At 64.9% G+C, this 57,671-nt stretch carries 49 protein-coding genes (2 of these 49 cut by a window edge); 18 read left to right on the top strand and 31 right to left on the bottom strand.

Annotated features, from left to right (window positions below; translation table 11 throughout):
* Window positions 1-156, bottom strand: the 5' end (the start) of a protein-coding gene (locus tag I6L39_RS18590; RefSeq protein ID WP_216990470.1) for an FAD-binding and (Fe-S)-binding domain-containing protein. It extends 2,904 nt beyond the left edge of the window; the window shows 156 of its 3,060 coding nt (coding positions 1-156); it begins with the start codon at window positions 154-156; its stop codon lies beyond the left edge, outside the window.
* Window positions 157-325: 169 nt separating this feature from the next.
* On the opposite strand from I6L39_RS18590, the gene I6L39_RS18595 reads away from it, so the two are divergent.
* The 4 genes from I6L39_RS18595 (at window position 326) to I6L39_RS18610 (ending at window position 5,494) form a co-directional block, all read left to right on the top strand.
* Window positions 326-1,252 (top strand): cation diffusion facilitator family transporter, encoded by a 927-nt coding sequence (locus I6L39_RS18595; RefSeq protein WP_042078827.1) that lies wholly within the window; start codon window positions 326-328, stop codon window positions 1,250-1,252.
* 276 nt (window positions 1,253-1,528) lie between these two features.
* Window positions 1,529-3,070 carry a TerC family protein gene (locus I6L39_RS18600; protein WP_042078826.1) on the top strand — a complete coding sequence of 514 codons (1,542 nt, stop codon included), beginning with the start codon at window positions 1,529-1,531 and terminating at the stop codon, window positions 3,068-3,070.
* Window positions 3,071-3,243: 173 nt separating this feature from the next.
* Entirely contained in the window at window positions 3,244-4,353 is a 1,110-nt protein-coding gene (locus tag I6L39_RS18605; RefSeq protein WP_216990471.1) for an alkene reductase, read from the top strand.
* Between the two features lie 154 nt (window positions 4,354-4,507).
* Window positions 4,508-5,494, top strand: a complete 987-nt coding sequence (locus tag I6L39_RS18610; RefSeq protein ID WP_216990472.1) for a zinc-binding dehydrogenase — start codon at window positions 4,508-4,510, stop codon at window positions 5,492-5,494.
* Window positions 5,495-5,584: 90 nt separating this feature from the next.
* Here the strand turns inward: I6L39_RS18610 and I6L39_RS18615 are convergent, their stop codons facing one another.
* A complete protein-coding gene (locus I6L39_RS18615) occupies window positions 5,585-6,604 on the bottom strand; it encodes an adenosine deaminase (RefSeq protein WP_216990473.1) in 1,020 nt (339 codons plus the stop codon).
* Between the two features lie 207 nt (window positions 6,605-6,811).
* Here I6L39_RS18615 and I6L39_RS18620 point away from each other — a divergent pair, with 207 nt between their 5' ends.
* The 4 genes from I6L39_RS18620 to I6L39_RS18635 all read left to right on the top strand — a co-directional run bounded on the left by I6L39_RS18620 (window position 6,812) and on the right by I6L39_RS18635 (window position 10,952).
* Window positions 6,812-7,561: an HAD-IIA family hydrolase gene (locus tag I6L39_RS18620; RefSeq protein ID WP_052816355.1), complete on the top strand. Its 750-nt coding sequence runs from the start codon at window positions 6,812-6,814 to the stop codon at window positions 7,559-7,561.
* A 142-nt stretch (window positions 7,562-7,703) separates the two neighbouring features.
* Window positions 7,704-8,072, top strand: coding sequence for a cupin domain-containing protein (locus tag I6L39_RS18625; RefSeq protein WP_111911474.1), 369 nt, complete (start codon window positions 7,704-7,706; stop codon window positions 8,070-8,072).
* A 204-nt stretch (window positions 8,073-8,276) separates the two neighbouring features.
* Window positions 8,277-9,941 (top strand): asparagine synthase B, encoded by a 1,665-nt coding sequence (gene asnB, locus I6L39_RS18630; protein ID WP_216990474.1) that lies wholly within the window; start codon window positions 8,277-8,279, stop codon window positions 9,939-9,941.
* Window positions 9,942-10,142: 201 nt separating this feature from the next.
* On the top strand, window positions 10,143-10,952 hold the full coding sequence (locus tag I6L39_RS18635) for an NYN domain-containing protein (protein WP_216990475.1): 810 nt from the start codon (window positions 10,143-10,145) through the stop codon (window positions 10,950-10,952).
* Window positions 10,953-11,013: 61 nt separating this feature from the next.
* Here the strand turns inward: I6L39_RS18635 and I6L39_RS20360 are convergent, their stop codons facing one another.
* The 7 genes from I6L39_RS20360 to I6L39_RS18665 form a co-directional block, all read right to left on the bottom strand.
* On the bottom strand, window positions 11,014-11,142 hold the full coding sequence (locus I6L39_RS20360; RefSeq protein WP_302055601.1) for a hypothetical protein: 129 nt from the start codon (window positions 11,140-11,142) through the stop codon (window positions 11,014-11,016).
* Between the two features lie 41 nt (window positions 11,143-11,183).
* Complete coding sequence (gene maiA, locus I6L39_RS18640) at window positions 11,184-11,822, bottom strand: maleylacetoacetate isomerase (protein WP_216990476.1); 639 nt, start codon at window positions 11,820-11,822, stop codon at window positions 11,184-11,186.
* A 68-nt stretch (window positions 11,823-11,890) separates the two neighbouring features.
* Window positions 11,891-12,889, bottom strand: a complete 999-nt coding sequence (locus tag I6L39_RS18645; RefSeq protein ID WP_216990477.1) for a fumarylacetoacetate hydrolase family protein — start codon at window positions 12,887-12,889, stop codon at window positions 11,891-11,893.
* Window positions 12,890-12,899: 10 nt separating this feature from the next.
* A complete protein-coding gene (locus tag I6L39_RS18650) occupies window positions 12,900-14,048 on the bottom strand; it encodes a homogentisate 1,2-dioxygenase (protein ID WP_216990478.1) in 1,149 nt (382 codons plus the stop codon).
* Complete coding sequence (gene hppD / locus I6L39_RS18655; RefSeq protein ID WP_216990479.1) at window positions 14,041-15,171, bottom strand: 4-hydroxyphenylpyruvate dioxygenase; 1,131 nt, start codon at window positions 15,169-15,171, stop codon at window positions 14,041-14,043. The genes I6L39_RS18650 and hppD overlap by 8 nt, the downstream gene beginning before the upstream one ends.
* Window positions 15,172-15,407: 236 nt before the next feature.
* Window positions 15,408-16,061 (bottom strand): haloacid dehalogenase-like hydrolase, encoded by a 654-nt coding sequence (locus I6L39_RS18660; RefSeq protein WP_216990480.1) that lies wholly within the window; start codon window positions 16,059-16,061, stop codon window positions 15,408-15,410.
* A complete protein-coding gene (locus I6L39_RS18665) occupies window positions 16,058-16,702 on the bottom strand; it encodes a TIGR01621 family pseudouridine synthase (RefSeq protein ID WP_216990481.1) in 645 nt (214 codons plus the stop codon). The genes I6L39_RS18660 and I6L39_RS18665 overlap by 4 nt, the downstream gene beginning before the upstream one ends.
* 89 nt (window positions 16,703-16,791) lie before the next feature.
* On the opposite strand from I6L39_RS18665, the gene I6L39_RS18670 reads away from it, so the two are divergent.
* Window positions 16,792-18,384 (top strand): GGDEF domain-containing protein, encoded by a 1,593-nt coding sequence (locus tag I6L39_RS18670; RefSeq protein ID WP_042078509.1) that lies wholly within the window; start codon window positions 16,792-16,794, stop codon window positions 18,382-18,384.
* Between the two features lie 123 nt (window positions 18,385-18,507).
* On the opposite strand, the gene I6L39_RS18675 is transcribed toward I6L39_RS18670, so the two are convergent.
* From I6L39_RS18675 to I6L39_RS18685, 3 genes are all read right to left on the bottom strand, one after another.
* Window positions 18,508-20,061: a PAS domain-containing methyl-accepting chemotaxis protein gene (locus I6L39_RS18675; protein WP_216990482.1), complete on the bottom strand. Its 1,554-nt coding sequence runs from the start codon at window positions 20,059-20,061 to the stop codon at window positions 18,508-18,510.
* A gap of 119 nt (window positions 20,062-20,180) precedes the next feature.
* A complete protein-coding gene (locus I6L39_RS18680) occupies window positions 20,181-21,839 on the bottom strand; it encodes a fatty acid--CoA ligase (protein ID WP_216990483.1) in 1,659 nt (552 codons plus the stop codon).
* 71 nt (window positions 21,840-21,910) lie between these two features.
* Window positions 21,911-22,489 carry an alpha/beta hydrolase gene (locus tag I6L39_RS18685; protein WP_216990484.1) on the bottom strand — a complete coding sequence of 193 codons (579 nt, stop codon included), beginning with the start codon at window positions 22,487-22,489 and terminating at the stop codon, window positions 21,911-21,913.
* 298 nt (window positions 22,490-22,787) lie between these two features.
* Between I6L39_RS18685 and I6L39_RS18690 the strand changes: the two genes are divergently transcribed.
* Window positions 22,788-23,840 (top strand): AraC family transcriptional regulator, encoded by a 1,053-nt coding sequence (locus I6L39_RS18690; RefSeq protein WP_042078585.1) that lies wholly within the window; start codon window positions 22,788-22,790, stop codon window positions 23,838-23,840.
* Window positions 23,841-24,047: 207 nt separating this feature from the next.
* On the opposite strand, the gene I6L39_RS18695 is transcribed toward I6L39_RS18690, so the two are convergent.
* The 12 genes from I6L39_RS18695 to I6L39_RS18750 form a co-directional block, all read right to left on the bottom strand.
* A complete protein-coding gene (locus tag I6L39_RS18695; RefSeq protein WP_254203690.1) occupies window positions 24,048-26,582 on the bottom strand; it encodes an RND family transporter in 2,535 nt (844 codons plus the stop codon).
* A gap of 69 nt (window positions 26,583-26,651) precedes the next feature.
* Window positions 26,652-27,749, bottom strand: a complete 1,098-nt coding sequence (locus tag I6L39_RS18700; RefSeq protein WP_216990485.1) for a YCF48-related protein — start codon at window positions 27,747-27,749, stop codon at window positions 26,652-26,654.
* 87 nt (window positions 27,750-27,836) lie between these two features.
* A complete protein-coding gene (locus I6L39_RS18705; protein WP_254203691.1) occupies window positions 27,837-29,198 on the bottom strand; it encodes a DUF1329 domain-containing protein in 1,362 nt (453 codons plus the stop codon).
* A gap of 26 nt (window positions 29,199-29,224) precedes the next feature.
* A complete protein-coding gene (locus tag I6L39_RS18710) occupies window positions 29,225-31,138 on the bottom strand; it encodes a DUF1302 domain-containing protein (RefSeq protein ID WP_254203692.1) in 1,914 nt (637 codons plus the stop codon).
* A gap of 456 nt (window positions 31,139-31,594) precedes the next feature.
* The gene (locus I6L39_RS18715) at window positions 31,595-32,224 is read right to left on the bottom strand and encodes a CoA transferase subunit B (RefSeq protein ID WP_216990486.1); all 630 of its coding nucleotides are present in this window, start codon (window positions 32,222-32,224) and stop codon (window positions 31,595-31,597) included.
* Window positions 32,225-32,226: 2 nt separating this feature from the next.
* The gene (locus I6L39_RS18720) at window positions 32,227-32,922 is read right to left on the bottom strand and encodes a CoA transferase subunit A (protein ID WP_216990487.1); all 696 of its coding nucleotides are present in this window, start codon (window positions 32,920-32,922) and stop codon (window positions 32,227-32,229) included.
* Between the two features lie 209 nt (window positions 32,923-33,131).
* Window positions 33,132-34,157 (bottom strand): YeiH family protein, encoded by a 1,026-nt coding sequence (locus tag I6L39_RS18725; RefSeq protein WP_254203693.1) that lies wholly within the window; start codon window positions 34,155-34,157, stop codon window positions 33,132-33,134.
* Entirely contained in the window at window positions 34,145-35,143 is a 999-nt protein-coding gene (locus tag I6L39_RS18730; RefSeq protein WP_216990488.1) for a DsbA family protein, read from the bottom strand. The genes I6L39_RS18725 and I6L39_RS18730 overlap by 13 nt, the downstream gene beginning before the upstream one ends.
* Before the next feature lie 75 nt (window positions 35,144-35,218).
* On the bottom strand, window positions 35,219-36,553 hold the full coding sequence (locus I6L39_RS18735) for an MFS transporter (protein WP_216990489.1): 1,335 nt from the start codon (window positions 36,551-36,553) through the stop codon (window positions 35,219-35,221).
* A gap of 188 nt (window positions 36,554-36,741) precedes the next feature.
* Window positions 36,742-37,791 carry a 3-keto-5-aminohexanoate cleavage protein gene (locus tag I6L39_RS18740; protein WP_216990490.1) on the bottom strand — a complete coding sequence of 350 codons (1,050 nt, stop codon included), beginning with the start codon at window positions 37,789-37,791 and terminating at the stop codon, window positions 36,742-36,744.
* An 80-nt stretch (window positions 37,792-37,871) separates the two neighbouring features.
* Window positions 37,872-38,720 carry a TauD/TfdA family dioxygenase gene (locus tag I6L39_RS18745; protein WP_042078522.1) on the bottom strand — a complete coding sequence of 283 codons (849 nt, stop codon included), beginning with the start codon at window positions 38,718-38,720 and terminating at the stop codon, window positions 37,872-37,874.
* A 71-nt stretch (window positions 38,721-38,791) separates the two neighbouring features.
* Window positions 38,792-39,772, bottom strand: coding sequence for a quinone oxidoreductase (locus I6L39_RS18750; RefSeq protein WP_216990491.1), 981 nt, complete (start codon window positions 39,770-39,772; stop codon window positions 38,792-38,794).
* A 381-nt stretch (window positions 39,773-40,153) separates the two neighbouring features.
* On the opposite strand from I6L39_RS18750, the gene prpB reads away from it, so the two are divergent.
* The 4 genes from prpB (at window position 40,154) to prpF (ending at window position 46,137) form a co-directional block, all read left to right on the top strand.
* Window positions 40,154-41,038: a methylisocitrate lyase gene (prpB, locus tag I6L39_RS18755; protein ID WP_216990492.1), complete on the top strand. Its 885-nt coding sequence runs from the start codon at window positions 40,154-40,156 to the stop codon at window positions 41,036-41,038.
* 64 nt (window positions 41,039-41,102) lie between these two features.
* Complete coding sequence (prpC, locus tag I6L39_RS18760; protein WP_209792786.1) at window positions 41,103-42,260, top strand: 2-methylcitrate synthase; 1,158 nt, start codon at window positions 41,103-41,105, stop codon at window positions 42,258-42,260.
* Window positions 42,260-44,878, top strand: a complete 2,619-nt coding sequence (gene acnD, locus I6L39_RS18765; protein WP_216990493.1) for a Fe/S-dependent 2-methylisocitrate dehydratase AcnD — start codon at window positions 42,260-42,262, stop codon at window positions 44,876-44,878. Before prpC ends, acnD begins: the two co-directional genes overlap by 1 nt.
* 71 nt (window positions 44,879-44,949) lie before the next feature.
* Window positions 44,950-46,137, top strand: a complete 1,188-nt coding sequence (gene prpF / locus I6L39_RS18770) for a 2-methylaconitate cis-trans isomerase PrpF (protein ID WP_216990494.1) — start codon at window positions 44,950-44,952, stop codon at window positions 46,135-46,137.
* A gap of 90 nt (window positions 46,138-46,227) precedes the next feature.
* Here prpF and I6L39_RS18775 read toward each other — a convergent pair whose 3' ends face one another.
* Window positions 46,228-46,482: a DUF6719 family protein gene (locus I6L39_RS18775; RefSeq protein WP_216990495.1), complete on the bottom strand. Its 255-nt coding sequence runs from the start codon at window positions 46,480-46,482 to the stop codon at window positions 46,228-46,230.
* A 466-nt stretch (window positions 46,483-46,948) separates the two neighbouring features.
* Here I6L39_RS18775 and I6L39_RS18780 point away from each other — a divergent pair, with 466 nt between their 5' ends.
* From I6L39_RS18780 to I6L39_RS18795, 4 genes are all read left to right on the top strand, one after another.
* Window positions 46,949-47,605: a Bax inhibitor-1/YccA family protein gene (locus tag I6L39_RS18780; RefSeq protein ID WP_042078530.1), complete on the top strand. Its 657-nt coding sequence runs from the start codon at window positions 46,949-46,951 to the stop codon at window positions 47,603-47,605.
* 95 nt (window positions 47,606-47,700) lie between these two features.
* Window positions 47,701-47,868, top strand: a complete 168-nt coding sequence (locus I6L39_RS18785) for a hypothetical protein (protein WP_157005453.1) — start codon at window positions 47,701-47,703, stop codon at window positions 47,866-47,868.
* Between the two features lies 1 nt (window position 47,869).
* Window positions 47,870-50,011 (top strand): YccS family putative transporter, encoded by a 2,142-nt coding sequence (yccS, locus tag I6L39_RS18790; protein WP_216990496.1) that lies wholly within the window; start codon window positions 47,870-47,872, stop codon window positions 50,009-50,011.
* Window positions 50,012-50,118: 107 nt separating this feature from the next.
* Window positions 50,119-50,463, top strand: a complete 345-nt coding sequence (locus I6L39_RS18795) for a TusE/DsrC/DsvC family sulfur relay protein (protein ID WP_042078532.1) — start codon at window positions 50,119-50,121, stop codon at window positions 50,461-50,463.
* 105 nt (window positions 50,464-50,568) lie between these two features.
* On the opposite strand, the gene dedD is transcribed toward I6L39_RS18795, so the two are convergent.
* The 6 genes from dedD to I6L39_RS18825 all read right to left on the bottom strand — a co-directional run.
* Window positions 50,569-51,372, bottom strand: coding sequence for a cell division protein DedD (gene dedD, locus I6L39_RS18800; protein ID WP_216990497.1), 804 nt, complete (start codon window positions 51,370-51,372; stop codon window positions 50,569-50,571).
* A gap of 144 nt (window positions 51,373-51,516) precedes the next feature.
* Window positions 51,517-52,770 (bottom strand): bifunctional tetrahydrofolate synthase/dihydrofolate synthase, encoded by a 1,254-nt coding sequence (gene folC / locus I6L39_RS18805; RefSeq protein ID WP_216990498.1) that lies wholly within the window; start codon window positions 52,768-52,770, stop codon window positions 51,517-51,519.
* A 2-nt stretch (window positions 52,771-52,772) separates the two neighbouring features.
* On the bottom strand, window positions 52,773-53,636 hold the full coding sequence (gene accD, locus I6L39_RS18810) for an acetyl-CoA carboxylase, carboxyltransferase subunit beta (protein ID WP_209792798.1): 864 nt from the start codon (window positions 53,634-53,636) through the stop codon (window positions 52,773-52,775).
* Between the two features lie 119 nt (window positions 53,637-53,755).
* Window positions 53,756-54,565, bottom strand: a complete 810-nt coding sequence (gene truA, locus I6L39_RS18815; protein WP_042078536.1) for a tRNA pseudouridine(38-40) synthase TruA — start codon at window positions 54,563-54,565, stop codon at window positions 53,756-53,758.
* A 165-nt stretch (window positions 54,566-54,730) separates the two neighbouring features.
* Entirely contained in the window at window positions 54,731-56,836 is a 2,106-nt protein-coding gene (locus I6L39_RS18820; protein ID WP_216990499.1) for a FimV/HubP family polar landmark protein, read from the bottom strand.
* A gap of 286 nt (window positions 56,837-57,122) precedes the next feature.
* A protein-coding gene (locus tag I6L39_RS18825; RefSeq protein ID WP_216990500.1) for an aspartate-semialdehyde dehydrogenase crosses the window boundary here: on the bottom strand, window positions 57,123-57,671 show its 3' portion. It continues 468 nt past the right edge of the window; only the last 549 of its 1,017 coding nucleotides appear in the window; its start codon lies off the right edge, out of view; its stop codon occupies window positions 57,123-57,125.

Consider the following 57,671-nt stretch of genomic DNA (forward strand, 5'->3'; position numbering starts at 1 on the left):
AGGTACCACCTGATAGACGCTGTTATCCGTCGCCATCGCCAACCGGCTTGCATAAGACTTTTCGATATCACCACGAAATGCTGAGCGCGCCAGCAACTCAAGAAACTGCAGGGTTGTAGGTGACAAACTGTCCTGGTAATCGAGTCTCGGGATCATGAATCCTTGTTCCCTTCCTTTGCTTGATGCCGGAACTCCGGCGACAACGACCGTTCGGGCCAGCCTCTTCGCGGGCCCCCGAACCAGTCCGCTCACATGTGAGCGGGCAGTATATCAGCTAGAAAACCGCTTGCGCGCGCAATCTTCACCATTTGAAAGGAGGACTCTTATGGCTAATCACAGCCATGTTATCAGTACGCTGATCCGCACCGAAAAACAGGCGCTGACCCTGTCGCTGTTTGGTTGCATCACCTTTGCCATTTTCGGCATCGGCTATGGCCTCTTCGTCGGCTCCAACGCCATCATGCTCGACGGCATCTTCACCCTGTTCAGCATGGGCATGACGGGCCTCGGACTCATCACCGCCTACCTGGTCACCCGCCCCTCAGACGCCCGCTTCCAGTACGGCTACGCCCACTTCGAACCCATCGCCAACGTCATCAACGGCGCCATCATTCTGCTGCTCTGTCTGGCGGCACTCTACAACGGCCTCACCACCCTGCTGGCGGGCGGACGGGAAATCGATCTCGGCCACGCCCTCATCTATGCCGTCGTCTCCACCTTCTTCTGCGGCATTCTCTACCTCATCGAAGCCGACGTGGCCGAGCGGGTCGACTCCGAGCTGGTGCGGGTGGACTCCAAGGAGTGGCTGGTGGACACCCTGCTGAGCGCCACCCTGCTCATCGGCTTCCTGGTCGCCATCGGGCTCGATACCCTGGGTTACGGCCACTACAACCGCTTCATAGACCCGGTGCTGGTCTCGCTGCTGGCCCTGTGTGCCACCCTCATTCCCATCAAGGTGCTGGGCCGCAACCTGCGGGAAGTGCTGAAGATTGCCCCCAAGGGAGACGTCTCCCGGCTGGTGGCCAGCGAAGTCGAGGCCCTGCGCCTGCGCCATGGGATCGAGTGCTACAGCCACCTGGCGAAAAGCGGCCGCCGCTTCGATCTCGAACTCAACATCCTGGTGGCCCCCGGCCAGGAGTGGCCCGTCGAACGCCAGGACGCCCTGCGCCAGGAGCTCTGGTCCCGCCTCGGCGACACCCTGGGGGATGCCTGGCTGTCGGTCTGCTTCACCCGCGAGAAACGCTGGCTGTAACGCCCCTGAGGGGAGGCCATCCGCGCCTCCCCCTGTCATCACATCTTCCTGGGTTCCCTCTTGCCAAAACGGTGCCAACCGCTATCATCAGGGCTCACTTTTGACCCGAGGTTTTATTGCCCATCATGGACAATCCCCGAAGTAGCCCTTCGTCTTTTCCCATCAAAGCCTATCTGTACCTGCTCAACCAACGCCTCTGAAGCGAACGCCCCTGTCACCACGGCGCCCTTGCCGTGACCGCGATTCACTGCATCTGTCTTCATTGAGGTTTATGACATGGAATTTCTGCTTGACCCCTCTATCTGGGTCGGTCTGCTTACCCTGATCATCCTGGAAATCGTTCTCGGGATAGACAACCTGGTCTTCATCGCCATCCTGGTGAAAAAGCTGCCCCCCGCCCAGCGGGACAGGGCGCGCATCATCGGCCTGTCGCTGGCCCTGCTGATGCGCCTGGGGCTGCTTAGCGTGATGTCCTGGCTGGTCACTCTCACGACCCCCATTCTGCACGTCTGGGATCACCCCTTCTCGGGGCGGGATCTCATCCTGATGGGGGGCGGCCTCTTCCTGCTGTTCAAGGCGACGTCAGAGCTGCACGAGCGGCTCGAGGCCAGGCCGGAGGAGCAGGGCGCGACAGGCGTCTATGCCGGGTTCGGGGTGGTGATCGCCCAGATCCTGGTGCTGGACGCTGTCTTCTCCCTGGACTCCATCATCACCGCCGTCGGCATGGTGGATCACCTCGGCGTCATGATGGCGGCCGTGACCATCGCCATGGTGGTGATGGTGCTCGCCTCCAAGCCCCTGACCCGCTTCGTCAACGCCCACCCCACGGTGGTGGTGCTCTGCCTGAGCTTCCTGCTGATGATCGGCTTCAGCCTGGTGGCGGAAGGCTTCGGCTTCCACATTCCGAAGGGCTATCTCTACGCGGCCATCGGCTTCTCGGTGCTCATCGAGTTCTTCAACCAGCTGGCCCAGCGCAGCGCCCTGCGCCATGAGGCGCGCCAGCCCCTGCGCGAGCGCACCACGGCCGCCATCTTCAAGCTGATGGGGGGCAACAAGCGCTCGGCACACCCGCAGGAGGACGAGGAAGAGGAGCAGGATGCGCCCCTGCCCCCCGGCTTCGGTGAGGAGGAGCGCTACATGGTGAGCGGCGTGCTCTCCCTGGCCGAGCGCTCCATCCGTACCATCATGACCCCCCGCGCCGAGATGGAGTGGGTCGACGTGAACGACGGCGCCGAGGAGATCCGCGCCCTGCTGCAGCGGGCCCCTCACAGCCTGTTCCCGGTCTGCGACGGGGAGCTGGACGAGATCATCGGTGTGGTGAAGGCCCGGGATCTGCTGTTTGCCCTGAACGAGGGGCAATCCCTCGCCGAGCTGGCCAGGCAGAACGATCCCGTCATCGTGCCCCAGACCATCAACGTGATCCGGCTGCTGGCGGAGCTGCGTCAGGCCAGAGGCAGCCTCATCCTGGTGGCGGACGAGTTCGGCGTCATCCAGGGGCTGGTCACCACCCACGACCTGCTGGAGGCCATCGTGGGCGAGCTGCCGGACGAGGACGAGGCCCCGGACGTGGTCATCGACGGCGCCGGCTGGCTTATCAACGGCAGCACCAACATCCATCAGGTCGAGCAGGCCCTGAATTGCGACGGCCTGGTGAGCGAGAGCGACGAGTACGTGACCCTGGCGGGCATGCTGCTCTCCCATTTCGGCAGCCTGCCCGAGGTGGGCCAGCAGCTGCAGCTCGGCCGGTTCTGCTTCGAGGTCATGGGCGTGAGCGAGCGCCGCATCGAGCGGGTACGGGTCACGCCGCTCGCCCCCTGATCCCCGACGGCAATGACATGAAGAGAGGGCCGCCGGCCCTCTTTTTTATGGCGACACCCTGGGGAGTTCGACCCATTGCTGTGAAAACGGCAATTCTCTTCTGCAATACCCCCTCTTTTTCACAACGACCATCCCCTCTAGAGTCTCCTCCATTCCAAGATGAGGAGTTCACCATGAGCCACGACAACCTGTTCTGCCCCCTGCGCCTCGGCCAGCTGCACCTTGCCAACCGCATCGTCATGCCCCCCATGACCCGCTCCCGCGCCAGCCAGCCCGGCGACGTGGCGAACGCCATGATGGCCACCTATTACGCCCAGCGCGCCGGGGCCGGCCTCATCATCTCCGAGGGCACCCAGATCGATCCCATGGGCAAGGGCTATGCCTGGACCCCGGGGATCCACAGCGCCGAACAGATCGCGGGCTGGAAGGGGGTGACCGATGCCGTCCACGCCAAGGGGGGCACCATCTTCGCCCAGCTCTGGCACGTGGGCCGAGTCACCCATCCCGACAACATCGGCGGCGCTCAGCCCATCTCCGCCTCCGCCATCCAGGCGAAAGGGGTACGGGTGTTTGTCGACAACGGCAGCGATGCTCCGGGGTTTGTCGAGACGGTCACCCCGCGCGCCATGACCCAGGCCGATATCGACGCCGTGGTGGGCCAGTTCCGCCGGGCAGCCCGCAACGCCATGGAGGCCGGTTTCGACGGCATCGAGCTGCACGCCGCCAACGGCTACCTCATCAACCAGTTCCTCGACTCCGAGTCCAACGCCCGCACCGATGGCTACGGCGGCTCCCTGGAGAACCGGCTGCGCTTCCTGAAAGAGGTGACCGAGGCGGTCTGCCGCGAAATCGGGTCCGATCGGGTTGGCGTGCGCCTCGCGCCGCTCACCACCTTGAACGGCACCGTGGATGCGAACCCCCAGGAGACCTACCTGGCCGCCGCCCGCCTGCTGGGGGAGATGGACATCGTCTACCTGCACGTGGCCGAAGCGGACTGGGACGATGCGCCCCTGATGGCCGAGAGCTTCAAGCAGGGGCTGAGGGACGCCTTCCCCAACACCCTCATCTACGCGGGCAAGTACGACGGCGAGCGGGCTCGCGCCGCCCTCGCGGCGGGCTGGGCCGACATGATAGGCTTCGGTCGCCCCTTCGTGGCCAATCCGGATCTGCCGAACCGGCTGCGCCACGGCTACCCCCTCGCGCCCCACGATCCCGCCACCCTGTTTGGTGGCGGCGAGAAGGGGCTGACCGACTATCCCGCCTATGAGGCCGCGCAGGCCTGAGGCGGCCAGCTCGCAGAAATGACCAACAGACAGCCCGGGCGGGCCCCACCAGCGGGGGCCCGCCTCGTTGTCTTGTGACTGCAACCATGGAGAATGGTGTTGTCGCGCTACCTTATTCAATCAGGGGATCCCCCCCATCCAACAAGGAGTCACCATGAGCCATACCCAGGCCTGGTGCTGGCACGCCCCCGGCGAGCCGGGCCAGCTCACCCTCACCCGGCAAGCGCTCCCCGTCCCCGGGGCCAACGACGTCCTCATCGCCAATCGGGTCATCGCCCTCAACCCGGTGGACTGGAAACTCATCGAGCATGGCCACCCCCAGTGGCAGCCAGGCCATGTGCCAGGCGTCGACGGCATGGGCACCATAGTGGCGCTGGGCGCCAACGTCAGCCATCTGCGCCTCGGCGCCCGGGTCGCCTATCACACCGACTTGCGCCACGGCGGCAGCTTCGCCCACCACAGCTGCGTGCCGGCCCGCGCCCTGCTGCCGGTGCCCGATGCCCTGAGCGACGAGGCCGCCGCCGCACTGCCCTGCCCCGGCCTCACCGCCTGGCAGGCGCTGGCCAAGCTGCCGCGCCTGCACGGGGAGGCGCTGCTCATCACGGGGGCAGGCAGCAATGTGGGGCGTTTCGCGGTGCAGCTCGCGCTCAGGCAGGGGGCACGGGTCTTTGCCAGCGCCAGCCACCGTCACCATGGCTGGCTCATGCAGTTGGGGGTGCAAGGGGTCGCCGACTATCGCGAGCACGACTGGCTGGCCCAGCTGCAGGCCGCCAACGGGGGGGAACCGTTCGAGGGGATCATCGATCTGGTCTCCAGCCAGCAGGCCGAAACCTTGCTGACGGCCCTGGGCTACTACGGCCACATGGTGACTGTGCTCGGGCGCATCGCCAGCAACCCGCAGCCCCCCTTTAGCCATTGCCACTCATTGCACGAGATTGCGCTCGGGGCCCAGCACGCCTTCGGCACCGACCGGCAATGGAGCCGTCTGGTAGCGGCCGGGGTCGCCATGATGGCGCAGATGGCAAGCGGCGAGCTCGGTTTGCCGCCGCTGGTGATCGGCGACTTCGAGGCGCTGCCCGCCCTGCTCTACCGTCTCAAGCGCGAGGGGCAAGGGGAGAAGTTTCTGGTGCGGGTGGCCTGATACCCGCTCGGCCCGCCGCCGAGGCTGACAAGAGAGAGGCCCGCCAGTGATGGCGGGCCTCTTTGCCTCTCATCTTCATCGGCGCCTGGCTCAGTGCAGGCTCACCCCGTGCAACGCAGCATGCTGGCGAATGTCCCGGGTCAGGCGCACCTTGTCCGTCAGGCTCAGCCAGCTCGCCTCCACCGCATTGAGGCACAGGCGGCAGAGCTGCTCCCGGCTGGCGCCGAGCGCTTGCACCAGCGCCCGGAAGTTGGCCGTCAGGTAGCCGCCAAAATAGGCGGGATCGTCGGAGTTGATGGTGACGCAGAGCCCCTGCTCCAGCAGAGTCAGCACGTTGTGGTGCGCCATCTCGTCAAACACCTTGAGCCGCACGTTGGAGAGGGGGCAGACGGTGAGCGGCAGCCGGGTATCCGCCAGATAGCTCAGCAGCTCGGGATCCTCGCTGCAGCGCACCCCGTGATCGATGCGCTTCACCTCAAGCTCCCGTATGGTCTGCCAGATGTACGCCGCCGGCCCCTCCTCCCCGGCGTGGGCCACCACCGGCAGCCCCAGCTCCCGGCAGCGGGCAAAGACCCGGGCAAACTTGCCGGGCGGGTTGCCAAGCTCGCTCGAGTCGAGACCGAAGCCGTGGATGCGGGAGAGGAAGGGGCTTGCCTCTGCCAGCGTGGCGAAGGCCGCCTCCTCGCTCAGGTGGCGCAGGAAGCTCATGATAAGGCGCCAGCTGATACCGAACACCCGCTCCGCCTCCTGCAGCGCCCGCTCTATGCCCCCCAGCACCGTCTCGAACGCAATGCCGCGAGCGGTATGGGTCTGGGGATCGAAGAAGATCTCCACGTGCACCACCTTGTCGGCGGCGCAGCGCTCCAGATAGGCCCAGGTGAGGTCAAAAAAATCCTGCTCGGTGACGAGCACGCTGGCCCCCAGGTAGTAGAGATCGAGGAAGGATTGCAGACAGTCGAACTCATAGGCGGCCCTCAGGCTCGCCACGTCGGGCCAGGGCAGGGTCACGCCGTTGCGCTGGCCAAGGGCAAACATCAGCTCGGGCTCCAGGGTGCCCTCGATATGCAGGTGCAGTTCCAGCTTGGGCAAGCCGGCAATAAAGTGCTCCATGATGACGGCTCCATCGTCAGATCCTGTGCGGGCACCACCGGGGCGGCGCCCTCCCTTGTCTTCCATTGTGCACCCATCTGGCGCGCCGGGGGAGACTTGTCATCAAAGCGCCTTATAATGGCGTCACAAAAAACAACATAACTATTTGAAGATCTTGAGGGTTGGCGCAACGTTCCGCCGCCTCTTGCGCCTACACAAGGAGTCCCCATGAAAAAAAGCGTCATCTGCGACATCGACGGCGTCATCCTGCACAACAACGATCTGGTGCCCGGCGCCGATCGCTTCGTCCATCGCCTGCTGGAGCAGGGCAGCAAGCTGCTGTTTCTCACCAACTACCCGGCCCAGACCCAGAAAGATCTGCAAAACCGCTTCCGCTCCGCCGGCATCGAGGTGCCGGAGGAGTGCTTCTATACCTCCGCCATGGGCACCGCCGACTTCCTCAAGCGTCAGGACGGCAAGAAGGCCTATGTGATCGGCGAAGGGGCCCTGACCCACGAGCTCTACAAGGCGGGCTTCACCATCACCGACATCGACCCCGACTTCGTGGTGGTGGGGGAGACCCGCAACTACAACTGGTCCATGATGCAGCTGGGGGCCAAGTTCGTGGATCAGGGGGCCCGCTTCATCGCCACCAACCCGGACACCCACGGCCCATTGATGCACCCGGCCTGCGGCGCCCTGTGCGCCCCCATCGAGCGGATGACCGGCAAGAAGCCCTTCTACGTGGGCAAGCCGAGCGCCTGGATCATCCGCGCGGCACTGAACCGGATGGAGGCCCACTCCGACGACACCATCATCATCGGCGACAACCTGCGCACCGACATACTGGCGGGCTTCCAGGCCGGTCTCGAGACGGTGCTGGTGCTCTCCGGGGTGAGCAAGGTGGCGGACATCGACCGCATGCCGTTTCGGCCGAACCACATCTTCGACTCCGTGGTCGACATCGACATCGTCTGATCCCCTGCCCCGCCCCCGGGCGGCAAGCGCACAACACGGGCCCCCTTGGCAAAGGGGGCCCGTTTCGTTTAACGTAACCGCAACATTGTTAAACAAACTAAACGGGAGCAGGATGCTCCCCTCGCCACCCCAAGGACGCACCATGAAGAGCCTGAACGACTGGATCCTGCTGGACCAGCACCCCGTCTCCCCCACCCCGCTGATGCCCGCCCCCGAGCGGATCCGTGCCGGCAACCCGAGCCAGACCCTGTGGAATCACTACTCGGACCCGAGCCAGCAGTTTCACGTGGGCTTCTGGGCCTGCGAGCCGGGCCGCTGGGCCGTGCACTACACCGAGCACGAGTATTGCCAGTTGCTGGAGGGGGAGGCGCGGATCCACGACGGTCAGGGGGGCCAGCTGCACCTCAAGCCGGGCGATCAATTCGTCATCCCGGCGGGCTTCGTCGGCGAGTGGGAGACCCTGGTGGCCTGTCGCAAGCTCTATGTGATCTTCGAACCCGCCGCGACCTGACGCGCACGTCAACCTCGTTCCCTTTTCCGGGCGACCGGGCGGTGACCATCCCCTGGCACGGCTTGACGCTTACGGCATGATTTTCTGCGGTTTTCCCGCTTGCAAAAGGGTTTTCCGCTAGGCATTGTGATTGGCGAGGAATGTAAATGGAATTTCGAGCCCAAACGTGGGGGGCTCATATAAAAATCAAGAGGATTACCGCCAATGTGTTCTATTTTCGGCATTCTGGACATCAAGACCGACTCCGCCACTCTGCGCAAATCGGCCCTGGAGATGTCCAAGCGACTGCGTCACCGCGGGCCTGACTGGTCCGGCGTCTACAGCTCCGACAAGGCCATCCTGGTGCACGAGCGCCTGGCCATCGTCGATCCGGGCAATGGCGCCCAGCCGCTCTACAACCCCGAGCGCACCCACGTATTGGCCGTCAACGGCGAGATCTACAACCACAAGGAGCTGGAGAGAAACCTCAAGGTCGATTTCCAGTTCCAGACCCACTCCGACTGCGAGGTGCTGCTGGCCCTCTACAAAGAGAAGGGCCCCGCCTTCCTGGACGATCTCAACGGCATCTTCGCCTTCATCCTCTATGACGCCGAGCAGGATGCGTATCTTATCGGTCGCGACCACATGGGGATCATCCCCCTCTACACCGGCCGCGACGAGCACGGCAACTTCTACGTCGCCTCCGAGATGAAGGCCCTGGTGCCGGTGTGCAAGAGCGTCGAGACCTTCCCGCCGGGACACTACCTCTGGAGCAAGGATGGCGAACTTAAAACTTGGTACAAGCGCGACTGGATGGAGTACGCCGCAGTCGAGCACAACGTCAGCGACAAGGCCGAGCTGAAAGCCGCTCTGGAAGCGGCGGTCAAGCGCCAGCTGATGTGTGACGTCCCCTACGGCGTGCTGCTCTCCGGCGGGCTGGATTCGTCCGTCATCTCCGCCATCACCAAGCTCTATGCCGCTCGCCGAGTCGAGGATGACGACAAGAGCGAAGCCTGGTGGCCGCAGCTGCACTCCTTCGCCGTCGGCCTGGAAGGCTCGCCGGACTTGGCCGCCGCCCGCAAGGTGGCAGACCATCTGGGCACCATCCACCACCAGATCCACTTCACCGTGCAGGAGGGGCTGGATGCCCTGCGGGACGTCATCTATCACCTCGAGACCTATGACGTCACCACCATCCGCGCCTCCACGCCCATGTACCTGATGGCCCGCTACATCAAGGCGATGGGCATCAAGATGGTGCTCTCCGGCGAAGGCTCCGACGAGCTGTTTGGCGGCTACCTCTACTTCCACAAGGCGCCCAACGCCCGGGAGTTCCACGAGGAGACGGTGCGCAAGCTGTCCGCCCTGCACCTCTACGACTGCCTGCGGGCCAACAAGTCCATGGCCGCCTGGGGCGTGGAGGGCCGCGTGCCCTTCCTCGACAAGGAGTTCATGGACGTGGCGATGCGCCTCAACCCCGCCGACAAGATGTGCGGCAAGGGCAAGATCGAGAAGCACATCCTGCGGGAAGCCTTCGAGGATCTGCTGCCCCACGAGGTGGCGTGGCGCCAGAAGGAGCAGTTCTCCGACGGCGTGGGCTACTCCTGGATAGACAGCCTCAAGGCCATGGTCGAGCAGGAGGTGACGGATCAGATGTTCGAGGCGGCGGCGTTCCGCTTCCCCATCAACACCCCGCTCACCAAGGAGGCCTACTACTACCGCGCCATCTTCGACGAGCACTTCCCGCTGGAGTCCGCCGCCCGCACCGTGCCCTACGGCAAGTCCGTCGCCTGCTCCACCCCGACCGCCCTGGAGTGGGATGCCAAGTTCAAGGAGATGGCCGACCCGTCAGGCCGCGCCGTGATGGACGTCCACCAGCAGGGTTACTGATCTGCCGGCAGATTCCTTTGTTAAATACCAAGCCCCTCCTGCGAGGGGCTTTTGCTTTGGTAATAGCTCAACAAAAACAAACTATCTCTGATATTTTCCCTGTTTATGTGATGGATGATTTTACCTAGGCTAAGTAAGATGACTAGCGTGTTTATGACATCTAAATACATAGGCTGACATCATCAGATAATAGGAGCTACCTTGGTATCACCACGACTGGTTGCGAAAATTGAAGCTGAAGAACCTACCCTTCGTTTGGCTGTACTCATTGACGCAGACAATGCCCAAGCAGCAGTTATTGAGGGATTGTTGGCAGAAATTGCACGGTTTGGAGAGGCCACTGTGAAGCGTATATACGGTGACTTCACTGCTCCAACAAGTGCATCGTGGAAAAAGGTGCTTCAGCAATATGCCATTAAACCTATTCAACAATTTGCATATACCACAGGTAAAAATGCCACAGACAGCACTCTGATTATTGACGCAATGGATTTGCTCTATACACGAAAGTTCGATGGCTTTTGTCTGATTACAAGTGACTCCGATTTTACCGGCCTCGCAATGCGATTACGTGAAGAGGGGCTTACTGTCCTTGGCTTTGGTGAGCAAAAGACACCAGATGCTTTCCGCAATGCCTGTCATAAATTTATCTTTACCGAATTCCTTCGCCCGGGAGCCACAGCTGAGACAAACCCGCCGGATAAAAAGAATGAAAATGGGCAGAAGCAGCCTCACGCACCCGCCCCCTCTAGTACCACAGATTCTAAACAACCATTCCCTGCAAACTTCCTATTGGCCGCATTAGAGCAATCAAGTGATGATGCTGGGTGGGCACAATTAGGAACTTTTGGTAGCTACCTAACTAAACTACAGCCTGATTTTGACTCTAGGCTATATGGCTACAAGAAGCTATCAGATCTTGTAAAAGCAAAAACAGAACTCTTCTTGACTGAAGAAAGATTGGCCCCAGGTTCGACGTTAAAGGTTCTATATCTTCGTGCAAAACGGTGAAGCCTATTGGGATAATATGATTAGATGCAACAAAAAGCAGCTTATTAAAGCTGCTTTTTTGTCAATGACCTGGTTTGTGCTTGTGCGGTTTCAGCTCCGGATGTTCTTTTTGCTTTTCAGGCGTTACCCGTTGCCGCTTATCTGGCGTCCCATCTTCATTTTTTCTTTTTGGCCCAAGTTTAATTCCCATCATTCAATCCTTCTAAAGTTGATTTATCTGAAAGATAGTGCTTACCCTTGCGCATCCGGCTGATTGGCGGGGGCGGCCTTGATAAAGGCCTGCAGCTGCTCGCAGTTGGCGACGATACGGTTGATGGTGGGGTAGTCGTCCAGGGTCATGTTGAAGCGGCGGGCGTTGTAGACCTGGGGCACCAGCATGCAATCCGCCAGGGTCACCTCGTTGCCGACGCTGTAGACCCCGGCCGTGGTCATCAAGAGCTGCTCCAGCGCGGTGAAGGTCTCGTCGATCCAGTGGCGATACCAGCTGGCCTCCTGCTCCTTGCCCACCCTGAAGACCTCCTCCAGATAGTTGAGCACCCGCAGGTTGTTGAGGGGGTGGATGTCGCAGGCGATCATGTTGACTATCTGGCGCACCCGGGCCCGCTCCTCGGGGGCGGACGGCATCAGGGGGTGGGCGGGGTAGGTCTCGTCGAGGTACTCCATGATGGCCACCGACTGACCCACCTGCACCTCGCCGTCCACCAGAAACGGCACCAACCCCTGGGGGTTGATCCGGCGATAGGCCTTCTCCCGCTGCTCTCCCTGCCGCAGATTGATCGGATGCTGCTCATAATCGAGCCCCTTGAGCTGCATCACGATCCGCACCCGATAACTTGCCGATGACCGCCAATATCCAAACAACTGCAACATAGTCTGTCCCTGTGTTGGCAGGTGCAAGGACACCTGCCGCTCGCCAGCCCCTGTCCCCGCCGATCCTCTCACTGCGTCTGGCTGGCGTCCGCCGGCATGACCCGCTGCAAAATGGTGCCAAACAGATTCAGTCCATTGCGATCCTGCATCGCGATGGACACTGTATCACCAAAGCGCAGGAAGGGTGTAGTGGCTTGACCCGACTCGATAATTTCCAGCATCCGCAGCTCGGCAAGGCAGGAGGATCCAAGGCTTCTGTCGTAATTGGAGACGGTACCCGAGCCGATGATGCTGCCCGCTCCGAGGGGCCGGGTCTTGGTGGCGTGGGCGATGAGCTCATAGAAGTTGAAGGTCATGTCCACCCCGGCGTTGGGCTGCCCGAACAGGGCGCCGTTGAGGTGTGTCACCAGGGGCAGGTGCACCTTGCCATCGCGCCAGTCGCCGCCGAGCTCATCCGGTGTGATGGCCACCGGCGAGAAGCTGCTGGAGGGCTTGGACTGGAAGAAGCCGAACCCCTTGGCCAACTCCCCCGGGATGAGGTTGCGCAGGCTCACGTCGTTGACCAGCATCAAGAGCTTGATGTGGCCGGCCGCCTCTTGCGGGCTCGTCCCCATGGGCACGTCGTCCGTGATGACGGCCACTTCCGATTCGAAATCGATGCCCCACGCCTCGGAACCCATGACGATGGGACCGCGCGGAGCCAGGAATGTATCCGAGCCTCCCTGGTACATCAGGGGATCGTGCCAGAAGCTGTCCGGCATCTCGGCGCCGCGGGCCTTGCGCACCAGCTCCACGTGGTTGACGTAGGCGCTGCCATCCAGCCACTGGTAGGCGCGAGGCAGCGGGGAGAGGCAGGCTCCCTCATTGAAGGGGAAGGCATCCGGGCAGGTGCCGTCGTTGAGCTCCTGATAGACGCTTGCCAGTCGTGGCGCCACCTCGTCCCAGGCGTCCAGAGCCCCTTGCAGGGTGGGGGCGATGGCCGGCACGCGCACGGCGCGGGAAAGATCCCGGCTCACCACCATCAGGGCGCCGTCGCGGCTGCCGTTGTTCAGGGTTGCCAATTTCATGTGGAATTCCTTATTTGCCGCTGGTCTCTGGCCGCTGCCAGCTGGAGACATACTGGAGGTTCTCGACCTTCTCGCCGAGCTGGCCGACGGCCAGGGCGTCCCGGGTATCGAGCATCACCGCCACCTCGTCGGTGAAGGTCTTGGCATGGGCCAGCCCTGCCGCAAACGCCTTGGGATGGGGGCCGTGGGTGAAGCCGGCGGGATGGAAGGTGACCATGCCCCGCTCGATGTTGTCCCGGCTGAAGAAGTCCCCGGCGTGGTAGAAGAGCACCTCGTCGAAATCGTCGTTGCTGTGATAGAAGGGCACCCGCAAGGCGCCGGGATCGCTCTCTATGGGGCGCGGCACGAAGGTGCAGATGACAAAGCGGCTCGTCACGAAGGTGGAGTGGGCCGAGGGGGGCAGATGGTAGCGGTGGCTCATCAGGGGACGGATGTCCCGCCAGTTGAGGCGCACCACGCACAAGTCCCCGTGCCAGCCCTGGGCATCCAGGGGGTTGAAGGGCCAGGTGACGACCGAGACCTGGTTGTGGCGCTTGATCTGCAGCGACCAGGGGTTCTCGTCCTGCTGGGCCAGAAAACGCTCGTTGATGGCGGGCACGTCCAGTGCCGCCGGATCGAAGATGGCGTGGTTGCCCACCAGCCCCTTGTCCGGCAGCTGGTAGCTGTCGTCCGTCGCCTCGATCATCAGGATGAACAGGGGCGCCGTCGGCTCGATGCGCCACATGGTGCCACGGGGGATCACCACATAGTCCCCATCTTTCAACGTGAGATGGCCGTAGTCGCAGTAGAACTCGCCGCCCCCCTCGTGGATGAACAGCAGCTCATCCCCGTCGGCGTTGCGCACCAGGAACGGCATGGGCTCATGCAGGCGCCAGATCCGGTAGCGGCAGTGGGGATTGCTGAGGATGTCCGGCATCACCCAGGGAGAGAGGGAACTCACCTCCTCCTGCAACTCGTTGAGATCGAAGGCCCGCGGCCGCAGCGGCCCCTCCCAGTTGCTCCAGTCGGTGGGGGCGTGCTTGTGGTGCATGTGGGTGGCGGGGCCGAAGAAGCCGGAACGCCCCAGCTCGCGCTCGTAGATGGCCTGCTCCGGCAGATCGGCATGGGCCTGGCGGGAATGGGTCCCCTCCCGGTGGGGGAAGCTTATCCAGTTACGCATCGTTAGGTTCTCCCTTTCTCTGACCCTGCTCGGCACCATCCAGCACGCCACGGCGGATCTGGTCCAGCTCGATGGATTCGAACAATGCCTGGAAGTTGCCCTCGCCAAAGCCTTCGTTGCCCTTGCGCTGGATGATCTCGAAGAAGACGGGGCCGATCACGGTGTCGGTGAAGATCTGCAGCAGGATGCCGTCCTTCGTCGGCGAGCCGTCGATGAGGATGCGCAACTCTTTCAGTGCCGCCAGATCCTCCTGGTGCCCCGCCACCCGGCTGTCCACCTTCTCGTAGTAGGTGTCCGGGGTCGGCATAAAGCCGGTCCCCCGCCCTCTGAGCGTGCGGATGGTCTGATAGATGTCGCCGGAGGCGAGCGCGATGTGCTGGATCCCCTCCCCCTTGTACTGGCGCAGGTACTCCTCGATCTGGGACTTGTCGTCCGCCGACTCGTTGATGGGAATGCGGATCTTGCCGCAGGGCGCCGTCATGGCGCGGGAATGCAGCCCGGTCAGCTTGCCCTCGATGTCGAAATAGCGGATTTCGCGGAAGTTGCCGATCCGCTCGTAGAAATTCGACCAGAGGTTCATGTTGCCGCGGTGGACGTTGTGGGTCAGGTGATCGATCTCATAGAGCCCCGCATCCACCTCGGCCATGCGCGCCTGCCAGTCGGGGTAGAAGACGAAGTCCACATCATAGATGGAGCCCCGCTCGCCGTACCTGTCCACAAAGGAGAGGGTGCTCTCGCCGATGCCGTAGATGGCGGGGATGTTGAGCTCCATGGGGCCTATCTTGCCCACAAACGGCTTGGCCCCCTGGGCGATGGCATACTGCTGGGCGAGGCCCGCGTCCGCCACCCGAAACGCCATGCCGCAGACGCTCGGGCCGTGGGCACGGGCGAACTCCTCCGCCTGGGAGTGGGGCTCGGCATTGACCACGAAGTTGATGTCCCCCTGGCGATAGAGCCAGCACTGCTTGTGCCTGTGCCTGGCCACTTCGGCAAAGCCCAGGGAGACGAACAGCGCCTTGAGGGCATCAATGCCCTTGGCATCGGGCGCCGTGTACTCGACGAACTCGAACCCGTCGGTGCCAAGCGGGTTGATGGTGTGAGTACGGGAAGAGGGGGTCGTCATGATGCGCTCCTTGCGATGAACGGATAACGAAATGGGTCACGCCGGATGGCTCGACAGCAGCCAGACGGCCTTGTTAACAACTTGTTTCATTAGAGAGGCGGGCGCCGAAGATGAGAAGAGGCGGTATTCAGATAGTTTGGCGGGGATCTGCGGCAAAAAATGTAAATGAAGAGTGACAGCCATGTTCCAGCCTTGCGCTGCGCTCCTTGGCGCCCCACAAGGCTGTCAGCTTTGCCTTACAGGTGCCAGGTTTTCACCCTGAGGTGGGGCAAGCGGGCCCGCGCCAGTTGCAGACGGCGGCGCGTCGGATTGATGAGCCAGGCCTCTTCCCCCAACGCCAGCAGCGGCAGATCGTGCAGGCTGTCGCTCAGGGTGAGCACGGCGTCCAGGGTGAGGAGCTCGGGCTGCAACTTGTGCCTGCCGTGGCAATAACAACGCGGCACCAGACCACCGAGGCGATAGTGCATACGTGAGCCCAGAATGCGATGGGGGAGCCTTGGCAGTTGACGATGGAGCTGGGCTCGTACCAGGGCGCGGGGGCTCGCGGAGATGACCCAGCAGCGGTGCCCCTCTCCCATCAAGAGGGCGCGCGCCTCCCGATAGAGGCCGGGCCGGGTCAGGCAGTACTCCCGCACCAGTCGGCGCCACGCCAGGGGCGAGAGCCCCAGGGTGATGGCCCACCAGATAAGCGAGAGCCCCTGCCGGCGCAGGCGAGGCAGCATATAGAGAGCGCCCCCCAGGGCCATCACCGGCCACAGCAGCAGCGGCCAGAGACGGCGGCGCAGGATATGGCGCAGCAGGCCGGCATGGCTGTCACCAGGCGCCAGGGTGTCGTCAAAGTCCGCCAGGATCCAGCCGCTGGCAGGCACCTTCGCGGCGGCGGCACTCACTCGCCAAGTCCCGCGATGGCGGCGTGCAGCTCGGGTAGCAGAAACTGCGCCCCCTCGTCGGGCGGGCAGACAAGATCGAAGGGCTCCCCCGCCAGGGTGAAGGCGAGACGCCAGGCGTGCAGATAGCCGCGATCTGCCGCCGTGCCGCCGTAACGCTCGTCGCCGAGAATGGGGGCGCCGATGCTCTTCATGACTACCCGGATCTGGTGGGTCTTCCCAGTCTGGGGCTTGATGCGATAGAGGCGCAGCCCCTCGCGCACCGACACCGAATCGAACCAGCTGATGGCGGGGTTGTTCAGGGTGCGGGCCAGCATCCAGCTGCCACCGCGCCCCTTCTCCATGTCCCCCTTCACCCAGCCCTGCTTCTTCTTCGGCTTGCGATCGGAGAGGGCCAGATACTGCTTGCTCACCTCCCTCGCCGCAAAGGCCATGCTGAGCGTACGGTTGGCCTCGGGCGTGCGGGCCAGCAGCACCAGTCCCGAGGTCATCTTGTCCAGACGGTGGACCGGATAGAGGGTGAGCCCCGTGTCCTGCTTGACCCGGCTGACCAGGCCAGGCTCACCGCCGTCGTCATGCATGCCAAGGCCTGGACTCTTGTTGATCACCATGAAATCTTTGTGTTGCAACTGTATCCGGTACATCTATAACCCTTTAGAATGTATTTTGTTAACAACTAGAATGCAGGCCTGCAGGCCATCCCCCATGGACCCTCAGCACAAGAATCGCACGAATGAAAAAATGCCTGTTTTGGCTGTTGTTGATTGGCATCAATTACGCCTCCCCCCTCCTGGCCAGTGAGCGCACCCATGAGCTGCCGGACCGGGTGGTCTTGCAGTTGCGCTGGCTGCACCAACCCCAGTTCGTGGGCTATCACATGGCCAAGGCCAAGGGGTACTATGCCGACGCCGGGCTGGATGTCGAGATCCGTCCGGGCGGCAAGGGGATAAGCCCGGTCCAGGAGGTGCTGAGTGGCCGCGCCGATTTCGGGGTCGGCAACACCGAGGTGCTGACGAGTTACGCCAATGGTGAACCCCTGCTGGCACTTGCCAGCGTCTATCAGCACTCCCCGTCCATCTTCCTGGCCCGTCGCGACAGCGGCATTCTCACCGTTGCGGACATGCGTGGCAAACGGATCATGATGTTCCCCGGCCATCAGGACGCCGAGCTGCTCGCCACCCTCTACTATCAGGGGCTGCACGAGCGCCAGCTCATCCCGGTGCCCACCTCGGTCAACATCGACGATCTGATCGAGGGCAAGATAGACATCTTCAACGCCTACCTCAGCAACGAGCCTTTCTACCTGGAAGAGCGCGGCGTCTCGGTCTCCGTCATCAATCCCCGCAACTACGGCATCGACTTCTACAGCGACATCCTCTTCACCACCCAGACGCAGGAACAGCTCAACCCGGATCGCGTGGCGCGCTTTCGGGCCGCCAGTCTCAAGGGATGGCGCTACGCCCTCGCCCATCCCGAGGAGGCCATCGCCCTGCTGCGCACCGAATATGGTGTCAACCGCAGCCAGGCCCACATGGAGTACGAGTTGCAGATGAGCAAGGAGATGATCCAGCCGCTCTATGTGGAGATCGGGTATATGAATCCGGATCGCTTCGCCCACATCATGCAGCAGCTGGTCGAGATAGGGCTGGTGGCCAGGCCGGTGTCCCTGACCCGCTTCCTCTACCGGGTGCCGTCCGAGCAGTGGATCTTCTGGCGCCCCTGGTTCTTGCTGAGCCTGGGTGCCGGCGCCATCATACTGCTGCTCGCCCTCTACCTGCTCGCCAACAACAAGCGGCTCTACCGGGAGGTGGCGCTGCGCAAGCAGCGGGAGCAGGAGATACTGCAGCTGGCTCGGCGCGATCCCCTCACCGGATTGCCCAATCGCCTGAGCCTGATGGAGCAGTTGAAGACGCAGGTACAGAGCGACAAGCCGGGCTGCCTGCTGTTTTGCGATCTCGATGACTTCAAGCGCATCAACGACAACTTCGGCCACAGCCAGGGGGATGCGCTGCTCTGTCAGCTGACCCGGCGGATCCACGACGCCATCGGCCATCATCACTTCTTCGCGCGCCTCGCGGGGGACGAGTTCATCCTGCTGCTGCCCGGCTACGACACCCATCAGGCGGAGGCGGTCACCGGGGTGATCCGCCAGGCCATGGAGGCCCCCTTCGTGGTGAGTGATCAACCCATGCGGGTCGGGATCAGCATAGGGGTCAGCCAGTACCAGCAAGACTGGAGCCCGGAGCAGTGGCTCATCCAGGCCGACAGGGCCATGTATTGCGACAAGAGCGGCGGCCTCATGACGCTGGCTGAACAGTCCGGCTGATGCCGCGATGGCCGGAGGGGGCCCGGCCGAGGGGGCCATGCCCCGCATCCAACACCGCGAGCCCCGCGCCCGCAAGAGAGAGGCCACCCAGGGGTGGCCTCTTTGCATTCAGGGGGATGGAGACTAGCCGAAGGTCTGCCCCAGGGACTTGAGCTGGCGCGCCTTGGTGAGCAGGATGTCGCTCGAGGCGTCCATGTCCTGCATCTTGCTGCTGTTGGTGTGGGAGTGCTGGGAGATGACGTTGACGTTTCGGCTGATGTCCTCGACCACCGCCTGCTGCTCCTCCGCCGCCGCCGAGATCTGGGTCGACAGGTCGACCACCCGCTCTATCTCCGCCAGCACCTGATGCAGGCTCTCCGATCCCTGCCGGGTCAGGGCGACGCAGGACTGGGTCTGCTGCAGGTTCTGCTGCATCATCCCCTTCCAGTTGTTCAGGGTACGCTGGATCTGCCCTATGCTGCCCTGGATCTGCTCGGTCGCCTTGTGGGTGCGGGTGGAGAGGGTGCGCACCTCGTCCGCCACCACCGCGAAACCGCGCCCCTGCTCCCCGGCCCGCGCCGCCTCGATGGCGGCGTTGAGTGCCAGCAGATTGGTCTGATCCGCGATGCCCTGGATCTCGCTCATCAGGACTCCGATGCGATCCGACTCCTCCGCCAGTGCCACCGCGGCCGTGAAGGCATGTTCTGCCTGGGTCGCCAGCTCCGTCACCCTCTGCTGGGTATCCTCCAGCTGCTGGTCTGTGTTCTCGCAGTGGGCCTTGGCCTGGGCGATCTGGTTGTCCGTCTCCTGGATGTTGCGGGCGATCTCGTGGGCGGTGGCCGCCATCTCGGTGATGGCGGTCGCCACCTGCTGGGTCTGGATGTCCTGCTCGGCGATGTCGGCGCTGGCCTCGCTGGAGGCGGTCTTGAGGTGCACCGCCAGATCCTGCAGGGAGAGGGTGGCATCGTCCACCCGCCCGAGTACGGTGCGGATCCTGGCCTGCAGCAGCTTGATGTGGAAATCGGCGATGGCGCTGGGCTCGTCCCCCGAGTAGATGAGCCGGGTCAGGCTGTCATACTCCTCGGCCAGCTGGCGCAGATAGCGGGGGGTGGTGATGAGGGCGTGGCGATAGAGAAGGCCCAGCCACACCATGGGCAGCAGCATGAACAGGGGAGCCCACGGCCCCATCAGATAGCCGCCCCCCGCCAGCATCAGCAAGAGGCCGACGATGGCCAGCGCGGGGCGCACGGGGCGCAGGCTCAGGCCCGCCTTGCTCTCCCCCCGCTCCACCGCCTTCAGTCTGGCGTAGGTGCGGGTGGCCACTTCCTTCATCTCGGGGGTGGCGCGGCTGCGCACCGACTGGTAGCCGTTGATCCGTCCCTGCTCGAAAATGGGGGTGACATAGGCATCGACCCAGTAGTAGCGCCCATCCTTGCAGCGGTTCTTCACCATGCCGCGCCAGGGTTTGCCCTGTTTGAGCTTGCCCCAGAGATCGGCGAAGGCCGCCTTGGGCATGTCCGGGTGGCGCACCATGTTGTGGTGCTGCCCTATCATCTCCGCACGGCTGTATCCCGCCACCCGACAGAAGTGATCGTTGGCGTAGGTGATGACCCCCTGCAGATCCGTGGTGGAGACCAGCTGTTCATTGGCGGGAAAATCCACTTCTTCGTTGACAAGATGAACCTGATGTTTACCCATAGCGCACGCCTCTTATGTAATGGCTCAATTAGCGTAGTCAAGCGTTCTGGTCCCAACAATATGCCCCCTCAAACAGTGGGGGCGGCCTAGGGGCAGGTTCAGGTGTGACGGAGGGAGGCTCAGTGTCCCCCCGACCCGCCGAGCTCCCGCTCCCGGATGAGCCTCTTGTTCACCTTGCCGACGCTGGTCCTGGGGATCTCCTGCACGATGCGGATCTGGCGGGGAATGGCCCAGCGGTTGATGCAGCCGCTCTCCACGAACCCCTGCAGGTGCGTCTTGATGACCTGGGGATCCAGGCTCACCCCCTCCTTGCCGACCACCAGCGCCAGCGGGCGCTCTCCCCACTGCTCGTCGGGCACCCCCACCACGGCCACCGAGTGGACCCCGTCGTGGGCGCTGATGAGGTTCTCCAGCGCCAGCGAGCTGATCCACTCGCCGCCGGTCTTGATCACGTCCTTGATGCGGTCCTTGATCTCCACCGTCCCCTGGGGATCGATGGAGGCCACGTCCCCGGTGTGCAGCCAGCCCCCTTCCCACAGCTCAGCCCCCTTGCCCGGCTCCTTCAGGTAGCCCTGCACCAGCCAGGGAGCGCGCACCACTATCTCCCCCATGGCCTCGCCGTCGTGGGGCAGCTCCCGGCCCCCCAGATCGACGATGCGCAGATCCACCAGGCCGATGGGCTTGCCGGTCTTGATGCGCAGCGGCAACTGTTCCGCCATGGGCAGTGCCAGCTCCGCCTCGGTCAGGTGCACCACACACAGGAGCGGGCAGGTCTCCGACATGCCATAGCCGGCATGCACCCGGATCCCCTTCTGGCTGGCCTGGGCCGCGAGGCCGAGCGGCAGCGCGCTGCCCCCCAGCAACATCTTCCAGCCCTCGAACGAGGTCTGTTTGGCCTCCTCGCAATCGAGGATCATCTGCAAGATGGTCGGCACGCAGTGGGAGAAGCTCACCCCCTCGTCCCGATAGAGGCGTACCAGCTTGTTCGGCTCGTAGCGGCCCGGATAGACCTGCTTCACCCCCAGCATGGTCGCCACATAGGGCACGCCCCAGGCGTGGACGTGGAACATGGGAGTGATGGGCATGTAGACATCGTCGGAGCAGAGCAGCGACTGTCCCGCATGGGCCGCCAGAGTCCCCAGCTCGTTGAGGGTGTGCAACACCAGCTGGCGGTGGCTGAAATAGACCCCCTTGGGATCCCCCGTGGTGCCCGTGGTGTAGAACAGGGTCGCCACCGAGTGTTCATCGAAGTCGGGGAAGTCGAAGTGATCGCCCGCCCCGGCCAGCAGCGTCTCGTACTCCCCCAGCACCGGCAGGCGGGTCGGTGTCGCTTTGTCGTCGGTCAGCTGGACATAGCCGCGTACCGTGGGCAGCTGGTGCTGGATGGTTTCGAGCACCGGCAGGAAGTCGTCGTGCACCAGCACCAGGTGATCCTCGGCGTGGTTCATGGTGAAGGCGATCTGCTCGGGGGAGAGGCGCACGTTCACCGTGTGCAGCACGGCGCCTATCATGGGCACCGCGAAGAAGCACTCGAGGGAACGGTGGCTGTCCCAGTCCAGCAGGGCGACGGTGTCGCCGGGGCCCACTCCCGCCGCCGTCAGCAGGTTGGCGAGGCGGTGGATGCGCTGCTTGAGGGTGCGATAGTCGTAGCGAAGCCTGTCTGCGTAGACGATCTCCCGCTCCGGGTGATAACGCCCCCCGGACAGCAGCAGGCTCTTGATCAGCAGCGGATAGGCGTGGGCGCCCTCTGCCGGCGCAATGATGCGGGTCTTCACCATAGGGACTCCTTTCGGTTCATGGTCACAGGCTTGTGGACTGCAGGGGAGACTCCGTCCCCTGAATGGGATGATCAGCGCTCGAAGCGTGCCAGCAGCGCCCGGGCCTCTGGCCAGGGGCCGAAGCCACTCGCCGGATTGAGGTGCCCCACGGCGCCGACGTCGACGAGCTCGCTCCCCCAGTCGCGGGCCAGGGCGCGGACCGCCTCCGGACTCGCCAGGGGATCGTTCTGGCTCATGGCCACCAGGCTCGGGAATGGCAACCCGGTGCGCGGCAAGGGGTGCCAGCCGCCGGCCGCCATGGCCTCCTTGCTGGGGTAGTGGGACGGCCAGTCGGCATCCAGATCCGGTGGCGTCACCAGCAGGGCGCCCTGGACCCTGTGCTGTCTGGTTGCGCCGTACTGGGCAGCCCAGTGGGCCACCATCAGCACTCCGGCACTGTGGGCCACCAGGATCACCGGCCCCTCGATGGCGGCGAGGGCCTCCTCGATGGCCTCGACCCTGGCCTTGCAGCTCAGCTTGTCCGAGGTGAGCGGCGGCACGGTGACCACCTGCTCCAGCTCGGCGGCGAGCAGGGTCTGCCAGTGATCCACCACGTGATCGCGCAGGCCCGGCACTATCAACACCCTGGCCCTGGGTTGCCCTTGTTTCATCTCACTCCCCCTGTCCTGGCTATCCGGCGAGAGCCGGCCGATATGGAAGCCACAGTAAGGGGCTCGCCATTCGGCTGCTTTACCTTGGGTGCCATGGAGTTGTCTTTTTGCGACAGAGACTCGGCCGGACAAGGCGGCGATCACGGGGTCGGGACGCCATCGGAAGCGGACTGTGAGCGAGCTCACCCCCTGGGATCTGCGACTAATAGATAAGTTAATAAGCCTTCCCATGATGTAGCCGAAATGATAATAAATGGTTAACAACCAGCAGATGAGCTGTCGCCATGGGAACTGCATCATGACCCTTCTTGCCAGAGCCGCTACCCTCACCAACTACCTCGACGTCGCCCGCCAACTGGGCCTCAACACCCCCAGCCTGCTGTCCCAGGCCGGGCTCAGCGCCTCCATACTGGATGTCCCGAATCAGCGCATCCCGGTCGCCACCATCATCAACCTGCTGGAGCTCACCGCCCGCACCGGCGACTGCCAGAGCCTGGGACTGCGCATGGCGGAGCATCGCCAGCTGTCGGATTTTGGCGAGGTGAGCCTGCTGCTGAGCTACCAGCCCAATCTGCGCGAAGCCCTGCAGGTGATGGTGCAGTACATCCACCTGTTCAACAACGCCCTGGCCATCTACATCGAGGAGGCGGGCAAGACGGTCATCATCCGCGAGGAGATCATCACCGACACCCCCATGCCGTCGCGCCAGACCACGGAGCTCGCGGTCGGCGTCATGTACCGTTTCTGCGCCTCCCAGGTCGGGGTCGGCGCCAACTGGCATCCCATTAGCGTCAACTTCACCCATGACGCGCCGGCGGATCTCTCCATCCACAAGCGGCTGTTCGGCTGCAAGCTGGAGTTCGGCAGCGAGTTCAACGGCATCGTCTGCCACGCCGCGGATCTGGACGTTCCCAATCCCCTGGCCAACCAGGCCATGGCCCGCCACGCGCGCCAGTACCTGGACACCCTGGTGGTGGAGACCCAGCAATCCCTGCTCACCGACGTGCGCAAGGCCATCTACCTGCTGCTGCCCATGGGGCGCGCCACCATAGAGCAGATCGCCCGCACCCTGGGGATGAACGTGCGCACCCTGCAGCGCCACCTCGAGGAGAGCGGCGCCACCTTCAGCGAGCTGGTCAACGAGGTACGCCGGGACCTGGTGATGCGCTACCTGCAAAACTCCGGCTATTCGCTTGGCCACATCGCCGACATGCTGGGTTACTCCATGCCGAGCTCCTTCACCCGCTGGTTCAACGCCCAGTTCGGCATGCCGCCCGCCACCTGGCGCACCCGCAACAAGATAGTGCCCAAGGCGGCCCAGAACGTGCGCACCAGCCTGGCCTACGGCTAGGCCAGTCAGCTCTGTTGCCAGAGGTTAACGAGGGAGGCCAGTGCCTCCCTCTTTGTATTCCCCTCTCCTGGCGGCAGGAGCCACCGCCTATCAGCACGGGGATCAAGGTAGCGACATCCCCTTCCCTGTTCATCCCGCACATTTCCACCATAGCGCCCAAAAGAAGAGGGAGGCCTGACGCCTCCCTCTGTTGCCCCTTGCCGCTTCCTAGCGGGCATCGGCCGGCAGCTGCTCCGCCGTCATCCTCCCCTGGGGCGCGGAGGCGTCGACGCTCGCACGGGGTGTCGCAACCTTCTCCCCGGCCTCGGCCAGGGCGGGCCGGGTGCCGCGCAAGAGGAAGTAGGAGAGCGCCGGCACCCCGATCAGCGCCCCCAGCATGTTCCACAGGAACATGAAGGTGAGCAGGATCCCCATATCCGCCTGGAACTTGATCGGTGACCAGGCCCAGCCCACCACACCGGCGGCCAGGGTGATCCCCACCAGCCCCACCACCCGGCCGGTGAAGGCCACTGCGTTGCGGTAGGACTCCACCAGCGACATGCCCTGGCGCTGGTGGTGCAGCTGCACGCTCAGCAGATAGAGCGCGTAGTCCACGCCGATGCCGACCCCGAGCGCGATCACCGGCAGGGTTGCCACCTTGACGCCTATCCCCATGGCTACCATCAGCGCCTCGCACAGCACAGAGGTGAGCATCAGCGGCACCAGCGCCACCACGGTCGCCCGCCAGCTGCGGAAGGTGATGAGGCAGAAGACGGTCACCGCCAGGTAGACGTAGAGCAGCATGGTGCGGTTCGCCTCGTGCACCACCAGGTTGGTGGCGGCCTCGATGCCGGCCGAACCCGCGGCGAGCAGGAACTGGCGATCCGACGACGAGTTCTCCCGGGCGAACCGATCGGCGATGGCCACCACGCCGCTCAGGGTCTCGGCCTTGTGATCCTTGAGGTAGGCGATCACCGGCATCAGGGAGCAGTCGGTGTTGAACAGCTCGGGGCTGTTGACCGAGGCCTGCTGGGCCGCGTAGTTCAGCACGTTCTGATTGCGCTGGATGCTGGCGAGCCTGGGGTTGCCCTCGTAGGTGCCGGCGGTGATCTGGCGCACCGCGTTGACCAGGGAGCTGGTGGCCTGCACCCCCGGGTGCTGCTGCAACTCCCAGCCCAGGCGATCCGCCAGGATCAGGGTCTGATAGTTGAGGCAACCTTCCGGCGCCGTCTTGACCATCACCGCGAACAGATCGCTGGAGAGCGCATAGTGGCCAGTGATATAGCCGTTGTCCCTGTTGTAGCGCGAATCCGCCCGCAGCTCGGGGGCCCCGCTGTCCAGATCGCCGACTTTCAGGTTCAGGCTCACCAGGTAGCCGCCGATCCCCATGGCCAGACCCAACGCCACCACAAAGGTGGCCCACTTGCGCTCGGTGCAGCAGTCCAGCAGCGCCCAGAGCTTGCCGAACCCCTGGTTGGCGGCGGCATTGGTGTCGATCCTGAGGGCCCGCTCCGCCGCCTTGCGCCCGACCCCCACGAAGGAGAGTGCCACCGGCATCAGCAGCAGGGAGGTGAAGATCAGCACCGCCACCCCTATGCTGGCGGTGATGGCGAGATCCTGAATGACCGGGATGTCGATCAGCATCAGCACCGCGAAGCCCACCGCGTCGGCGAGCAGCGCCGTGACCCCGGCCAGGAACAGGCGGCGGAAGGTGTAGCGGGCGGCGATCTGTTTGTGGGTGCCGCGGGCGATATCCTGCATGATGCCGTTCATCTTCTGGGCCGCATGGGAGACCCCGATGGCGAAGATGAGGAAGGGCACCAGAACCGAATAGGGATCGATGGCGTAGCCAAGCCAGGCGACTAGCCCAAGCTGCCACACCACGGCGATCAGCGAGCAGCCCACCACCAGCAGGGTGCTGCGCACGCAGCGGGTGTAGAGGAAGATGATGAGAAGCGAGGTCACCACCGCCAGGCCGAAGAACATGATCACCTGGATCAGGCCGTCGATGAGATCCCCCACCAGCTTGGCGAAGCCGATGACCCGGATCTTGTACTTGCCCGTCCCCTCCTCTCCCGCCTGGTGGGGCTTGCCGTCGAACTCGATCTGGCTGCGCAGCTGTTCGATGCGCTGGGAGAACTCGTGGTAGTTGAGGGGCTGGCCTGTGGCCGAGGCCTTGTCCAGCAGGGGCACGATCAGCATGCTGGATTTAAAGTCGCTCGCCACCAGGCTGCCGACGATGCCGGCCCGGTTGATGTTCTGGCGCAGCTGCTCGATGTCGGCAGGCTTGCCCTGATAGGCGTCCGGCATCACGGGGCCGCCCTGGAAGCCCTCCTCGGTCACCTCGGTCCAGCGCACCGCCGGGCTCCACAGTGACTTCATCCAGGCGCGGTCCACCCCTTCGGTCAGGAACAGCTCGTCATTGACCCGCTTGAGGACGCTCAGATAGCCGGGATCAAAGATGTCGCCCCGGGTGTTCTCCACCACCACCCGCACCGAGTTGCCGAGGCCGCGCAGGGACTGGCGGTTCTCCAGGAAGTTTTTGATGTAGGGCTGGCTCTGGGGGATCATCTTCTCGAAGCTGGGCCTAAGCTCCAGCCTCGTCGTCGCCATATAGCCCAGCACCAGGGTCGCCAGCGTCATAAACAGCATGAACAGGGCTCTGTGGTTGAACACCAGCCGTTCCAGCAGGTTGCCGGAGCGCCGATCGAAATCCGCCAGCTCGCGGATCACCGGCATCGCATCTTGCTTCACATGGCCCATCTCTGGATCCTCGTTATCGTGATGGGGCCGTCATCCTGACGGCCTGATTTGGCAAAGCCTGTGACGGCCTCAATTCACCGCCAGGGTGCGCACGCCGCGGTGACCCACCAGCGCCAGGGTGCCCTGGGGCGTCAGCAGGGCGCCCGCCACCGGCGAGGGCTCCGCCTCGGCCACCAGTTGCAGCGGCCGATCGCCATTCACCCGCAACATGTGGCCGGCCTGGGTGAAGAGGCGGACATGCCCGCCGGCATCCTGTACCGCCGCGCTGATGCTGATGGGCAGCTTGCTGGCGAGTTGAGTCCAGTTCGCGCCACCGTCCGTGCTGCGATAGACGTGGCCGCGCAGGCCATAGACCAGCAGCTCGCCGGGGCGGCCGATCAGGCCGAAGAAGCTCCCCTCGTAGGGGGATGGCAGCGCCACGAAACGTTGCGCCGCCTCATCCCACTTGCGCAGCAGACCCTGCTCGCCGGCGAGATAGAGGCTCTCCCCGGCCCGGGCGATGGCGTTGAGGTGGAGCCCGTCCGGGTTGTCGGTGCGATCCTGCATGGGCGTCCAGTGCTGGCCGCCATCCTCGGTGCGCAGAATCAGGTTGAACACCCCGACCACATAGCCGACCCTGTCGTCCTGGAACCAGACGTCGAGCAGCGGCTTGTCCGCCCCCTCCTCGATAAGGCGTTGCCCCTCCTCCACGAGCGCGGCCCACTGCTCGTTGTCCGGTTCGGCCTTGGCTCTCTCGGCGTAATAGGCGCGCACCAGCTCGCCTATCTGGCGGCCATCCAGCTGCTTCTGCCAGCTGGCCCCGCCGTCGGCGCTGTGCAGGATCACCCCGTCCCCACCCACGGCCCAGCCCTGCTCGGGGCTGGGGAAGGCGACGGCGGTGAGATCCACGCTCACCGGCACCCCGGCCTGCTGCCAGTGCCGGCCGTCGTCATCGGAGTAGAGGATGTGCCCCCGCTGCCCCACCGCCACCAGCCGTTTCCCGGCCTGGGCCAGATCGAGCAGGGGGCTCTGCCTGGCCAGGGCGCTCGCCTTGGCCGGCAAGTCCAGCACGTCCACATAGGCGGCCGCGCCTGCGCTCTGCGCTGCCGTCACCTGTGCGCTTTGCGCGAGCCCCGGCATCAGCAGGGCGCAGCACAGCCAGGGCGCCAATTTGTTGAATGAACCCATACCACGTCCTTGTATCAAGAGGCGCCGGGCAGCCCCGACGCCGACATCGAGAAGCCCGGCTCGCTGGGCGAACCGGGCTCCCGTGGGCTAGCGTATACCCGCGCCGGCCAGGGACTCCGGCGACCACTTCGCCTTGGACAGGGGGGCGCCATACTTGATGCCGCCATGGGGGCCCACCACACCGTTGATGTTGTAGGTGCCCGCCACCAGGTCATAGATCATGAAGGGGGTGGCATCCGGGGTCTGCTTGTCGTAGCTCTGGCTCAGGAAGGCGAAGGAGCCGCGATAGAGCTGACCACGGGCGTCGTACTGATCGGACGCCAGGGCCATCCAGCTGTCCTCGTCCAGGTAGAAGCGACGCTTGGCGTAGATGTGGCGCTCGCCGGCCTTGAGGGTCCCCTCCACCACCCAGACCCTGTGTTTCTCCCAGCGCACGTGATCCGGCGACAGGAAGTTCGGGGTGGTCAGCGCCCGGGCATCGGGCTCGTAGGTCAGCTTGTAGGTGTTGTAGGGAACGATCATCTCCTGCTTGCCCACCAGCTTCCAGTCGAAGCGGTCCAGAGCGCCGTTGAAGACGAAGACGTCGTCATAGGTGCCGGCGCCCGAGGTGCCCGGATTCGGGGTGTCATAGGCCAGGTTCGGCGCCAGCTTGACCCGGCGCTGCCCCGGCAGGTACTGCCAGGCCTTGCGCGGCTGCTCCAAGGGGTTGGCGGCATCGCGCAGCATGATGGCTTCACCGGCGCGGCGGGCGGGCCCGGTGTAGTAGAGCTTCATCTGGTAGTAGGTGTCCCTGGCCGAGATGGGCTTCTTCATGTCCTCGTAGATGGCGTAGTTGATGAACGCCTGCCCCGTGGTGGAGAGCGCCGCCGTGCCTGCGGCATCGACGTTCCAGGAGTCGTACTTGGTGGCGATGTTCACCCCCTGATAGCGCAGCAGGAAGTTCCACATGGCCTCGGCCCCGGTCTGCGGGATCGGGAAGGGAATGCCCGGCAGCACCTTGTCCACCGCGAGCCCCCCCTCCAGGGTCTGGGCGCTGACGGCGTTCAGCCTGGTGTTGTCCAGCACCGCCCTGGGCAGCGCCACGCTGCGGTGGGTCGGGTAGACATCCACCCGGAAGTCAGGGAAGCGCTTGAGCAGCTCCGCCGTGGTGGCGGTCAGCGCCCCCTTGTACTGGCCTGCGTTCTTGCCGTCGATCACCAGCAGGGGCTTGTCGCTCGCATAGGGGTCGGGGCGCATGCTGTCGCCCGCCTTGAAGCCGGCCGGCGGTGTGGTCAGGCCGCCGGTATAGGCGGGGATGGAGCCGTCGGCGTTGGCCGCCGCGTCGGCGCCCACCCCGGTCAGGCTGGTGCCGAGCTTGCCCGCCTCGCTCGCGGAAACGGCCGCCTGGGCCTGGCCGGCAAAGGCCAGGGCGAGGGAGAGGGCCAGCAATGTCTGTGTAGGTTTCATCATCTCGTTCTCCGACTCGGTCGCTTGACTCAATAGGTGGTCTTCAGGGTCAGGTAGATGGCGCCCCTGTCTTCCGTGGTGGCGCCGCCACCGGAGAAGGAGGAGTAGCCGCCGGCGTAACAGGTGGTGCGCTGGGCGCCGTCCAGGGCGTTGGGGGTGGCGCCGTCCCTGGCGCCGTCGTTGCACTCGGCGGACTTGCCGAAGGAGTCCACGTACTTCAGATCGACGAAGTACTGGTTGTACACCACGGCCCCCAGGCCCAGCGCGTAGTTGCCGGTCTCCTTCGACCCGCCCGCCTGCACCGGCGAGACGCCGGAGAGGCCCCAGTTCACCGACAGCGGCATGGTCATGTCGACGCCGGGGAAGACCTGATACCAGGTGGGGGTGAAGTTGACCGCCAGGCCCCAGTTGTCACGGGTCGGCTTGTCGATGCCCTGATAGCTCTCCTCGCCCTTGTAGAGCGCCTTGTTGTGCTCGTCCAGGCTCAGCAGGTTGCTGTAGTAGAGCTCGGCCAGCAGGGCGGCGCCGTCGAACAGCGGGGTGTCGGCTATGGTCATCAGGCCGTTCAGGGTCCAGTGCAGGGTGTCGCCGGTGGCGCTGTAGCCGTCGGAATCATCGGTGATCACCCCGGTGCCGGCGTGGCGGGGGGGCAAGGCACCGAAGCCATTGGCCAGTCCACCAGGCCCTGCGGCACTGAGCAGCGCCGGTATGCTGGCGAGCGGCATCTTGTGGCGATAGTTCAGATCGCTGCCCACGCTCACCCCGGCGATGTCCTTGGAGAGGCTCAGGCCGAAGATGTCGATGCTCTCGCCGTAGGCCAGGGAGTAGCTGGTGGTGGCGATGGACTGGCGCAGGTTGGGGATGGCGCCGCCCGGCAGCGGCGCGGCGCCGCGAATGGTCATGCCGCGGGCATCCAGCACCGCCTGGGGCAGGATGTCCGCGGTGCGGCGGTAGAAGGCCCCCAGGGTGGCGTCCAGCGCCTCGGGGGACCACTTGGCCATGATGCCCCAGTCGCCGTGCTTGCCCGGCTCGATGTCGGTGCCGCGGCGGATGTTGGTCAGGGTGCCGTTCGGCCCGGCGAGACCCGGCCCGCCGGTGTGCCCCAGCAGGAAGGACTGGGCGCCGAAGCCCACCAGATCCGAGCTGCCGTAGTAGGTGCCGGCCTCCGGCAGGCGGGCGGCGTCCCACTCCAGGAAGTACTGGGCGGCGAAGGTCCACTCCGGGTTCAGGGTGAAGGAGGCGGAGACCTGGTTGCGCGGCACGAACAGCTCCTTCGCCTCCGTGCCCGGGGAGGCCGCGAGTTTCGCCAGATCCAGGCCCGACTGGCCGTAGCTCAGGGAGTGCACCGGGTTCAGCAGGGTCTCCCCCCAGTAGACGTTGTGCTGGCCCACCTTGAAGCTCAGCAGCGACTCCTCGCCGACCTCCATGCTGTGGAACACGAAGGCGTCGAGGATCTCGCCGGAGGGGCCGTGGTAGTAGCGGTTCGCATAGTCGCTCAGGTGAGGGTTGGCCGCCACGGGCGGCTGGCCGACGATCCCGGAGCTGGTGTTGTTGCCGTTGATGAAGGGGTTGTCATCGGCCCCCACGTCGCGATAGGCGTAGTCATACCAGCTGGTGGCGCTGACGCGAAAACCTGTGTTGCCCTTGTTCACCACATCCAGCTCGGTCAGCAGATCGAAGCGGGTGGTGACTGTGTCACCGGCGTCCTTGAAGTTGTAGTCGCCGTCGTTGTTGTTGGGGGTGGCCAGCATGCGGTCGTCCGCACTCTCGGTGCGCACGCCGTAGTTGAATTTGCCGGTGTTGTCGAAGCGCACGGACCACTCTTCGCTGTCCGTGTCAATCTCGACCGCCTGAACGCTGGGCAGGAGAGCGGCCGCGATGGCCGTCGCCAGCAGGCTGAGGCGCAGGGCACCGCAACCATGACTCGTGTGCTTGTAATCCATTACAGTCTCTCCGAGTGTCGTCATCTGATGTCGTTGTTGTTATCTGTCTGAGCGCCGTTTCCGTTGGCTTTTTTATTGATGCAAGCGGGATGACCTGGCTATGGCGCACCGCCTTGTTCGGCTCCTGGATGCAGCTCTGTTTTTGCATCGGCCCCGGGGTGTCGCTCGCGCTGATGACGCGGTCTCTCTCTTCTTGTGCGTCGACTGTAAGGCCTCCCTCCGGGGCCACGCTTGCCATTGAACGTCAGCCACTTTTCATTTGGTGACAGCCCAGGGGGGCGAAGACGACGAGGGTTGAAAACGGTGTCAACCAGCCCCGATGCCGGGCCCATCAGCCCTGTCGGGCGGCAGGGTCAGGTAGCGTGGGAGGGGTGTTCGGGGCGAAGGAAAACGGGGCGAGGAAAATAAAAACGGCGGGGAAAGGCCAGGCCCCTTCACCGCCGGAAAACCGCGCGCTCAGCGTGCGATGGCGCAGCCGGTCGCGGCCTGCAACTGCTCGAACGCGATGCCGGGGGCCAGCTCCACCAGCTTGAGACCGTGCGGGGTGACGTCCAGCACGGCGAGATCGCTGATGATGCGATCCACCACCCCGACCCCGGTCAGCGGCAGGTTGCACCACTCCAGTATCTTGTGCTCGCCGTTCTTGGCGCAGTGCTCCATCAGCACCACCACCCGCTTGACCCCGGCCACCAGATCCATGGCGCCCCCCATCCCCTTGACCAGCTTGCCCGGGATCATCCAGTTCGCGAGATCGCCGCGCTCGGACACCTGCATAGCCCCGAGCAACGCCAGGTTGATGTGGCCGCCGCGGATCATGCCGAAGCTCTCGGCGCTGTCGAAGAAGCTGCTGCCGGGCAGGGTGGTGATGGTCTGCTTGCCGGCGTTGATGAGATCCGGATCCAGCTCCTCCTCACTCGGGAAGGGGCCTATGCCGAGCAGGCCGTTCTCGCTCTGCAGCCACACCTCCATTCCCTCCGGGATATAGTTGGCCACCAGGGTCGGCAGGCCGATGCCGAGGTTCACATAGAAGCCGTCCTGCAGCTCCCTTGCGGCGCGCTGCGCCATCTCTTCACGGGTCCAGGCCATGGTTAACTCCTCACTGTCCGCACTTCGATACGTTTCTCGGGGTTGGGGTTCAGGACCAGCCGCTGCACATAGATGCCGGGCAGGTGGATCTCGTCAGGGGCCAGCTCCCCCACCTCGACGATCTCCTCTACCTCGGCGACACAGACCCGGCCCGCCTTGGCGCAGAGCGGGTTGAAGTTGCGGGCGGTCTTGTTGAACATCAAGTTGCCCGCCTTGTCCGCCCTGGCCCCCTTGATGATGGCGAGATCGGCGGTGAGCGAATGCTCCATCACGTACCACTCGCCGTCGAACTGGCGGGTCTCCTTGCCCTCGGCGATCAGGGTCCCGTAACCGGTGCGGGTGAAGAAGGCGGGAATGCCGGCGCCGCCGGCCCGCAGCTTCTCGGCGAGCGTGCCCTGGGGGGTGAACTCCAACTCCAGCTCGCCGGCCAGGTACTGGCGCTCGAACTCCTTGTTGCCCCCCACGTAGGAGGAGATCATCTTCTTGATCTGGCGGCTGTAGAGCAGGGGCCCCAGGCCGAACTCATCCACCCCGCAGTTGTTGCTGATGACGGTGAAGCCGCGCTTGCCGGTCTCGCGCAGCGCCTCGATCAGCCGCTCGGGGATACCGCACAGGCCGAAGCCCCCCGAGGCGATGGTGATGCCGTCCTGCACCAGATCGCCGAGGGCGGCCTGGGCGCTGGGATAAATCTTGTTCATGGATACCTCTCTGGCTAGTCCGTTGGCCACGGGGGCGCGTTCGTTTTATGACTTCAGTCTTGCTTTGTCTGGCAGTTGGCTGGGTGCCGCTTAATGAGACCACGTATCGCGATCGTCCGATTACGCCGCTATGCGGCTAATCGAACCTACGCAGTCAATTGAGTTGGCAGGTTCGAATAGGGTCGCGTCTTCGGACGTTCATGACCTTCCTACGGCTTGATGCCCCAGTGCATCAGCACCAGCACCAGGGCGGCGAGGAAGGCGGTCTCCCCCACCATCAACAGGATGGGTTTGATGCCGACCGAGGCCAGCTCCTTGAGCTGGGTCTTCATGCCGATGGCGGCGATGGCGATCACCAGGCACCAGCGCGACAGCTCGTTGACCCCGCTCTGGACCATGGCGGGCACCCAGCCTGTGCTGTTGATGCAGGCCAGCACCAGGAAGCCGACCGCGAACAGGGGCAAGAGTGGCGGACGCTTGTCCAAGGCGCCGTCCGCCCCCTGCATCCGGGTGATCATGGCGGCGGCGACGATCACCGGCAGCAGCATGGCGACCCGCATCAGCTTGACCACGGTGGCCACGTCCCCGGTCTCGGTGGACATGCTGTAGCCCGCCCCCACCACCTGGGCCACGTCGTGGATGGTGGCGCCGAGGAAGACCCCCGCCTCCACCGGCGTCAGCTCGAAGAAGCGGGCGATCATGGGGTAGGTGATCATCGCTAGCGTCGAGAGCACCGAGACCCCGATCACCGTGAACAGGGTGGCGCGCTCCTTCTGGGGATGATTGGGCAGGGAGGCGGCCAGGGCCAGGGCGGCGGAGGCACCGCAGATGGCGGTGGCACCGCCGGTCAGCATGCCGAACAGACGCTGGAAGCCCATCGCCTTGGCCACCACCACCGACAGGCCGATAGTCACCACCACCAGGGTCACCACCAGGACAACCGGCATCCAGCCGAGCTCGGCGATCTGGCCCAGGGTGATGCGCATGCCGAGCAGGGCCACCCCGATGCGCAGCACGCTGCGGGCCGTGAACGCGATCCCCTCCTTGCAGCTCCCCTCGGCGCTGAGGAAGTTCAGGGCCATGCCGAGCAGCAGGGCAAACAGCAGCACGGGGGCGCCGTAGTGTTCGGAGAGGAAGGTGGCGGCGGCGGCCACCACCAGACTGACCGCCATGCCGGGGGCCAGCTCGCGCACCCGCGAGACGCGGGCGGTGACGGCGGGGTTCAACGCGTGCATGGGATCTCCTCCTCCGGTGCAACGACGATATGGAGCTGGTCGCCCGCCCGCTCGACCGGGTAGCGGTTGACCCTGAGCTGGGTGGAGCCCAGCAGATAGCCGGTGTTCAGGTTGAAGCGCAGGCCGTGGGCGCAGCACTGGATCACCTCTCCCTCCAGCTTGCCGCCGCAGAGCGACGCCCCCTGGTGGGGGCAGCCGTCATCGATGGCGTGGAAGCGGCCATCGATGTTGAACAGCACCAGGCTCCTGCCCCCCTCCTCGATCAGGGCGCGCTTGCCCGGCGCCGGCACCCGGCTGGCGGGCACGGCGATGCGCCTTTGCGCCGCCGTGCCCTCGACCACGACGGCCTGACGCAGGCTGGCGAGCAGGCGCTCCACCGGCTGGGCCCCGGAGAGAACCCGTCCCCCCAGCACGAAGCTGGGTACCCCCCGGCTGGCGGCCCCCTCGGCGGTGCCGCAGAAGGGGCTGCCGTCCCCCTCCAGGCCGCCCACCAGGGCGTCGGTGGCGAAACCGGCCGCGGCGGCCAGATCGAGCAGGGTATGACAGTCCCCCAGATCCCCCCCCTGCTGGAAGTGACAGGCAAACAGGGATTCCAGCAGCGCCTCGCACTGCTCAGGGGTACCGAGCTCGCCGGCCCGCTGCCACAGGCGGTGGGCATCGGCGGTGTTCGGCATACGGGGGATGCGGCCAAAGTCCAGCGCCACCCCGACGCCGGCCGCAGCCTCGCGCACCTGGGCCTGGCGCAGGCGCAGCGCCTGCTCGCCCCCCAGCCTCTGCAGGTAGAAGGTGTTGAAATCCTCCCCCCCGGCCGGCAGCTGGGGCAGCAACTGCACCCCACGCCAGCGCAGCGTCACCTGCAACCCGGGGCGCTCGGCCCGCAGCAGGGCCAGGGCCTGGTCCAGCTGGCGCTTGCCGATCAGGCACCAGGGACAGATGAAATCGAAATAGACCTCTATGTTCAGCGTATTGTGCAGGGTACTGCCCATGCCCTTGTCTCCCTGTGATCAACCCCTATCCGGCGATCGTCGCCGGACGGATAAAACTCATGTGCCCCCAGGGCCTCAGATCCTCGCCTCGGCGGGGGCCGGCTCGATGACGGAGGCGCCGGCGCCCCTGGGCTGCGACTCCCCCTCCAGCCGGGCCACGTCCTTGTGGTAGTGGCGCTTGGCGTAGAGGAAGACGAGCGCCGCCGCGATGCTGATGAGGGGCACCAGCTGGAAGGCGTTGTCCAGCCCGATATGGTCGGACACCTTGCCGGTGATAAAGGGGCCGGGCGCGAGGCCGAGCAGGTTGTTGGCCAGCGTCAGGGTCGCGAAGGCGGTGCCGTGGATGCTGGCGTGGGTCAGGTTCGCCACCATGGCGCCGGCCGGGCCCGAGGTGCCGGTGGCGATGAACATGCCGAGGCAGATCAGCAGTATCTGCGGCAGACCCACCGGCAGCGCGAACGCCAGGGAGAGCAGGACGCAGCTGCCGAGGCAATAGGCGATGGCGAGGCTTATCTTGCGATCCGGCCGCGCCTTGCACAGCCTGTCGCTCAGCATGCCGCACAGGATCATGCCGGCGCCGCTGCACAGCACTATGATGGCCGCCGCCGCCCCCGCCTTGTCCGTCGCCATGCCGTAGTAGCGGTTGAAGTAGCTCGGCATCCAGACGATGACGGTGCCGCCGACGAACAGCTGCAGGCCGCTGCCCACATAGGCGGCGATCACCGAGCGGCTGGCATAGAGGCTGCGCAGCGGGCTGCGCTCTCCAGCCTTGTCCTTGGCTGTGCGGCAAGGGGTCGCGATGCGCGACTCCTTCACCACCATGGGGTAGAGCGCCGCCAGCACCAGGCCGAACAGCGCCATGCCGGCGAAGGCCCAGCGCCAGCCCAGAAAATGGGCCAGCACGCCCCCGGTCGCCATGCCGAGCACTGAGCCGAACAGGCCGCCCGAGATGAAGGCGCCGGAGAGGGTAGCCCGCATCTCCCGCGGGAAGACGGAGACCACCACGGCGATGCCGACGCTGCCGTAGGCGGCCTCCCCCACTCCCACCAGGAAGCGGGCGACGAACATCTGTTCGTAGTTCTGGGCCAGGGCGCAACCCAGGGTGGCCAGGCTCCAGAGGGCGGCCATCAGGGCCAGGCTCTTCACCCGCCCGAACCGGTCGGCGAGCAAAGAGAGCGGGAAGGTCAAGAGCCCGACCATGAGCGCGACTATGCCGCTCAGCAGGCCAAGCTGGGTATCCGAGAGCGCCCACTCCCCCTTGAGCATGGGGAAGACGGCGTTGAGCACCTGGCGCGACATATAGTCGGAGATGAGCAGACCGAAGGTCAGCGCAAACACTATCCAGGCATAGCGGCGGGGCACGGCAACCTTGCCGGCCTCGGCGTCGTCATCGATACGATACGTAGCCATACAATCCCTCGTGCTACTCCAAATTGGCAGGTTCCCGGTCTGGGTCCCGGTGGCCGGAGCCGCCGGGCACCCATTACTGATACATCGCTCAGCTTGCCGGATGCTGCATAGTGCAAGGGCTGCCGCCCTCTTGGCAAACGGTGTTGGCGGGTCGCGGCGTTTCTTTTTCACACCGCGACCCGACTGGCTCAGCGCTGCGGCACGCCGAGCTGACCCGGGACGCGATTCGGCGCCATGCCGTTGGCCTTCAGGGTCTCCTCGATGCTGTCGTACTGCACGCCGATGCGGTAGATGGCGCGGGCCTCCTTGCCGTTGGCCACCTCGCGGCCCAGCTCGTGGGCGACGCGCACGCACTGCTGGATCTGCTCCACCGAGCTCATGCGCTGGCCGTGCTGACCTATGATGGTGTCCTCGATGCCGCAGCGCGGGTGCAGCCCCATGGCCATGGCCATCATGTTGAACGGCAGCACGTTTTTGAGCAGCGACTCGGCGGTGACGCAGGCACCGTCTGGCGCACGGTGGACGAAGTTCATGAAGTTGAACGGGTTCGGGCCGTCGAAGCCGCCGCCGATGCCGATCCAGGTCAGGTTCAGCGGGCCGCGATAGATGCCCTTGCGCACCAGCCGCTCCAGGGTCTCCAGGGCGTGCATGCCGGTCAGCTGGAAGTGCGGCTGGATGCCGTTCGCCATCAGGCGCTTGAGGTGCTCGGCCACCCAGGCCGGACCGGCCGGCACCGTCATCTCGCTGTAGGCGGCCTGGTAGGCGGGGTTCGCGAGCGAGGTGCCTTCCAGGTACTCCGGATAGAGCAGCTCCATGATGTTCATCTGGGTGGTGTTGATGGCGACGGTGACCTGATCCGGTTTCGGGGTCAGCTCCGCCAGCATGTGGCGGGTGTCGTCGGAGAGCCACTTGGCCGCCTCCCCCTCGCTCTCGGGGGCGAAGGAGATGGAGCCGCCGACCTGGATGATCATGTCCGGCACCGCCTTGCGGACCCCGGCGATCAGCTCGTTGAACTTGGAGAGACGCTTGGAGCCGGTGCCGTCCAGCTCGCGCACATGCAGGTGCAGCACGGTGGCACCCGCCTCGTAGCAATCAACCGCCTTCTGGACCTGCTCCTCCATGGTCACCGGGATGTCTTCCGGGAAGTCGCCCGGCGCCCACTCGGGGCCGTAGGGGGCGACGGTGATGACCACCTTCTCCATGTTTTCCGGGTGCAGGGAATCGTCAAAGAATTGCATCTGTTCATTCCTTAAATTGGCTGGCCTTCCATGAAGCGCCTGGCGTGGTGACATCCCCCGGGCGCGGGCCCGGGGATTGATCAGAAGGGCTTGTCGCCCATGATCCCGGCCCGCTCCATCTTGCGATGGCAGGGGGCATAATCCATGGCGGCGTAGTGCTGGGTACTGCGGTTGTCCCAGATGGCCACGCTGCCCGGCTGCCAGCGCCAGCGCACCTGGAACTCGGGGATATAGGCCTGGCTGATGAGGTAGCGCAGCAGATCGCTGCCCCCCATGCTGTAGTCCTGGCCGACGCGGACATTCGCCGGGGTGTGGTAGTTGGTGAAGTGGGTCGCGAAGGCGTTGACGAACAGGATCTTCTCGTCCGTCTCCGGGTGGGTGCGCACCACGGGGTGCTCGGCGTCCGGGAACATGGCCTTCAAGGCGAGCCGCTTCTCCATGGGCATGGCCGCCCCGAAGCTCGCCTCTATGCTGTGGCGGGCGCGCAGGCCGGCGATCTTCTGTTTAATCTCCTCGGGCAGCGCGGCGTAGGCCGCCGCCATGTTGGCCCAGAGGGTGTCCCCCCCCACCGGCGGGCACTCCACGCAGCGCAGCACGCAGCCCATGGGGGGTTGCTCGCGCCAGGTGGCATCCGTGTGCCAGGCGTTCTCGTAGCGATCGTTGGGCACCTCCGGCGACTTGTAGATGCGCACCAGACCGGGGTGATCCGGGTCGCTGCCCGCCACCGGGTGATCCTCCAGCTCGCCGAAGCGGCGGGCGAAGGCCACGTGATCGGCGCGGCTCATCTCCTGATCCCGCAGGAACAGCACCTTGTGCCTCAGCAGTTGGGCGCGGATCTCGGCAAACAGCCCAGCGTCGTGGGCCGCATCCGCCAGCTGGACGCCGCTGAGCTCGGCGCCGATATGGCAAGTCAGTTGTTCTACACGCATGTCTCTCTCCCTAGATGACAAGTCAGGCGACCGGACAAGTTCCCCGCCCCATGGGGCGGAGAGCTCGGGCCCTAGATAACGAAGATGGAGGAGCCCGTGGTCTTGCGCGCCTCCAGATCCCGGTGGGCCGCCGCCGCATCCTGCAGCTCGTAGCGCTGGTTGATCTCGATCTTGATCCGGCCGCTGGCCACGTGGTCGAACAGCTCCGCGGCCAGGGCCGTCTTCTCCGCCGGATCGGCGATGTAGTCGGCGAGCGCCGGACGGGTCAGATAGAGGGAGCCCTTCATGGCCAGCAGCTGGGGGTTGAAGCCGTCGATGGGGCCGGAGGCGGTGCCGACGCAGACCATGAGGCCGCGACGCTTGAGGGAATCGAGCGAGCCCAGGAAGGTGTTCTTGCCGACGCTGTCGAACACCACGTCGACACCGGCGCCCTCGGTCAGGGTGCGCACCCGCTGAGCCACGTCCTCGTGGCTGTAGTCGATGGTGTAGTCGCAGCCGTGGGCACGGGCCACCTCGGCCTTGGCGTCGCTGGAGACTGTGCCAATCACGGTCAGTCCCAGCAGCTTGGCCCACTGGGCGACGATGAGGCCGACGCCCCCTGCCGCAGCGTGCAGCAAGATGCTGTCACCGGGTTTGAAGTCGTGGATGCGGCGCATCAGGTAGGCGGCGGTGAGGCCGCGCATGGTCATGGCGGCGGCGGTCTCGCAGGAGATGTTGTCCGGCAGGCGGATGAGGGGGGCGGCCGGGATCAGTCGCTCGGTCGAATAAGCGCCGAGTGTATTGATGAAGCCGGTGTAGGTGACGCGATCGCCGACGGCGACGCTGGTGACGCCCTCGCCCACCGCCTCCACCACCCCGGCCGCCTCGACCCCCAGACCGTTGGGCAGCGGGATCGGGTAGGTGCCGTTGCGAAAATAGGTGTCCGCGTAGTTCAGGCCGACCGCGGCGTGGCGCAGCCGTACCTGGCCAGGCCCGGGTTCACCGACCGAGACCTCTTCGTAGCGCAGGACCTCGGGGCCCCCGGTTTCATAGAAGCGTATGGCGTTGGCCATGGCTGTTCTCCAGATTCATTCATGGGTGAAAACATCGTCCAGAGTGAATCTAGGGATTTACGTGAACGTCCGCTTTGCATCGGGCGACAGCCACTTTTCATCTCATGACACCCCCCTGCTAATCCGTTGCCCCCCCTCGGGGAAGAGGACAGAATCGGCCCTGAACCACCACGGCGGCGCCATGGCATTGGCCAGGCGCACCTGGGGAGAAAGAGCTATCCGATTGAATAAAAAGCAGTTCTCAGAAGGGAAGCCACCGGTGCCCGCAGATTGACGGGCCTTGGACCTAAGCATAATTGACGTTGACGTAAACGCAGTGTGAGATGATGGTATTCACAGCCAGCATCCACAGCAGACAAGCACCCCATGAAAGGAGTCACCATGTCCAACCTATCCCCCTCGGCCGGGACGCGTTTTCGCACTGCCCTGGCCAACGAGAAACCCCTGCAGATCGTCGGCACCATCAACGCCTACATGGCGCTGATGGCCGAGCGTAGCGGCTTCCAGGCCCTCTACCTGTCCGGTGCCGGGGTGGCCAACGCCTCCTATGGCCTGCCGGATCTCGGCATGACCTCCATGAACGACGTGCTGATCGACGCCGAGCGCATCACGGCCGCGACCCAGGTGCCGCTCCTGGTGGACATCGACACCGGCTGGGGCGGCGCCTTCAACATCGCCCGCACCATTCGCGCCTTCGAGCGCGGCGGGGTGGCCGCCGTCCACATGGAGGATCAGGTGGCCCAGAAGCGCTGCGGCCACAGGCCGAACAAGGCGGTGGTCTCGGTTTCCGAGATGGTGGACAGGATCAAGGCGGCGGTGGATGCCCGCCAGGACGAGAGCTTCGTCATCATGGCCCGCACCGACGCCCTGGCGGTAGAGGGGCTGGGCTCGGCCCTGGAACGCGCCGCCGCCTATGTGGAGGCAGGCGCCGACATGATCTTCGCCGAGGCCGTGACCGAGCTGGAGCAGTACGATCGCTTCAAGCAGGCGGCCGGGGTGCCCATCCTCGCCAACATGACCGAGTTCGGCAAGACGGAGCTGTTTGACAAGGAGGCACTCGCCGCCCACGGCGTCGACATGGTGCTCTACCCCCTGAGCGCCGCTCGCGCCGCCAACCAGGCCGCCCTCAACGTCTATCAGACGCTTCGCCGCGACGGCCACCAGCGCGCCGTGGTCGACACCATGCAGACCCGGGAGTCCCTCTACGACTTCCTCGGCTACCACCATTACGAACAGACCCTGGACAGGCTGTTCACCAAGGAATAAGCCCGCGACCGGCCGCCTCATGCTGGCGGCCGGCGCTTCAACGGACTGAATGAGGAAACATGTGATGAGCGCCATTCCCGAAACCACCGGCTTCAAGCCGAAGAAATCCGTCGCCCTCTCCGGCACCGCCGCCGGCAACACCGCCCTGTGCACCGTCGGCCTCTCCGGCAATGACCTGCACTACCGTGGCTACGACATCCTGGACGTGGCCACCAGCTGCGAGTTTGAAGAGATAGCCCACCTGCTGGTGCACGGCCACCTGCCCAATGTGGCGGAGCTCGCCGCCTACAAGGCCAAGCTCAAGGCCCTGCGCGGCCTGCCCACCGGGGTCAGGACCGCCCTGGAGCAGCTGCCCCCGAGCGCCCACCCCATGGACGTGATGCGCACCGCCGTCTCCGTGCTGGGGTGTCTGTCGCCGGAGAAGGACGATCACAACCACCCGGGTGCCCGGGACATCGCCGACAAGCTGATGGCCTGCCTCGGATCCGTGCTGCTCTACTGGTACCACTTCAGCCACAACGGCAAGCGCATCCATGTAGAGACCGACGACGACTCCATCGGCGGCCACTTCCTGCACCTGCTGCACGGGCACAAGCCGCGTGACTCCTGGGTGCGCGCCATGCACACCTCCCTCATCCTCTACGCCGAGCATGAGTTCAACGCCTCCACCTTCACCGGCCGCGTCATCGCCGGCACCGGCTCCGACATGTACTCCTGCATCACGGGGGCCATCGGTGCCCTGCGCGGACCCAAGCACGGCGGCGCCAACGAGGTGGCCTTCGAGATCCAGAAGCGCTACGAGAACCCGGACGAGGCGGAGGCCGACATTCGCGCCCGGGTCGAGAAGAAAGAGGTGGTCATCGGCTTCGGCCACCCTGTCTACACTGTCTCGGACCCGCGCAACAAGGTGATCAAGGAGGTGGCGCGCGAGCTCAGCCAGGAGCAGCACAACACCAAGATGTTCGATATCGCCGAGCGGCTGGAATCCACCATGTGGGAAGTCAAGAAGATGTTCCCGAACCTCGACTGGTTCAGCGCCGTCAGCTACCACATGATGGGGGTGCCCACCGCCATGTTCACCCCGCTGTTCGTCATCGCCCGCACCTCCGGCTGGTCCGCCCATGTCATCGAGCAGCGCATCGACGGCAAGATCATCCGCCCGAGCGCCAACTACGTCGGCCCGGAGGATCTCCAGTTCGTGCCGCTCAAGGAGCGCAAGTGATGATCAACAGCCAATATCGCAAGCCCCTGCCCGGCACGGCGCTCGACTACTTCGACGCCCGTGCGGCGGTCGAAGCCATCCAGCCCGGCACCTGGGACAAGCTCTCCTACACCGCCCGCGTCCACGCCGAGAACCTGGTTCGCCGGTGCGATCCGGCCATCCTCGGCGAGTGCCTCGGCCAGATAGTGCACAACAAGCGCGATCGCGACTTCCCCTGGTTCCCGGCCCGCGTGGTCTGCCACGACATTCTGGGCCAGACCGCCCTGGTGGACCTCGCAGGCCTTCGCGACGCCATCGCCGATCAGGGGGGTGATCCCGCCCAGGTGAACCCCGTGGTGCCGGTGCAGCTCATCGTCGACCACTCGCTGGCCGTCGAGTGCGGCGGCTTCGACCCGCAAGCGTTCGAGAAGAACCGCGCCATCGAGGATCGCCGCAACGAGGATCGCTTCCACTTCATCAACTGGACCAGGCAGGCGTTCAAGAACATCGAGGTGATCCCGCCAGGCAACGGCATCATGCACCAGATCAACCTGGAGAAGATGTCGCCGGTCATCCACGCCGATCGCGGCCTGGCCTACCCGGATACCTGCGTCGGCACCGACAGCCACACCCCCCACGTGGACGCCCTCGGCGTCATCGCGGTGGGAGTGGGCGGGCTCGAAGCCGAGAACGTCATGCTGGGGCGCGCGTCCTGGATGCGGCTGCCTTCGATCGTCGGCGTCGAGCTCTCCGGCAAGCCCGGCCCCGGCATCACCGCCACCGATCTGGTGCTGTCCCTCACCGAATTCCTGCGCCGGCAGAAGGTGGTCGGCGCCTACCTGGAGTTCCGTGGCGAGGGCGCCGCCGCCCTCACCCTCGGCGATCGCGCCACCATCTCCAACATGGCGCCGGAATATGGCGCCACCGCGGCCATGTTCTTTATCGACCAGCAGACCCTCGACTACCTCAAGCTCACTGGTCGTGATGACGAACAGGTGAAGCTGGTGGAGACCTACGCCAAAGAGGCCGGCCTCTGGGCCGATGCTCTGGCGGCAGCCCAATACGAGCGCGTACTGCACTTCGACTTGTCGACCGTGGTACGTACCCTGGCGGGCCCCTCCAACCCCCATCGCCGCCTGCCGGTCTCCGCCCTGGCGGAGCGTGGTATCGCGGTGGATCTGGACAAGGCCCGTACCCAGGAGGCCGACGGCCTGCTGCCCGATGGCGCCGTCATCATTGCCGCCATCACCAGCTGCACCAACACCAGCAACCCGCGCAACGTCATCGCCGCAGGCCTGCTGGCCCGCAACGCCAACAAACTCGGTCTGGTGCGCAAACCCTGGGTCAAGTCCTCCCTGGCCCCCGGCTCCAAGACAGTCGCCCTCTACTTGAAAGAGGCGGGACTGGACAGCGAGCTTGAGCAACTCGGCTTCGGCGTGGTTGCCTTTGCCTGCACCACCTGCAACGGCATGTCAGGTGCGCTGGCTCCTGCCATCCAGCAGGAGATCATCGACCGGGATCTCTACGCCACGGCGGTGCTGTCGGGCAACCGCAACTTCGACGGCCGCATCCACCCCTACGCCAAGCAGGCGTTCCTCGCCTCCCCGCCCCTGGTGGTGGCCTACGCCATCGCCGGCACCATCCGCTTCGACATCGAAAAGGATGTGCTGGGGGTGGTGAACGGCAAGGAAATTCGCCTCAAAGACATCTGGCCGAGCGACGAGGAGATCGACGCCGTGGTCAAGGCCTCGGTGAAGCCGTCCCAGTTCCGCCAGGTCTATATCCCCATGTTCACCCTCGAGGAGGATCAAGGCCCCAAGGTGGCGCCGCTTTACGACTGGCGCCCGCAGAGCACCTATATCCGTCGCCCCCCCTACTGGGAGGGGGCCCTGGCGGGTGAGCGCACCCTCAAGGGGATGCGACCGCTGGCGCTGTTGCCGGACAACATCACCACAGACCACCTCTCCCCCTCCAACGCCATACTGCGCAGCAGCGCGGCGGGCGAGTACCTGGCGAAGATGGGCCTGCCGGAGGAGGACTTCAACTCCTACGCCACCCACCGCGGCGATCACCTGACCGCCCAGCGCGCCACCTTCGCGAACCCCCAGCTGGTCAACGAGATGGCGGTGGTGAACGGCGCGGTGAAGAAGGGATCCCTCGCCCGGGTCGAACCGGAGGGCCGGGTGATGCGGATGTGGGAGGCCATCGAGACCTACATGGCGCGCAAGCAGCCGCTCATCATTGTGGCCGGTGCCGACTACGGCCAGGGCTCGTCCCGGGACTGGGCGGCCAAGGGGGTGCGGCTGGCCGGGGTGGAGGTGATAGCGGCGGAAGGCTTCGAGCGCATTCATCGCACCAATCTCATCGGCATGGGGGTGCTGCCGCTGGAGTTCAAGCCGGGCACCACCCGCCTCACCCTGGGCCTCAATGGCACCGAGACGTACGATGTGGTGGGTGAGCGCCAGCCGCGCGCCGATCTCGTGCTCGTTGTGCGCCGCCAGAGCGGCGAGGTGCTGGAGGTGCCCATGACCTGCCGCCTCGACACCGCCGAGGAGGTCTCGGTCTACGAGGCCGGTGGCGTGCTGCAACGCTTCGCCCAGGACTTCCTGGCGTCGACCGCGCACAAGGCCGCCAGCTAACGTCACCTCAAGACGGCAGCCACCCTGGCTGCCGTCTTACATCCAGAATGAGCACGAGCAGGACAATCGCTATGACCCACAATCCTCAAGTAAAGATCCCGGCCACCTATATTCGCGGCGGCACCAGCAAGGGGGTCTTCTTCCGTCTGACCGACCTGCCAGAGCGCTGCCAACAGCCGGGCCCGGCCCGCGACAAGCTGTTTATGCGGGTCATTGGCAGCCCGGACCCTTACGGCGCCCACATCGACGGCATGGGGGGCGCCACCTCCTCCACCAGCAAGTGCGTGATCCTCTCCAGGAGCAGCCAGCCCGATCACGACGTGGATTACCTCTACGGCCAGGTCGCCATCGACAAGGCGTTCGTGGACTGGAGCGGCAACTGCGGCAACCTCTCCACCGCCGCGGGGGCCTTCGCCATTCACGCAGGACTCCTGGATCCGGCCCGCATCCCGGACAACGGCATCTGCGTGGTGCGGATCTGGCAGGCCAATATCGGCAAGACCATCGTTGCCCACGTGCCGGTGACCAACGGCCAGGTGCAGGAGACCGGCGCGTTCGAGCTGGACGGGGTCACCTTCCCCGCCGCCGAGATCGTCCTGGAGTTTCTCGACCCCTCAGACGATGGCGAGGAGGGCGGCGCCCTCTTCCCCACCGGCAACCTGGTGGATGAGCTGGAGGTGCCGGGCATCGGTACCCTCAAGGCCACCATGATCAGCGCCGGCATCCCGACCGTGTTCGTCGAGGCCGAGGCCATCGGCTATCAGGGTACGGAGCTGCGCGAAGCCATCAACACCGACCCAGAGGCCCTCGCCCGTTTCGAGGCGATCCGGGTTGCCGGCGCCCTGCGCATGGGGCTCATCAAGCGCCCCGAAGAGGCGGCCACTCTCCAGCACACCCCGAAAATTGCCTTCGTGGCGCCGGCGAAGGACTACAGCACCGCCAGCGGCAAGGGGGTCAATGCGAGCGAGATCGACTTGCTGGTGCGGGCCCTCTCCATGGGCAAGCTGCACCACGCCATGATGGGCACCTGCGCGGTGGCCATCGGCACCGCGGCGGCCATTCCCGGCACCCTCGTCAATATGGCCGCGGGGGGCGGCGAGCGCGAGACGGTGCGCTTCGGCCACCCGTCCGGCACCCTGAGGGTGGGCGCAGAGGCGCGGCAGATAGGGGGACAGTGGACTGTCACCAAGGCGGTGATGTCCCGCTCCGCCCGCATCCTGATGGAGGGCTGGGTGCGGGTGCCGGGGGATGCGTTCTAGCCACCCCATCGGCGTTCGACCATAGAAAAGAGCCGAGGCGATCGCCCCGGCTCTCTTTGTTGCAGTGAGTTCACCCAGCAGGGTCCCGCCTCATTGCGGACGCGGCACGCACTCCACCTGGCGCGGGATATTCCTCTTCGCATCCCCTCCGATCAACTGCTTCACCTGACCGGCCGGACACCTGCCATCATCCACATAGCGCTTCTGCCCATAGGGCAGCGCCCCCGGGGGCGGATCCTGGCTCAGATATTCGATGGGGGCCGGCACCAGGGCGGCGCACCCCGTCATCAGCCCCGCCACCAGCAATGCCGCCAGCCACCTCACCCTCTTCCATGCAACCGCCATAGGCCACTCCCTCTGTGTGATCCGGATGCGCCGGGCTAGAGGCGCCCGGCCCGCATCGACTCAGGGGAGTGTAGCCATCCCGCCCCTTGGGCCGAAACCCGTCACGGGCGGCATTCCGACGATTCCAGACACAGCCGACGCACGCCCTCCCCTGCCGCAGGCCAACCCTGACAACCGAGGAGGGAGGAGAGGCCTCGGCCCTCATGCCGCACAGGGGCGCCTTCTGGCTGGTCGACAGCCAGGCCGGGGAAGGGGGACGCCCTGCCATGGAGAGGGGAGCGGTGCGGCCCAGAATGGCAACGACCTCCACTTGTTCATGCGCAATACATCTTTGCTCCGGGATAGTAGGCAGCACGCAGGTGGGGAGGCGCTTGAAATCAGCGCTCGTCATCCACACATTCAGTGCATACAATGCGTTAACGAAGCACAATGGGTTGCTTCACCCGGAAATCAAGAGGACATCAAGATGGATACCCGTTCTATCTACACTGGCACCCAGGGTGCCGTGCGCGACACCAACAAGGTGCTGCGCAACACCTACATGCTGCTCTCCCTCACTCTTGGCTTCTCCGCCGTGGTAGCCGGGGTTGCGACCGTGATGAACCTGCCCCCCCTGCACTGGGCCGTGTTTCTCATCGGTGTCTACGGTCTGATGTTCCTGACCGAGAAGAACCGCGACAACGGCATGGGGCTGGTGTTCACCTTCGCCCTGACCGGCCTGCTGGGCTATAGCCTGGGCCCCATCATCAACATGTACATGAACAACGGCGGCGGCGAGATCGTGATGACGGCGCTGGGCGGTACCGCGCTCACCTTCTTCGGCCTGTCGGCCTATGCCCTGACCACCAAGCGGGATCTCTCCTTCCTCGGCGGCATGCTTTTCGTCGGGTTCTGGGTGCTGCTGGTGGCCATGGTTGCCAACATCTTCCTGCAGATGAGCGCCCTGAGCCTGGCCCTGTCCGCCATGTTCATGCTCTTCTCCTCCGGCGCCATCCTGCTGACCACCCAGCAGATCGTGCGCGGCGGCGAGACCAACTACATCTCCGCCACCGTCACCCTGTATGTCTCCATCTACAACATCTTCCTGAGCCTGCTGAGCCTGCTTGGCGGCAACCGTAACTGATGGATGCTTGAGATGCACAAGACCCCGCTTCGGCGGGGTTTTTATTGGCACCTGTTTCTGTCAGGATAAGTTGCAAATCAAGGATATGAAGCGAAGTGGCCCTGATCCAAATCAGGGCCGTTTCGTTGTCGACGGGTTATGCTTTCGCTTTCGTTTCGCTCAAGGGTTGCCTTCATCCCATGCCGATGGATTTCTCCGGACTGCTGCGCCGGCTGCTGACCGACAGCCGCATCGATGTCACTTCGCTCAAGGGTGGTGCCTAGCATGCCCATGGACTTCTCCAGTTTGCTGCGCCGACTGCTGACAGACAGCCACATCTATTTCGCCCTCAAGGTCCTGCTCGCCATCCTGGGGCTGCTCGCCTTTGCGCTGGCCACCGGCGACATCCAGCTCACAGTGCTGCTCTCCCTCGGGGTGGTGGCCGGCGCCATCGCCGAGACCGACGACAGCCTCTGGGGCCGAGTCAAGAACCTCGCCATGACGCTGGTGTGCTTCCTGTTCGCCTCATTGTGCGTCCAATACCTCTTCCCCACCCCCTGGCTCTTTGCCCTGGGGCTCGCGGGCTCCACCTTCCTCTTCGTGATGGTGGGAGCCCTCGGTCAGCGTTACGCCACCATCAGCTTCGGCTCCCTGCTCATCGCCATCTACACCATGCTGGGGGCCGCCAAGGCACCGGATCTCCTCTATCAGCCGCTGGCACTGGGAGCTGGCGCCCTCTGGTACGGCCTGGTGTCGCTGGTCTGGCTCTGGCTGCTGCCCTACAAGACCCTGCACGAGCAGCTGGCCCAGAGCTACTTCGCCCTCGCCCGCTACCTGCAGGAGAAGTCCCGCTTCTTCCCGGCGGACGAACACGGTGCCCAGGCCATCCGCCACAACCTGGCCCAGCTCAACATCAACCTGGTCAACGCCCTGAACCAGGCCAAGACGGCGCTCAATGCGCGCCTCCATGCCCCCGGCCGCCACGGGGTGGCCCCCGAGCTCGCGGGCCTGCTGCGCCTCTACCTGCTTGCCCTGGAGATCCAGGAGCGGGCCACCTCCAGCCACTACCCCTACAGCAAGCTGGAAGCCGAGCTCAAGCAGGGCATCGTCCTCGACGGCTTCCAGGAGGTGCTGTCACAGCTTGCCGACGCCTGTCAGCAGCTCGGCTACGCCATCCTGGTGCACAAGCCCTACACCCACCACAGACGCATTCACTGGACCCTGGAGGCCCTCGGCGATCAGCTGGAGTTCACCCACCTCAAGCAGCACTACCCCAAGACCCTGCTGACGCCGATGAAGTTCCTGCGCCGCAACCTGGCCAGCATCAACCAGCTGCTGCAAAGCGCCGAGGAGCTGCAAAACCCCGCCGCGCCGCCCACCAGCCTGCCTCCTCTGGCACGACCGGTCGCCCTGCCCCTGCTGGCATTGGTCAGGCAGCACCTGACCCCGGACTCCATGGTGTTTCGTCACGCCCTGAGGCTCTCGCTGGGCCTGGTGGTGGGCTATGGCATCCTGCAGGCGTTCAGCCTGGACAAGGGGTACTGGATCCTGCTCACCGTGCTCTTCGTCTGCCAGCCGAGCTACAGCGCCACCCGCCGCCGCCTGGTGCAGCGGATGATCGGCACCTTCGCCGGCATCCTCATCGGCGTGCCCGTGCTCTGGCTCTTCCCCGAGCTGCACCTGCAGCTCGGGATCATGGGGCTCGCCGCCTTCCTGTTCTTCACCCAGGTGCGCAGCAACTACAGCGCCGCCGTCTGCTTCATCACCCTCTACGTGCTGATGGCGTTCAACCTGCTGGATGGCATCGGCTTCGCCATCCTGGGGCCCCGCCTGCTCGATACCCTGCTAGGCTGCCTGCTCTCCTACGCCCTGGTGGCCTGGCTCTGGCCGGACTGGCAATACAAGCGGCTGCCGACCCTGATTGCCAACTCCCTGTCCGCCAATGCGAAGTACCTCTCGGCGGTGCTCGCCAGCCTGCATCGCCAACGGGATGAATCCCTCGACTACCGGGTGGCCCGCAAGTGCGCCCACCTCGCCGACAGCGAGCTGGCCATGGCCTGGCAGAGCATGCTGGTGGAGCCGAGCAAGCGCCGCCGCTTCCTGGATCTCTGCTTCACCCTCACCTGGCGCAACCACGCCCTGCTCTCCTACATCTCGGCGCTCGGGGCACACCGCGACAAGCTCGAGCCCATCGAGGGGCTGGAGGAGATCAGCCGCCACATCAGCCAGACCCTGGAGCAGGCCGCCGGCCACCTGGCGGGGGAGATGCCGATCCCGCTCGCGGGAGCCTGTCCGGCCATCGCTCCGGAGAGCAGCGAGGAGCAGCTGATGCTGAGCCAGCAGCTCACCCTCATCAGCCAGCTGGCGGACGAGCTGCTGATGCTGGCCAACGACGGCCAGTTGTTGACCCGGCAGGAGCAGGCCTGAGGACGCGGCGGTGCCTCCGCACCGGTTGCCGATCCGAGATCAAGGCGCTACCATGCCCGCCCAATCTCAATAACCCAGTCCCGACAGCCCCTTTGTGAGGAGCCCTTATGTCTGAGCATCATCAGCTGGAATTCAACGGCCAGGCCATCGAGACCGATGCCCAGGGCTATCTGCGTCATGTCACGGACTGGAGCGAGGCGCTGGCCCTGGTGCTGGCCGAGCGGGAGGGGATAGTGCTGGAGGCGCCGCACTGGGAAGTGGTGCGGTTCGTGCGGGCCTTCTACCTGGAGTTCAACACCTCCCCCGCCATCCGCGCCCTGGTCAAGGCGATGGAAAAGCAGTACGGCCCGGAGAAGGGCAACAGCCGCTACCTCTACAAATTGTTCCCGGAAGGCCCCGCCAAGCAGGCCACCAAGATCGCGGGCCTGCCCAAGCCGGTGAAGTGCATCTAGGCCTCCTCGGCTGCCCGATGGCCATACTCCCCTCCCCGTTTTGCACACAAAAAAAGACCGCGCCCATGTTGCCATGAGGCGCGGTCTTTTCATTTCATCACCCTGTCAGGGGTTGTAGGCCACCACTGAGCCGCTCAAGCCGGTCATCTGGCTGATCCGGCTCTGCATGCCCTGCAACTTCGCCTTGGAGACATCCGGCCCGATGAAGACCCGGTTGATCTGCCCCTGCACCGGGGTTCTCGGCGACGTCTGGGCCGAGTAGCCCGCCGCCCTCAGCTTGCTCACCAGGGCATTGACGCTGTCTGCATTCTTGAAGGCGCCGAGCTGCAGGATCCAGCTTCCCTGGGTCGACGTGGCGGCAGGAGCCGGGGCAGGCTGGGCCATCTTGCTCGCGATAAGATCATCCATGGATTTGATCTGGCCCGCCTGCGGCTTGGCCTCCACCGGCTTTTGCACCTCGACCGGCTTGGGGGGCACCGGCTTGGGCTTGGGTTGCTCCACCGGCTTCCTGGCGATCACTTCCGGCTTGGGCTCGGGTTTGGGCTGCGGCTTGGGTTGTGCCGCGGCCTGCACCGGCTGCTGCTGGGTGACGGGCGCCTGGTTGGTCGCCGCCGGGTTGGTTCCCGCCTGATTGGCCAGGGTCACGGTGTCGCCGATCTCCTCCACCTGCCACTGGGTCGCGGCAGAGGCCTGCTGCTGGCTCGCCAGATGCTCGGCCGGCAGGGTGCTCGCCGCCGAGACCTGAAGGGCGGGCTTGGCGGGCTCCAGCTCCGGACGCAGCGGGATCTTGGCGAAGGCCTCGTCCTTCTGCTCCAGCTTGTTACCGTCCATCAGGTCCGGCAGAAAGATGACCACCAGGGCGACCAGGATGACGGTCCCCACCAATCTGTTTTGAAACTTCGAAGCCAAGTTAATTCCCACCCATGTTGCTTAGTATTTTTGCAATTTTGCCGGCATCAACCATGAACGGCCCCTCACGCCATTCCGTTTTGAAACCTCAGCGCCAGGCAGCGCCCTGCCCGTGTCGCTGGACCCATGATGCGCAGAAACGGCTCAGGCGCTCGCCGCCAGCACGTCGGCGACAGTGTAAAACGAGCCGAACACGATGACCATATCATCAGGACTCGATACGGCCAGAGCAGCCTCATAAGCCTCGCTCACCGACTCAAACTGCGCGGCCGGCCCCTGTTCACCCAGGGCGGCGGCCAGCTGGGCCGCCGTGGCGGCACGGGGACCGTGAAGGCTCGCGAGATACCACCCATAGACAAGCCCCTGAAGCTCCTTAAGGGAACCCGCCATGTCCTTGTCCTTGAGCATGCCCACCACGGCGCGGCGCTTGCCCTTGCAGGGAAGCAGGCGCAGCTGGCTCGCGAGATAGGCCGCCGAATGGGGATTGTGGGCCACGTCGACGATGACGGCGGGATCGCTTTGCAGACGCTGCATCCGCCCCGCGAGGCGGGCATTGGCCAGCCCTTCGCGGATGGCGGACTCCGCCAGCGGCAGGCCGAGGGACTCCAGGGCCGCCAGCACGGTGACCGCGTTCATCAGCGGCAGGGCCGGCTTGGGCAGCCCCAGCCAGTGGTGCAGGCCGTGGTAATCCCAGTCGCCTTCGTGCTCTTCCCCGTGAAAATCGCGGCCCACCTGACGCAGGCAGGCGCCGAGGCGCGCCGCTTCGCTCGCTATGGTCGCTGGCGGATTGGGCTCCCCGCTGATGGCGGGTTTGCCCGCGCGATAGACCCCAGCCTTCTCCACTGCCACCGCCTCCCGGGTATCCCCGAGCCAGTCGCAGTGATCCAGCGCGATGGAGGTGATCATGGCGATGTCCGATTCCACCACGTTGGTGGCATCGAGCCGCCCCCCCAGCCCCACTTCCAGCAGGAGCACATCGGGGGCGGCGCGGCAAAACAGCCACAGACCCGCCAGGGTGGCGAACTCGAAGAAGGTGAGGGCGATGTCGCCCCGGGCCGCCTCCACCGCGGCAAAGGCGGCGCAGTGCGCGTCGTCGGCCAGCTCCTGACCGTTGACGCGCACCCGTTCGGTGAAGCGCAGCAGGTGTGGCGAGGAGTAGACCCCCACCTTGTAACCGGCGGCCATCAGTATGCTGGCGGCCATGGCGCAGGAGGAGCCCTTGCCGTTGGTGCCCGCCACCGTGATCACCTTGAACGGCAGCTCGGTGAGGCCCATGCGCCGGGCGACGGCGCCGACCCGCTCCAGCCCCATGTCGATGTTGACCGGGTGGATCTGCTCCAAATAAGAAAGCCAGTCGACCAGCGACCGGCTTTGGGATTGTTGCATGTGTGAACTCATCTTCAGTCTTCGATGACCTGAGTGTTCATCAGCTTGGCCAGCAGGCCGGCCAGGCGGTTGCGCATCTCGCGGCGGTCGATGATGAGATCGATGGCGCCCTTCTCCAGCAGGAACTCGGAGCGCTGGAAGCCTTCCGGCAGCTTCTCGCGCACGGTCTGCTCGATGACGCGGGGGCCGGCGAAGCCGATCAGCGCCTTGGGTTCACCCACGTTGATGTCACCCAGCATGGCCAGGCTCGCGGAGACGCCCCCCATGGTGGGGTCGGTCAGCACGGAGATGAAGGGCAGGCCCGCCTTGGTGAGCCTGTCGAGCGCCGCACTGGTCTTGGCCATCTGCATCAGGGAGAACAGGGCTTCCTGCATCCGCGCCCCACCGGAGGTGGAGAAGCAGACCAGGCCGCGGCCCTCCTTGATGCTCTCCTCGACGGCGCGCACGAAGCGGGCGCCGACCACGGAGGACATGGAGCCCCCGATGAAGGAGAACTCGAACGAACAGGCGACGACCGGCACCCCCTTGAGGGTCCCCTTCATCACCACCAGCGCATCTTTTTCTCCCGTCTCTTTCTGGGCGGCAGACAGACGATCCTTGTAGCGCTTGGAATCCTTGAATTTCAAGATGTCTTGCGGCTCCAGCTCGGCCGCGACTTCACTGCGACCCTCGACGTCGAGGAAGCTCTCGAGACGGGCGCGGGCGCTGATGCGCATATGATGATCACACTTGGGGCACACTTCGAGATTGCGCTCCAGTTCTGCCCGGTAGAGCACCTGTTCGCAAGCAGTACACTTGGTCCACACCCCTTCCGGAATGTTGTGACGACGCGGTGTGGTGATCTTGCTCTTGGGAAGGATCTTCTCAAGCCAGCTCATGGAATTCCTTAATGCATTTGTGCCTGACAAAACACATCGAGCCTAGATTGTTCAATGACTTAAGGGCTCGATGGCAATAAACGACGGATCATTAAACCACAAATTTTCGGGCCCAGTTACTAAAAACTGGTCGTACCCGGTGCCGAGTCCGGCAGCCAGAGCGGCCCGAGGGGCAACTGGGGCAGGCCGAACTCGGCCGGGTAATCCACGTCCACCAGATAGAGGCCGCCCGCCTTGGCGGTGGGGCCCGCCAGGTTGCGATCCTTCGCCGCCAGCACCTCGGCAATCCACTCCACCGGCTGAAGACCCTGCCCCACCAGCAGCAGGGAGCCGGTGATGTTGCGCACCATGTGGTGCAGGAAGGCGTTGGCCTTGATGTCGAGCACTATATAGGGGCCGGAGCGGCTGACGCACAGGTGGGTCACGTTGCGCCAGGGGGTGTTGGACTGGCAGGCGACGGCCCGGAAGGTGCTGAAGTCGTGCTCGCCCAGCAGGGACTGGCCGGCCTGGTGCATCAGCTCGGCGTCGATAGTTTCGTGGTAGTGGCTGACGCCGCTGCCGAGAATGGCCGGGCGGTAGTTGTGGTTGTAGATGACGTAACGGTAGCGACGGGCGGTGGCGCTGAAGCGGGCGTGGAAGTGCTCGTCCACCTCCTTGACCCAGCGCACGGCGATGTCAGGGGGCAGGTTGGAGTTGAGCCCCAGGGTCCAGGCCCCCTCGGCGCGATTGGACTCGGTATCGAAGTGGATCACCTGGCCGGTGGCGTGCACCCCCGCATCGGTACGACCGGCACACTGGATGGAGACGGGGTGGTTGGCGATGCGGCTGAGGGCTTTTTCCAGCTCCTCCTGAACGCTGATCACTTCGCGCTGACGCTGCCAGCCGAAATACCGGCTGCCGTCATATTCAATACCTAGGGCAATTCGCATGGATAACGGTGTCTTCTGATGAAAGGATGCGGTGAAAGAAACGGGGCGGATTATACGCGCTCGGGCTCAAAAGTCCCAGACCGTGGAGGCGGCGGCACTCGTGACCATGAAAGAGAGGGCAGCCCGCAGGCTGCCCTCTTGGTTCGTTTTACCGGCAAACGGCCCTTATCCCAGGCGCTTGAGCAGCTTCTGTGCCTCGGCGCGCTGGTGCTCGCTGCCCTGGGCTGCGGCCTCTTCCAGCAACTCCCGGGCGCTCTCCTTGTCGTCGATCTCGAGGTAGGCCCGGGCCAGATCCAGCTTGGCCCCCACCCCGCCGTCGTCGGCATCCACGTCGAAACCGTTGGACTCCGGCAACACCTCGGGGAAACCGTCCAGCCCCACGTCCAGGGAGAAGCCCTGATAGGGTTCCTGCTCCGTGCTGCTGGCGTTGGCCTCGGCCAGGAGCTTGTCTATCTCCACGTAGTCGTTGGCCTGCGCCTGCTCGCGGGGCTTCAGATCGCCTGCATGGGGCTCCACCTCGGCGAAGGCATCCTCGAAGTCCGCCAGGGCCAGCTCCTTGGGATCCCAGGCAGGGCTCGCCCCCTTGGTGGGTTCCAGCCCGAGTTCGGCCAGCATGTCGTCCACGTCATCCTTGCCATAGCCGGCCCCCTCCTGAGCGTCCTTGGCGGCAGGCGCGTCCTGGGCTGGCTCGCCAAAGCCGGTCTCCACATCGCTCAAGTCGAAGTTGTCGAACGGCTCGTCACGGCGGCTCCGGCTCTCTGCCTGGGCCTTGGCCAGATCCGCCTCGAGATCCGCATCCAGCTCGGCAAACAGGGCGGCCTGCAGCTCCTCCTCCGTCATGACCTCGTCGCGGGCACGGGGGGCGGCATCGGACTCGTCGGAGAGATCCAGTTCGGGCACCACGGGGAGATCGAAGCCCCCCTCGTGGGCCAGATCGAGCTCTGGCACCAGATCCGGATCCCGGTTCGCCGTCGCCACCGCGGGCTCCACGTCGAAGGCGGACAGGGCGGTCTCGTCATCACTGAAGATGACGTCGGCCGAGGCACCGGCCCCGCCCTGTTTCCCGCTGCCATCCGGTTCGTTGAGATCCGGCATGGGGTGCAGGGGGTCTTCATCCGTGATGCCCACCGTCATCAGCTGATCGAACTCGCTGCTCTCGTCCCCCATCACCATGGAGGTCGATTCGGACAGGCTCTTCTCCTGCTCTTCCAGCTCGCGGCGCGCGCGGGCCCGCAGCCAGAGCGTCACCAGGGCCAGCACCAGCAGCACCGGCAGCAGGATGATCATGGCGAGGTTGAGCGGCGAGGAGAGCAGCTCCATCAGCCAGCTCTGCTTGGGCGCGGGTGCCACCACGGGGGGCACCGGCTTGGCCTTGAGCTCCGCCACCTCCTTTTGCAGCGCGGTCTGATCCTGCAACTGGGCCTTGAGGGTCTCCACCTCTTCGGTCAGGGATTGCAGGCGCAGCTTGAGCCTGTGGTTCATCTCGGTGACCTGGCCGAGCTGGGCGTTGGCATCTTCCAGCGCCAGCGCCATCTCGGTGGAGGGCTTGCCCACCGGGGTGGCGGGAAGAGGGGTTGGCGCCGTGCCGGCGGCGCTGCTCGCGGCACTGTTCGCCGCCACGGGGACGGGCGCGGCCTTGGCGGTCTCCTTCACCTCGGTGGCAGGAGCGGTCACCTTGGGCGCCGCCGGGATCGGTGCCGCCTTGGGGGCGGCAGCAGGTTTGGCCGGCGCGGGCTGACTGGTGACGGGCTGCGCGGTGCGAGCCTGCTTGCTGGCCAGGTATTTGGGGCTCAGCCCCTTCCAGCTGGCGTTGTCGCTGTTGAAGCGGCGGCGCGCCTCGGCATCCGTGATGCGGCCCGCCTCGGCCGCCGTGGGCAGCAGGATGTGGGAGCCCACCAGAATGTGGTTGATGTTGCCATCGGCAAAGCTTCTGGGGTTCTTGTCATAGATGGCCACCATGGTCTGGTAGACGCTCACCCGATTGGAGGGGCGATGCTTGCTCGCCAGGCTCCAGAGGGTATCGGTGGGACGAACGGGACCATAACTGCCCGCCTTCGCAGAGGCCACCTGACGCACTATCGGCTCTGCCTTGGGCAATACGACGGGGGCCACGGGCTGGGCCTGGGGCTCTGGTTGCACCGCGGGGGGTGGTGAGCCGTCCGGCCCCTTGAGCTCGACAAAGAAAGGCTCTCGCCCCGCCTCGTCGGCCTGAACCGTGCCCAGAAGCCCCAATGCGAGTAGCGTTGCCAGCGTTATGCGGGAATGTCCCATATTCGTTCCTTCGTATGACGGCCCTATCACATTGAAAAATCTGGATAGTTACCCCAAAACAATCGGCTCAATATAAATCAGGCGCCGGCCTCAAGCCAGCGATCCGACATATTTCGCGCCCGGCCACTGCCAAATAAGAGCCCCGGACGCGAACCAGAGTGTAGAAAAAAACCTAGTTCACTGATATCTCTCAAGATTCCAAAAACCGGAGAGTGGGTTCCCGGTCACATCCCGGCGCCACGGCGCCGGCGCAAGGGCGGGGTTCCCTCCCCGCCGCAGGCCGGCATCAGAGGTAGTCGCGCACCAGCAGTTCGGCAATCTGCACGCTGTTGGTCGCCGCGCCCTTACGAACGTTATCGGCCACGATCCACATATTGATACCGCAAGGGTGAGAAATATCCTGGCGTACCCGGCCCACCAGCACCTCATCCTTGCCGGTGGCGTCGCGCACCGGGGTCGGATAGTCGTGCTCGTCGTCAAACAGGGTGACGCCCGGGGCATGGCGCAGCAGCTCCTTCACCTGTTCGGCGTCCAGCGGCTGATGCAGCTCCACGTGGACCGCCTCGGCGTGGCCGTAGAAGACCGGCACCCGCACGCAGGTGGGGTTCACGGCGATGCTGGCATCCCCCAGGATCTTCTGGGTTTCCCACACCATCTTCATCTCCTCGCGGGTGTAGCCGTTGTCGGCGAAGGCGTCGATCTGCGGGATGAGATTGAAGGCGATCTGCTGCGGGTAGAGGGCGGGCTCCACCGGGCGACCGTTGAGCAGGTGAGCGGTCTGGCCCGCCAGCTCGCTCACCCCCTCCTTGCCGGAGCCGGAGACGGACTGGTAGGT

Origin of the sequence: Aeromonas sp. FDAARGOS 1409 (assembly GCF_019048705.1) — a bacterium.
Taxonomy (GTDB): Bacteria; Pseudomonadota; Gammaproteobacteria; order Enterobacterales; family Aeromonadaceae; genus Aeromonas; species Aeromonas sanarellii.

Bases quoted from the DNA above. Each gene is read 5' to 3' on its own strand.
- I6L39_RS18595 (WP_042078827.1), top strand. From the start codon at position 326: ATGGCTAATCACAGCCATGTTATCAGTACGCTGATCCGCACCGAAAAA.
- I6L39_RS18600 (WP_042078826.1), top strand. From the start codon at position 1,529: ATGGAATTTCTGCTTGACCCCTCTATCTGGGTCGGTCTGCTTACCCTG.
- I6L39_RS18605 (WP_216990471.1), top strand. From the start codon at position 3,244: ATGAGCCACGACAACCTGTTCTGCCCCCTGCGCCTCGGCCAGCTGCAC.
- I6L39_RS18610 (WP_216990472.1), top strand. From the start codon at position 4,508: ATGAGCCATACCCAGGCCTGGTGCTGGCACGCCCCCGGCGAGCCGGGC.
- I6L39_RS18615 (WP_216990473.1), bottom strand. From the start codon at position 6,604: ATGGAGCACTTTATTGCCGGCTTGCCCAAGCTGGAACTGCACCTGCAT.
- I6L39_RS18620 (WP_052816355.1), top strand. From the start codon at position 6,812: ATGAAAAAAAGCGTCATCTGCGACATCGACGGCGTCATCCTGCACAAC.
- I6L39_RS18625 (WP_111911474.1), top strand. From the start codon at position 7,704: ATGAAGAGCCTGAACGACTGGATCCTGCTGGACCAGCACCCCGTCTCC.
- asnB (WP_216990474.1), top strand. From the start codon at position 8,277: ATGTGTTCTATTTTCGGCATTCTGGACATCAAGACCGACTCCGCCACT.
- I6L39_RS20360 (WP_302055601.1), bottom strand. From the start codon at position 11,142: ATGGGAATTAAACTTGGGCCAAAAAGAAAAAATGAAGATGGGACGCCA.
- maiA (WP_216990476.1), bottom strand. From the start codon at position 11,822: ATGTTGCAGTTGTTTGGATATTGGCGGTCATCGGCAAGTTATCGGGTG.
- I6L39_RS18645 (WP_216990477.1), bottom strand. From the start codon at position 12,889: ATGAAATTGGCAACCCTGAACAACGGCAGCCGCGACGGCGCCCTGATG.
- I6L39_RS18650 (WP_216990478.1), bottom strand. From the start codon at position 14,048: ATGCGTAACTGGATAAGCTTCCCCCACCGGGAGGGGACCCATTCCCGC.
- hppD (WP_216990479.1), bottom strand. From the start codon at position 15,171: ATGACGACCCCCTCTTCCCGTACTCACACCATCAACCCGCTTGGCACC.
- I6L39_RS18665 (WP_216990481.1), bottom strand. From the start codon at position 16,702: ATGTACCGGATACAGTTGCAACACAAAGATTTCATGGTGATCAACAAG.
- I6L39_RS18670 (WP_042078509.1), top strand. From the start codon at position 16,792: ATGAAAAAATGCCTGTTTTGGCTGTTGTTGATTGGCATCAATTACGCC.
- I6L39_RS18675 (WP_216990482.1), bottom strand. From the start codon at position 20,061: ATGGGTAAACATCAGGTTCATCTTGTCAACGAAGAAGTGGATTTTCCC.
- I6L39_RS18680 (WP_216990483.1), bottom strand. From the start codon at position 21,839: ATGGTGAAGACCCGCATCATTGCGCCGGCAGAGGGCGCCCACGCCTAT.
- I6L39_RS18685 (WP_216990484.1), bottom strand. From the start codon at position 22,489: ATGAAACAAGGGCAACCCAGGGCCAGGGTGTTGATAGTGCCGGGCCTG.
- I6L39_RS18690 (WP_042078585.1), top strand. From the start codon at position 22,788: ATGACCCTTCTTGCCAGAGCCGCTACCCTCACCAACTACCTCGACGTC.
- I6L39_RS18695 (WP_254203690.1), bottom strand. From the start codon at position 26,582: ATGGGCCATGTGAAGCAAGATGCGATGCCGGTGATCCGCGAGCTGGCG.
- I6L39_RS18700 (WP_216990485.1), bottom strand. From the start codon at position 27,749: ATGGGTTCATTCAACAAATTGGCGCCCTGGCTGTGCTGCGCCCTGCTG.
- I6L39_RS18705 (WP_254203691.1), bottom strand. From the start codon at position 29,198: ATGATGAAACCTACACAGACATTGCTGGCCCTCTCCCTCGCCCTGGCC.
- I6L39_RS18710 (WP_254203692.1), bottom strand. From the start codon at position 31,138: ATGGATTACAAGCACACGAGTCATGGTTGCGGTGCCCTGCGCCTCAGC.
- I6L39_RS18715 (WP_216990486.1), bottom strand. From the start codon at position 32,224: ATGGCCTGGACCCGTGAAGAGATGGCGCAGCGCGCCGCAAGGGAGCTG.
- I6L39_RS18720 (WP_216990487.1), bottom strand. From the start codon at position 32,922: ATGAACAAGATTTATCCCAGCGCCCAGGCCGCCCTCGGCGATCTGGTG.
- I6L39_RS18725 (WP_254203693.1), bottom strand. From the start codon at position 34,157: ATGCACGCGTTGAACCCCGCCGTCACCGCCCGCGTCTCGCGGGTGCGC.
- I6L39_RS18730 (WP_216990488.1), bottom strand. From the start codon at position 35,143: ATGGGCAGTACCCTGCACAATACGCTGAACATAGAGGTCTATTTCGAT.
- I6L39_RS18735 (WP_216990489.1), bottom strand. From the start codon at position 36,553: ATGGCTACGTATCGTATCGATGACGACGCCGAGGCCGGCAAGGTTGCC.
- I6L39_RS18740 (WP_216990490.1), bottom strand. From the start codon at position 37,791: ATGCAATTCTTTGACGATTCCCTGCACCCGGAAAACATGGAGAAGGTG.
- I6L39_RS18745 (WP_042078522.1), bottom strand. From the start codon at position 38,720: ATGCGTGTAGAACAACTGACTTGCCATATCGGCGCCGAGCTCAGCGGC.
- I6L39_RS18750 (WP_216990491.1), bottom strand. From the start codon at position 39,772: ATGGCCAACGCCATACGCTTCTATGAAACCGGGGGCCCCGAGGTCCTG.
- prpB (WP_216990492.1), top strand. From the start codon at position 40,154: ATGTCCAACCTATCCCCCTCGGCCGGGACGCGTTTTCGCACTGCCCTG.
- prpC (WP_209792786.1), top strand. From the start codon at position 41,103: ATGAGCGCCATTCCCGAAACCACCGGCTTCAAGCCGAAGAAATCCGTC.
- acnD (WP_216990493.1), top strand. From the start codon at position 42,260: ATGATCAACAGCCAATATCGCAAGCCCCTGCCCGGCACGGCGCTCGAC.
- prpF (WP_216990494.1), top strand. From the start codon at position 44,950: ATGACCCACAATCCTCAAGTAAAGATCCCGGCCACCTATATTCGCGGC.
- I6L39_RS18775 (WP_216990495.1), bottom strand. From the start codon at position 46,482: ATGGCGGTTGCATGGAAGAGGGTGAGGTGGCTGGCGGCATTGCTGGTG.
- I6L39_RS18780 (WP_042078530.1), top strand. From the start codon at position 46,949: ATGGATACCCGTTCTATCTACACTGGCACCCAGGGTGCCGTGCGCGAC.
- yccS (WP_216990496.1), top strand. From the start codon at position 47,870: ATGCCCATGGACTTCTCCAGTTTGCTGCGCCGACTGCTGACAGACAGC.
- I6L39_RS18795 (WP_042078532.1), top strand. From the start codon at position 50,119: ATGTCTGAGCATCATCAGCTGGAATTCAACGGCCAGGCCATCGAGACC.
- folC (WP_216990498.1), bottom strand. From the start codon at position 52,770: ATGAGTTCACACATGCAACAATCCCAAAGCCGGTCGCTGGTCGACTGG.
- accD (WP_209792798.1), bottom strand. From the start codon at position 53,636: ATGAGCTGGCTTGAGAAGATCCTTCCCAAGAGCAAGATCACCACACCG.
- truA (WP_042078536.1), bottom strand. From the start codon at position 54,565: ATGCGAATTGCCCTAGGTATTGAATATGACGGCAGCCGGTATTTCGGC.
- I6L39_RS18820 (WP_216990499.1), bottom strand. From the start codon at position 56,836: ATGGGACATTCCCGCATAACGCTGGCAACGCTACTCGCATTGGGGCTT.